Genomic DNA, 50239 nt, shown 5'->3' on the forward strand with positions numbered 1-50239 from the left:
CCCCGGCCCCCCCCCCCCCCGGCGCCGGCCCCCCCCCCCCCCCCCCCCCCCCCCCCCCCCCCCCCCCCCCCCCCCCCCCCCCCCCCCCCCCCCCGCGCCGCCCCCCCCCCCCCCCCCCCCCCCCCCCCCCCCCCCCCCCCCCGGAACGGTGAGCCAGGACCCCGGACCGCGAGCCACACCCGGGACCGCGAGCCAGACCCGGGCCCTGAGCCGGGGCGGCGCATGGCCGGCAGTGTCAGAGCTTCTTCTGGCGGGCACTCCAGTCGCGCATGCGCTGGGGGTAGCCGGTCACCTGGGCGTCGTACACCGGGATGGCCAGCTCCTTGGACAGCTTGCGGGCGACGTCGGGCCCGTCGATGCGCCGGCGGGTCCACTCGCCGTCGGCCGCGACCAGGACGATCGTCGCCTCGGTGACGGCCGTCCGGGGCTCCACGTAGCCCTCGACACCGCGGCGGCTGGCCACGAACTGCTCCAAATGGCTGAGGTCGCCCCGCTGGGAGGCGCGGTCCAGCGTGGACCGGCCGGCACCCCCGGCAGTCCCGCGGCGGCCGCGCCACCGGTCGAACAACCCCATCGACCTCTCCGTCCTGCCGTGGCCGCGCTGATCACCGCGACGCCCGCGGGAGCAACGGTGCTACCGGCCAGGTCGTTCCCGGAGTGGCAGGATGGGCACCAGCCCCCGCCCGCTCGAGCGGGGACGCCGTCCGTCGCTATCGAGGAGCATCCGTGAGCGCACCCACCTCCCCCGCCGACCTGGTCATCCTCGGCGGTGGCTCAGGCGGATACGCCGCAGCCTTCCGCGCCGCAGAGCTGGGCATGAACGTCGTCCTCATCGAAAAGGACAAGGTCGGCGGCACCTGCCTGCACCGCGGCTGCATCCCGACCAAGGCACTGCTGCACGCCGGCGAGGTCGCCGACCTGGCCCGCGAGGGCGAGCAGTTCGGCGTCAAGACGTCGCTGGCCGGCATCGACATGGACGGCGTCAACAACTACAAGAACGGCGTCGTCTCCAGGCTCTACAAGGGTCTGCAGGGCCTGGTGAAGGCCCGCAAGATCACCTACGTCGAGGGCGAGGGCCGGCTCACCTCCCCCACCACGGTCGAGGTGAACGGCCAGAGCTACGAGGGCAAGCACGTCCTGCTGGCCACCGGCTCCTACCCGCGCACGCTCCCGGGCATCGAGCTCGACGGCAGCAAGGTCATCACCAGCGAGGACGCCCTGGAGCTCGACCGCGTCCCGAGCTCGGCGATCATCCTGGGCGGCGGCGTCATCGGCTGCGAGTTCGCCAGCGCCTGGAAGTCCTTCGGCGTCGACGTCACCATCGTCGAGGGCCTCCCCCACCTCGTGCCGCTGGAGGACGAGTCCTCCTCGAAGCTCCTCGAGCGCGCCTTCCGCCGCCGCAAGATCGGCTTCGAGCTGGGCAACAGGGTGTCCGGCGTGCAGACCACCGACAACGGCGTCAAGGTGACCCTGGAGAACGGCAAGGAGCTGGAGGCCGAGCTGGTGCTCGTCGCCGTCGGGCGCGGCCCGGTCAGCGCCGGCATCGGCTACGAGGAGGTGGGCGTCGCCATGGAGCGCGGCTACGTCCTCGTCGACGAGTACATGCGCACCAACATCCCGACGATCTCCGCCGTCGGCGACCTCGTCCCGACGCTTCAGCTGGCCCACGTCGGCTTCGGCGAGGGCATCCTCGTCGCCGAGCGGGTGGCCGGGCTGGAGCCCGCCCCCATCGACTACGCCGGCGTCCCGCGGATCACCTACTCCGACCCCGAGGTCGCCTCGGTCGGCCTCACCGAGGCCCAGGCCAAGGAGCGCTACGGGGAGGTCAAGACCCTCACCTACGACCTCGCCGGCAACGGCCGCAGCCAGATCCTCAAGACCACCGGTGCCGTCAAGCTCATCCAGGCGCCCGACGGCCCGGTCGTCGGGATCCACATGGTCGGCAGCCGGGTCGGCGAGCTCATCGCCGAGGCCCAGCTGATCTACAACTGGGAGGCCGAGGCCGACGACGTCGCCAGCCTCATCCACCCGCACCCGACGCAGAGCGAGGCGCTCGGCGAGGCGCACCTCGCGCTCGCCGGCAAGCCGCTCCACGTGCACGGCTGATCTCGCTCCACCCCCCACCCACCCAGCGCCAGAAGGAGCACTGCCCCGATGCCGACCTCCGTCACCATGCCCGCCCTGGGCGAGAGCGTCACCGAGGGCACGGTCACCCGATGGCTCAAGCAGGAGGGTGATCAGGTCGAGGTCGACGAACCTCTCCTGGAGGTGTCGACCGACAAGGTCGACACCGAGATCCCCTCGCCGGCCGCCGGCACGCTCACCAAGATCCTCGTGGCCGAGGACGAGACCGTCGACGTCGGCGCCGAGCTCGCCGTCATCGGCGGCGGGGACGGCGACGAGGGTGCCGGCAGCCAGCCGGCCTCCGCCGAGGACGCCGACAGCACGCCGCAGACCCCCGACCAGCAGGTCGAGGACGCCGGCTCGGGCGAGCAGCAGGAGGAGCCCGCCGCGGAGCCCGAGCCGCAGCCGGCCCCTGCCGCCGAGTCCGGTGGCGGTGGCGGTGGCGGTGAGGGCACCCCGGTCACCATGCCGGCGCTCGGCGAGAGCGTCACCGAGGGCACCGTCACCCGCTGGCTGAAGGCAGTCGGCGACGAGATCACCGCCGACGAGCCGCTGCTGGAGGTGTCCACCGACAAGGTCGACACCGAGATCCCGGCGCCGGTCAGCGGCACGCTGCTGGAGATCACGGTCAACGAGGACGAGACCGTCGACGTCGGCGCCCAGTTGGCCGTGATCGGCACCGGCGCGTCCGGCGGCGGCTCCGCCCCCGCACCGCAGCAGGAGGCTCCGAAGCAGGAAGCCCCGGCCGAGCCGGAGCCGCAGGCCGCGCCCAAGGCGAAGGAGGCCGACCCGGCCAGCGCCCAGCCCGGTGGCGACTACGGTGCCAGCGGCGCCCAGCCGTCGGACTCGCCGACCTCGGCGCCCCCGCCGCAGGTGGCCCCGCAGGCTCCGGCCGCCTCGGCTCCGGCGGGTGACGGCGGCAGTCAGTACGTGACCCCGCTGGTGCGCCGCCTGGCCGCCGAGCACGGGGTCGACCTGAACGCGGTCTCGGGCACCGGCGTGGGCGGGCGCATCCGGAAGCAGGACGTGCTCGCCGCCGCGGAGAAGTCCGCGGCTCCGGCCGAAGCCCCCGCTGCGGCGAAGCCCGCCGCGGCCCCCTCCGGTGGCGCGCGCACCCCGTCGCCGGCCGCCACGCCGGACACCTCGGTGCGCGGCCGCACGGAGAAGCTGTCCCGTCTCCGCGGCGTGATCGCCCGCCGCATGGTCGAGTCGTTGCAGGTGAGTGCGCAGCTGACCACGGTCGTCGAGGCCGACGTCACCCGCATCGCCAACCTGCGGCAGCAGGCGAAGGGCGACTTCGAGGCCCGCGAGGGCGTGAAGCTGTCGTTCCTGCCCTTCTTCGCGAAGGCGGCGGTCGAGGCGCTCAAGCAGCACCCGTCGGTGAACTCCTCGATCGACCTCGAGGCCGGCACGGTCACCTACCACGACACCGAGAACCTCGGCGTCGCCGTGGACACCGAGCGGGGTCTGCTCGTCCCGGTCATCCACGAGGCCGGCGACCTGAGCCTGGGCGGGCTGGCGCGCAAGATCGCCGATGTGGCCGAGCGGACCCGCACCAACAAGGTGACGCCGGACGAGCTCGGCGGCGGGACGTTCACGCTGACCAACACCGGCAGCCGCGGCGCCCTGTTCGACACGCCGATCATCAACCAGCCGCAGGTGGCCATCCTGGGCACCGGCTCGGTCGTGAAGCGGCCGGTCGTGGTGCAGGACGCCGAGCTGGGCGAGGTCATCGCGGTGCGGTCCATGGTGTACCTGGCCCTCACCTACGACCACCGGATCGTCGACGGCGCCGACGCCGCGCGCTTCCTCACCACGGTGCGCGAGCGCCTGGAGGCCGGTCAGTTCCAGGGCGAGCTCGGTCTCTCCTGATGGACCTCCGCTCGGGGCCCCGGTGACCACCGGGGCCCCGAGCCCTTCCTGCCCTCGGAACCCGCGCCCGCTGGGGAGTGCCGCATGAAGATCGCCGTGTCCGGTGCGTCCGGGCTGATCGGCAGCGCCCTGCTGCCTGCCCTGCGCGCCGAGGGCCACCAGGTGGTGCAGCTGGTGCGCCGCACCCCGCGGACCGCCGACGAGCACCGCTGGGACCCTCAGCACCGGCGGATCGACCCGGCGGTCCTCCAGGACGTCGACGCCGTCGTGAACCTGGCCGGCGTCGGGGTCGGCGACCGGCGCTGGAACGCCAAGCACAAGCAGGCGGTGCTCAGCAGCCGGGTGGACACCACCGCCACGCTGAGCGAGGCGCTCGCCGCCGCCGCGGGCGCCGACCCGGACCGGCCGCGGGTGCTGCTCAACGGATCCGCGGTGGGCTGGTACGGCGACACCGGGGACCGCGTCGTCGACGAGTCCGACCCCGCCGGCGACGACTTCCTGGCCCGGGTGTGCCTGGCCTGGGAAGGGGCAACCGCGCCGGCCACCGACGCCGGTGTGCGGGTGACCACCCTGCGCACGGGTCTGGTCCTCGGGCACGGTGGTCTGCTCGGGCGGATGCTGCCGCTGTTCCGCGCCGGGCTCGGCGGGCGGCTGGGGTCCGGCCGGCAGTACATGCCCTGGATCAGCCTGGAGGACGAGGTCGGCGCGATCCGGTTCCTGCTGGACCACGAGGTGCCCGGTCCGGTGAACCTCTGCGGCCCGGAGCCGGTGACGAACACCGAGTTCACCGCCGCCCTCGGCCGGGTGCTCCACCGGCCGACGGTGCTGCCGGTGCCCGCGCCCGCGCTGCGGATCGTGCTCGGGGAGTTCGCCGACGTCGGCGTGCTCGCCGGTCAGCGGGCCGTGCCGGCGAAGCTCACCGAGGCCGGGTACCGCTTCGCGCACCGCGACGTGAACTCCGCTCTGCGCGCCGCCGTCGCGCGGCCCTGACCCCGGCTCTCCTCCGGCACCGATCTCCCGGGTCGGGCCGTCCCGCTCAGGACACGCGCTCGGCCCGATCGATCCGCCAGCCGTCGGGAGTCCGGACCAGCACCATCCGGACCTGGGCGTCGGAGCGTCCGGGCACCGTGCGCAACGGGACGCCGTCCGGGTCGCCGGCCGGCACCACGCGGTACTCCGGCCAGCGGTCGGTGAGCAGCAGCTCGGCCCGGTCGGGCGAGGCCTCCCCGACGCCGAGGTCGACGACGACCGGGGCGAACCCGCGCAGCGTCTCCCCCGCCACCGTCAGCCGCTGCGCGTGATCCTCGTCCGCGGCGAGGAGCGCGCTGCCTACGGGGTAGACGTCCCGGAGCCGCGCCGGCGTGCCGCTGAGCCCCTCCGCCCGCCGCGCGTACAGCTCGGTCAGGACCGCACGCCACTCGTCCGGGCCGGTCGGCGCCGCCGTCTCCGGCAGCCCGTCCGCCGGGGCCTCCGCAGCCGCTGGGGCCTCCGCAGCCGCCGGGTCCTCCGCACCCGTTGGGGCCGGTGCGGTGGACGCCGGTGACCCGGTGCCGGATGCCTGGGGAGCGACGGCGGCAGCCGGCGAGGTGCCCGCGGCGTCGCCACCCCCACCCCAGCGAGTGCCCGCCCAGGCGGTGACGGCCAGGGCCGCCACCACCAGGGCGGTGACCAGCAAGCCGCGGGCCAGCGGACCGGCCGCGCTCGCCGGGCGCCCGGCCCGCCGCCGGCCCCGGGCGGGCGGGTGGACGACGACGGGTGCCGGCCGCGGGCGGCGGCCGGGCACCACGTGGGTGAGCTCGGTGCGCGCGTCGGGACGGCCGGCACCTGCCCCGGGCCCGGCCGACAGGGCGACCGGCTCCGGCCGGCAGGCGTGCCGCAGGTCCAGGGCGAACGCCGCCGCGCCGCCGCGGTGGTGCGGATCGGCGGAGAGCCCGCGGCGGATGACCGCGATCAGCTCGGCGGGGGCGTCCGGAGCGAGCTCCGCCAGATCGGGCAGGTCACCCTCGGCGGCCACGGTGAGCGTGTCGGCGGGGGTCGCGGCGTTCCACGGGGCGATGCCGGTGAGCGCGTGGAAGGCGGCCGCGGCGATCCCGAAGACGTCGGACGCCGGACCGGGCGCGCCGCCTCGGGCCACGGCCGGATCGACGTAGGCGGGGGTGACCTCCGCTGCCGCCGTCTCCCCGAGCACCCGGGCCACGCCCAGATCGGTGAGCACCGGCCGCCCCTCGGCGGTGAAGACGATGTTGCCCGGCGACAGGTCGCCGTGCACGACGCCGTGGTCGTGGGCGTGGGCCAGCGCCGCCGCGACCGGCGCGATCGCGGTGACGACCTCCCCCGGGTGGAGCCGGCCGCGACGGCCCAACAGGTCGGCCAGGCTGCCCCCGGCGAGCAGGTCGAGCACGAGCGCGACTCGTGGCGCCCCGCCGCGACGGGGTTGGTGCACCACCTCGTGCAGCCGCACGAGGTGCGGGTGGTCCAGCTCCCCCAGCAGTGCCGCCTCACGGGCCTGGCGCTCGGGATCGCCGGCCACCAGCACCTTCACCGCGAGCGCCTCCCCGCCACCGCGCGGGACCGCCCGCCACACCTCCCCCGATGCGCCACGGCCCAGCAGCGCCTCGAGGGTGTAGCCGGGGACGACGGGTGGCGGGGCGGCGCCGGGACCGGACGGCGGGACGACGGGCATGACCGGGACCGTAGGACGATCCGGCCGGTCCGTGCCGGCGTCGTCCACAGGCCCCGACCGCGGCCACGCGGTCGGGGTCGTCCACCCCGGCTACCGTCGGGCCGTGTCGATGCCGCAGCGGGCCCAGGTCGTCGTCGCCGGTGCCGGCCTGGCCGGGCTGTCCGCCGCGACCCGGTTGGCCGCCGCCGGGCTCGACGTGCACGTGCTGGAGGCCGGCGGGCACGCCGGTGGCCGGCTGGCCACCGAGCGCATCGACGGCTTCGTCGTCGACCGCGGGTTCCAGGTGCTGAACACCGGCTATCCCCGCGCCGCCGACCTCGACCTCCCGACGCTGGACCTCGGCTGGTTCGAGCGCGGCGCGGTGATCCGCGTGGACGGCCGCGCGCACCGCGTCGTCGACCCGCGGCAGCGCCCGGCCGGCGTCCTCGGCACGGCCGCCGCGCCGCTCGGGTCGCTGCGGGAGAAGGCGGCCCTGGTGGCCTTCTCCCTGCGCGCCGGCTACTCCCCCGTCGACCGGCTGCTGAGGGCGCCGGAGCGGACCGCGGAGGAGGCCCTGCGCGCGGCGGGGGTCGGGGATGCGGCCCTGGAGCGGTTCCTGCGCCCCTTCCTGGCCGGGGTCCTCCTGGAGGACGAGCTGGCCACGTCCAGCCGCTACGTGGACCTGCTGTGGCGCAGCTTCGTCCGGGGCGGGACAGGACTGCCCGCCGCGGGCATGCAGGCGGTCGGCGAGCAGCTGGCGGGGCGGCTCGGCGCCGAGCGGGTGCACCTGCGCACCGCCGTGCGCGCCGTCTCCTCCGGGTCGGTGCTCACCGACGACGGCTCCTGGTCGGCCGACGCCGTCGTCGTGGCCACCGACCCCGCGACGGCCGCCCGCCTCCTGCCCGCGCTCGACGCCGCCGCCCCGCGCGAGGTCACCACGCACCTGCACGTGCTGCCGGAGTCACCGTCCCGGACGCCGCTGATCGTGCTCGGCAGCCCCGGCGGCCGGCTGGTCAACACCGTGGTCCTGTCCGACGCCCAACCCCGCTACAGCCCCGACGGGCGGGCGCTCGTCGCCAGCTCGACGCTCGATCAGACGCGCGCCGACGAGGTGGTCGGCGAGATCGCCGCCGCACACGGCGTCTCCCCGGCCGATCTGGCACACCTGACGTCGGTCACCGTGCCCGGGGCGCAGCCCGCCGCGCTCCCCCCGCTGCAGCTGCGCCGGCCGGTCGACCTCGGCGACGGCGTGTTCGTCTGCGGCGACCACCGGGACACCCCGTCCATCCAGGGCGCGATGGCCAGCGGGGCACGGACGGCGCGCGCCGTCCTCCGTGCGCTGCGGCCCGCCGGCGCCCCCGACGACCGGAGCGCCGGCTGATGCCCGCCACCGCACCCACGATCCTGGCCACCAGCATGGGCTTCGCCTCGCGGGGCCGCGGGCCGTACGGCTGGCGGCCCGGGCCGGTCTTCGACCTGGCCGTCGAGCTCGCCGGGGCGCCCGACCGACCGCGGCTGTGCTATCTCGGGACGGCGACCGGCGACGACCCGGCGCGCGTCGCCGGCGTCTACGGGGCCTTCGCCGGCAGTGCGGTGCAGGTCAGCCACCTCAGCCTCTTCCCGATGCCCACGGTGGCCGACGTCCGGGCGCACCTGCTGGCGCAGGACGTCGTCTGGGTCGGTGGCGGCAGCGTGGCCAACCTGCTGGCGGTCTGGCGGGTGCACGGGCTGGACGAGGTCTTCGGCGAGGTGTGGCGGGCCGGCGTCGTGCTGGGCGGGGTCTCGGCGGGCTCGCTGTGCTGGCACGTGGGCGGCACCACCGACTCCTACGGGCCCGACCTGCGGCCGGTGACCAACGGCCTAGGGCTCATCCCGACGTCCAACGGCGTCCACTACGACTCCGAGGAGCAGCGCCGACCGCTGTACCACCGGCTCGTGGCCGACGGCGCGCTCCCCGGCGGGCACGCCACCGACGACGGCGCCGGGCTGGTCTACCGGGGGACGGAGCTGGTCGAGGTGGTCTCCGACCGGCCCGGAGCGGCGGGCTACCGGGTGGAGCGGGGCGCCGACGGCGCCGCGGTGGAGACCCGGCTCGACCCGCGCCGCCTGGCGTGACGCAGGCATAGGCTGGGCCCGTGGCTGAGCTGCATGTGGTGCACGCCGGGACCGTTCCCTACGAGGAAGCCTGGGCGCGCCAGCGCGAGCTGCACGCGCAGCGGGTGGCCGGGGAGGTCCCCGACACGCTGCTGCTGCTCGAGCACCCGCCGGTCTACACCGCCGGCAAGCGCACCGAGCCGCACGAGCGGCCGTTCGACGGCACCCCGGTCGTCGATGTCGATCGCGGCGGCAAGATCACCTGGCACGGCCCGGGCCAGCTCGTCGGGTACCCGATCGTCGCGCTGCCCGACCCGGTCGACGTCGTCGCCTACGTCCGGCGGCTGGAGGGCGCGCTGATCGAGGTGTGCGCCGGGTTCGGGGTGGACGCCGGCCGGGTCGAGGGCCGCAGCGGCGTCTGGCTGCCGGCCGACGCCCCCGGCAGCGGGTTCCGGCCGGAGCGGAAGGTGGCCGCCATCGGCATCCGGGTGGCGCGCGGCGTCACGATGCACGGCTTCGCGCTGAACTGCGACCCCGACATGACGGCGTTCGCCAACATGATCCCGTGCGGCATCCCGGACGCCGGCGTGACGTCGCTGTCGGCCGAGCTGGGCCGCGACATCACCACCGCGGACGCCATCGCCCCGGTGGAGGCCGCGATGACGGCGGTGCTCACCGGGCAGCCGGCCGGGCCGCGGGCGTGACCCCGCTCCCCCGCAGCGAGTACGTCAGCCTCACCACGTTCCGGCGCTCCGGCGTCGCCGTCCCCACCCCGGTCTGGGCCGCCCCCGACGGGGAGTCCCTGGTGGTCTGGACCCGTGCGGACTCCGGCAAGGTGAAGCGGCTGCGCCACACGGCCCGGGTGACCGTCGCGCCGTGCGACGTCCGGGGCCGGGTGCGCGGGCCGGCGGTCGACGGAATCGCCGAGTTCGTGCCGGAAGCGGGACGACCGCAGGCACTGGCCGCCCTCCGCGCGGCCTACGGGCTGAAGTTCACCGTGGGCAACGCGACCGCGCGGTTGCTGCACCGGCTGCTGCGCCGCCCCGGCGACCGCCACGAGCTGATCCGCATCCGCCCCGTGTGACGACGTCCCCTGCCTCCCCGCCGCGCGCGGCGGAGGCAGGGGGACGTCGTCACCCGATCACGAAGTTGACCAGCCGGCCGGGGACGGCGACGACGCGGCGGATGGTCGCCCCGTCCAGGTAGCCGGCGATCTTGTCGTCGGCCCGGGCAGCGGCCTCCAGCGCCGCGGCGTCCGCATCGGCCGGGACGGTCACCTGCGACCGCACCTTGCCGTTGACCTGGACGGCGACCTGCACGGTGTCCTCGACCAGCCAGCGCTCCTCCACCTGCGGGAAGGGCGCCCACGCCGACGACTCCTGGTGGCCCAGCCGCGACCACAGCTCCTCGGCGAGGTGCGGCGCCAGGGGGGCGACCATGAGCACCAGCGCCTCGGCCACCGGCCGGGGCACCGGCGACGACGCGCCGAACGTCGAGGTGAGGTGGTTGGTCAGCTCGGTGATCCGGGCGATCGCGATGTTGAACCGCAGCGTCGCATAGCCGTCCCGCACCCCGGCGAGGGCGCGGTGCAGCGCGCGCTGGGTCGCGTCGTCCGCGGCGACGTCGTCGGCGGCCCGGACGGCGCCGGTCTCCTCGTCGACGACGACGCGCCAGATGCGCTGGAGGAGACGCTGCGAGCCGACGACGGCCTTGGTCTCCCACGGCCGGGACTGCTCCAGCGGTCCGGTCGACATCTCGTAGACCCGGAAGGTGTCGGCGCCGTACGCCCCGATCATCTCGTCGGGCGTGACCATGTTCTTCAGGCTCTTGCCGATCTTCCCGTACTCGCGGTTGACCGGCTTGCCCTCGTAGAGGAACTGGCCGTCCTTCTCGACCACGTCGGCCGCGGGCACGTAGAAGCCGCGCTCGTCGGTGTAGGCGAAGGCGGAGATGTAGCCCTGGTTGACCAGCCGGCGGAACGGCTCCTCGCTGGAGACGTGCCCCAGGTCGTGCAGCACCTTGTGCCAGAACCGTGCGTACAGCAGGTGCAGGACGGCGTGCTCGACGCCGCCGACGTACAGGTCGACGCCGCCGACGTCACCCGGCTCCCGCGGGCCCAGCCAGTACTTCTCCAGCTCGGGGTCGACCATGCGCTCGTCGTCGGCGGGGTCGAGGTAGCGCAGGTAGTACCAGCACGACCCGGCCCAGTTGGGCATCGTGTTGGTCTCGCGCCGGTACTTCTTCGGGCCGTCGCCCAGGTCCAGCTCGACCGTCGTCCACTCCGAGGCACGCGACAGCGGCGGCTCGGGCGCGGAGTCGGCGTCGTCGTCGGCGAAGGTCTTCGGCGAGTAGTCGTCGACCTCGGGCAGCAGCACCGGCAGCATCGACGTCGGGACGGCGACCGGCAGGTCGTCCTCGTCGTAGACGATCGGGAACGGCTCACCCCAGTAGCGCTGCCGGCTGAACAGCCAGTCGCGCAGCTTGTAGGTGGTGGTCGCCTCGCCGTGACCGTGCTGCACCAGCCACTCGGTGATGCGCGCGATGGCTGCGGCCTTGTCCAGGCCGTCCAGCGAGATCTCGTCGTTGGCGGAGTTGATCATCGCGCCGGGGCCGGAGTACGCGCCGCTGTCGTCGTCGAAGCCCTCGGGACGCTCGACGGTCGGGACGATCGGCAGGCCGAACTCCCTCGCGAACTCCCAGTCGCGCTGGTCCTCGCCCGGCACGGCCATGATCGCGCCGGTGCCGTACCCGGTCAGCACGTAGTCGGCGATGAAGACCGGCAGCTCGCGGCCGTTGACCGGGTTGACGGCGGTGACGCCGAGCCACACGCCGGTCTTCTCGCGGCCGGCGTCCTGGCGGTCCAGCTCCGAGCGGCGGGAGGCCTGCCGCTGGTAGGCGCGCACCGCCTCGGCGGGCGTGGCCGCTCCCCCGGTCCAGCGCGGGTCGGTGCCGTCGGGCCAGACGTCGGCGGTCAGCGCCGCGACCAGCGGGTGCTCGGGCGCCAGCACCATGTAGGTCGCGCCGAACAGCGTGTCGGGCCGGGTCGTGAAGACCTCGATCGTCTCGGCTGCGTCGTCCGCGCGCCCCGCCACCCCCGGCACGCCGAAGCGGACCTTGGCACCGGTCGAACGGCCGATCCAGTTGCGCTGCATCAGCTTCAGCGAGTCCGACCAGTCCAGCCGGTCGAGGTCGTCGATCAGCCGGTCGGCGTAGGCGGTGATCCGCATCATCCACTGCTTGAGCGGGCGCCGGAACACCGGAAAGTTGCCGCGCTCGGAGCGGCCGTCGGGGGTGACCTCCTCGTTGGAGAGCACCGTGCCCAGCCCCGGGCACCAGTTCACCGGCGCCTCGTTGAGGTAGGCCAGCCGGTGCGCGTCGACGACCTTCCGCCGCGACACCTCGTCCAGCTCCGCCCAGGGCTGGCCCGACGGGTTGGTGCCCGCCGCCGGCGTCCGCGTCCCGGCGTCCAGCTCGGCGACCAGCTCCTCGATGGGGCGCGCCTTGCCCGCGACCTCGTCGAACCAGGCGCCGAAGAGCTGCAGGAAGATCCACTGGGTCCACTTGTAGTAGCCCGGGTCGATGGTGGCGAAGGTCCGGCGGTCGTCGTGGTCGACGCCCAGGCGGCGCAGCTGCGCCCGGATCGCGGCGATGTTCGCCTCGGTGGTGATGCGCGGGTGCTGCCCGGTCTGGACGGCGTACTGCTCGGCGGGCAGGCCGAAGGCGTCGTAGCCCATCGGGTGCAGCACGTTGTCGCCGTCCATCCGGCGGAAGCGGCTGGTCACGTCGGTGCCCAGGTAACCCAGCGGGTGGCCGACGTGGAGGCCCGCGCCCGAGGGGTACGGGAACATGTCCATCGCGAAGTACTTGGGCCGGTCGGCGACCCGCTCGAAGCCCCCGCCGAGCCGACCGACCGGGTTGGGCGTGTGGAAGGTGCCCTCGGTCGCCCACCGGTCCTGCCAGGCCAGCTCGATGCGCTGGGCCAGCGCCGGGGTGTACCGGTGCGGAGGTATGTCCCCGCCCACCCCGTCACCCGCGGGCCCGGTGCTGGGCTGGCTGTCCGTCTGGCTCATCGTCTGGTGCTCCCGGATCGTGGTGCTCGCGGTGCGGTACCGGTGGGTGGGCAACAAAAAACCCCTCACGCAGGAGGGGTCGCCGTGCTGTCCGAACGCGTCAGGTCAGCACGGCCGGAGAAGCAGGAGCCGACCGGTCACGCGCCCGAGCCTACCGCCTGGTCCGGCGGCCGCGACGTCCCGTCCTGCGTGTGGCCGCCGGCCACCGGCGCGCCTCGCTCCTCCCTCCTTGGGGCCAGAACGGACGGATTCGTCTCGCCGACCCGGTGCCCCTGACCGATGACCTGGTCGTGGACCCCTCCGACGCGCTGCTCCGTGGCCGCGCGCCCAGGACCGGCGGGCTGCTGCTCGGCTGTCTCGCAGCGCTGGCCGCGTACGCGGCGGGCGAGCTCTGGCGCCCGACCGGCGGCACCATCCAGATCACATACGACCTGCTGGCCTACCAGGCCGTCTACCTGCTCGGTGCGGCCGTGTGCCGGCGGACCGCCGTGCGGCACCGGCGGGACCGGCTGGTCTGGAACGCGCTCGCCGTCGCCCTCACCGCCGTCGCGGTGAGCACGACGCTCTACGCGCTCGTCCTCGAGCCGCTGCTGGGGACCGTCCCGGCGTGGCTGCTGGTGGTCCTCTGGGCGCCGGCGTACCCGGCGATGGGCGTGGCGCTCGTCGGGCTGGTCCGCTCCCGCGTCGGGGAGACGCACCCGAGCATGTGGTTCGACGGGCTGACCGGGGCCTGCGGCGCGGTCATCTTCGCCGTCACCCTGCTGCCCTCCATCGCCTCCGTCCCGGCCGACGGCCCGCTCGCGCTGGTGCAGCTGTACCCCGTCGCCGACACCTTGCTGCTGGCCGCCCTCTCGGCCGTCTGCGCCGTGATGGGCTTCCGCCGCGACTGGCCGATGGTCCTGCTGGTCGCCGGACTGCTCTGCACCCTCGCCGCGGACGCTCTCTACCTGAACCAGGTGGCGCGGGACGAGGTGACCATCGGCGGCCCGCTGACCCTGACCTGGCTCACCGGCGCGGCCTTCACCGCGCTCGCCGCCCACGTCGCGGGGCGCACCCCGGTCATCGAGCCCGCGGACACCGACCCGGTCGCGCGGCTGAGCTGGCGGGTCGCCTTCGTCCCGCTCGGCTCGAGCGTGATGAGCGTCGCCGTCCTGGTGTCCACCTGGGGTTCGGCCGGCCTCGACATCGCCGGCTGGGCCGCCGTCACCTGCCTGCTGGCCACCCTGGCGCGCACGGCCATGTCCATCCAGGAGCTGCGCGGGCTGCACGAGATCCGGGAACAGGCACGCACCGACGAGCTGACCGGCCTGCCCAACCGGCGGGCGCTGCTCGAGCGGGGCCGCAGCGCCCTCGCCCCGGGCGCCGACCAGCCGGTCGCCCTGCTCCTGCTGGACCTCGACGGGTTCAAGGAGGTCAACGACAGCCTCGGGCACGCCGCGGGCGACGACCTGCTGCGGATGATCGGGCCCCGGCTCTGGCCGGAGCTGGGCCCCGGGGAGCTGCTGGCGCGCCTGGGCGGGGACGAGTTCGCCGTCCTGATGCCCGGCGCCGGCCTCGACGACGCCGTCGCGCGCGCCGACCGGCTGCGCACCCGGGTGCTCGAGCCGTTCGTCGTCGACGGAGTCCGGCTGCACGTCGGGGTGAGCGTCGGCATCGCGACCGGCCCCGTCCCCGCCGCCACGGTGACCGAGCTGCTGCGCTGCGCCGACGTGGCGATGTACGGGGCGAAGAACGCCCGGGAAGGGGTGCGCTCCTACGTCCCCGATCCCGGGAGCGGCTCCGGTGACCGGCTGCGGACGATGGAGGACCTCCGGATCGCCCTCGACCAGGGTCAGCTCGTCGTCCACCTGCAGCCCCAGGTCGCGCTCGACAGCGGCGAGGTGGTCGGCGTGGAGGCGCTGGTGCGGTGGCAGCACCCGGTGCGCGGGCTGCTCTCCCCCGCCGTCGTCCTGCCGGTCGCCGAGCAGGCCGGCCTGATGCGCCCGCTGACCGATACGGTCCTCGAGCTGGCGCTGGCCGCGGCAACCCGGTGGTGGCCGGAGCGGGCGGTGCCGGTCTCGGTGAACCTGTCGGCGGCCAGCGTGACCGACCCCGGCCTGCCGGCCACCGTCTCCGGGCTGCTCCGCGCGCACGGGCTGCCGGCCCGGGCGCTCACCCTCGAGCTGGTCGAGGACACCCTCATGGCCGACCCCGACCGCGGCCGCACGGTCCTGGGCGAGCTGCGGCGGCTCGGCATCCGGACCTCGATCGACGACTACGGCACCGGGTACAGCTCGCTGGCCTACCTGCGGCACCTGCCCGCCGACGAGCTCAAGCTCGACCGCAGCCTCACCCACGACGTGGGCCGCGACGACCGCGCGACGGCGATCGTCCGCCACACCGTGGCCCTGGCCCACGACCTCGGGCTCAGCCTCGTGGCCGAGGGCGTGGAGGACGACGAGACGGCGGCGGTGCTCGCCGGGCTGGGCTGCGACATCGCGCAGGGGTACGCCATCGCCCGGCCGATGCCGGTCGAGGACTTCCTCGCCTGGCTGCCCGCCCGCCCCGCACCGCGGTCGGCCGCCGTTCCCGTGCCCGCCCCGCGGGCGCCGGTGCCGCCCGCGGGGACCCGTGCTCGCGCGTCGGGTTCCCGTTCCGGCTCCGGGCAGGTCCCGTTGTGACAAGGTGCCCGCGTGCGCGGCGCCCGACCTGACGTCCGGGGAAACGCCTGGTCCGAGGCGCTGTCACGGCCGCTGGTGCTCGCCGTCCTCGGCTGCACCGCGGCGTTCGCGACCGGCACCTGGCGCCTGCCGCACACCCCGACCGAGACCCTCGTCTACTCCGGCGTCCTGTCCCTCCTCGCGCCGGCGCTCGCCGTCGTCCTCTGCCTGCAGGCCGCCCGGCGGGTCCCCGAGGAGCGGTCGGCCTGGTGGGCCGCGGCGGCCGGCTTCTCGTTCAACATCGCCGGGGACGTGGCCTACCGGCTGGTCCTCGTCACGGGGGGCGAGCCGCCCTTCCCGTCCGTCGCCGACGTCTTCTGGCTGGCCTCGTACCCGGCGCTGTTCGCCACCCCCCTGCTGTTCCTGCGCGCCCGGCTCACCTGGCCGCACGCCGGCACCTGGCTCGACGGGACCATCGGCGCCCTCGGGGTGACCGCGGTCGCGGTCGCCGTGGTGATCGTCCCGGTCGTGCCCGCGGCGGACCTTTCACCCCTCGCCACGGCCGCGAACCTCGCCTACCCGGTGGCCGACGTGCTGCTGCTGACCCTGGTGGGGGCCGTGCTCGCCATCGTCGGTCTCCGGGCCGACCCCGTCCTGACCGCCGTCTGCGCGATCCTCACGTCGAAGTTCGTCGGCGACCTGCTGCTGGCCAAGGCCCAGGCCGGCGACGGGTACGTCCCCGGCGGTCCGCTGGACCTGCTCTGGATGGCGAACGCCTGCCTGGCCGCCGTCGTGGCCGCAGCGGCGCGCCCGCGCCGCCGGACGCCGCCCGCCGTCGCCCCGGGCTCCCCGGTGCAGTGGCGGGCGCTGGTCATCCCGGTCGCCTGCGCCATCGCGTCGCTCGCCGTCCTCGGTGCCCGCTGGGGCGACGGTGTCCTGCGGACGGCGGAGGTCCTCGCGCTCGCCTGCCTGGCAGCGTTCCTGGTCCGGACGGCGGTGACCTTCGCGGAGAGCCGCGGGCTGCACGAGGCGCGCCGGCAGGCGGGGACCGACGACCTCACCGGGCTGCCCAACCGCCGCGCCCTCGTCCAGCGGCTGGAGGGGCGACTGACCCGGGGCCGCCCGACCGGGCTGCTGCTGCTGGACCTGGACGGGTTCAAGGCGGTCAACGACGGCCTGGGCCACGAGGCCGGTGACGACCTGCTGCGCCGGCTCGGGGCCCGGCTGCTCCCGGAGGTGCGCCCGACCGACCTGCTGGCCCGGCTCGGGGGCGACGAGTTCGCCGTGGTGCTGCCCAGCGGCGACCGCGCCGACGCCGACGAGTGCGCGGAGCGGATCGCCGGGTTGATCCGCCGGCCCGTCGACGTCGCCGGCGTGCCGGTGCAGGTAGGGGTGAGCATCGGCGTCGCGCTGGCACCGGAGCACGCGACCGACGTCAACGGCCTGCTCCGCTGCGCCGACGTGGCGATGTACGCCGCCAAGGCCGGTGGTGGCGGCGTCCAGCACTTCTCCCCCGGCTCTCCGGCGGCCGCCCCGGCACCCTCGGGTGTCCCGGGCGCTGGGGACGACGGAGTGCGGTTCCAGCCGGTCCTGGGGGCCGACGGCCGGGTGGTCGCGGCCGCCGCCGTCGGTGCCGGGGACGGCGCCCCGGCCACGACGGCCGCCCTGACCGACGCACTCGCCGCGGTGGCCCGCTGGTGGGCCGGCCACCCCGTGCCGGTGGAGGTCGCCCTCGCCGCCTCGGACGGGGACTCCGCCCGCCTGCCGGACCGGATCGCCGCCGAGCTGTTCCGGAGGGACCTGCCCCCGGCGGCCCTCGTGGTCCGGTTGCGCACCGACGCCCCGTCCTCCGGCGACGTCGCCGCGCTGCTGGGCGCGCTGCGCCGCAGCGGCGTGGGCACCGCGGTCGACGGCCACGGCCCCGGCGTCCTGGCCCTCACCCGGCTGCGCGACCTGCCGGCCGACCGGATCCACCTGGACCCGGCACTGGTCCGGGACGTCGTCGCCGACGCCCGCGCCTCCCTGGTCGTCGGGCACACCGTGGCGCTGGCCACCGCGCTGGGTGGCACGGTGGCGGCCGACACCGTGGACCGGCACACCGACGCGGTCCTCGGGCGGCTGGGCTGCCAGGTGCTCCGGGCACCCGCCCCGGCGATGACCGCCGACGCCTTCCGCGCGTGGCTCGACCGCAGGAACAGCAGCCCGGCACCCGCCGGCCCGGCCCGGCCGGGGCCCGCTCAGCCGAGCTGAGGCGCCACCTCGCCGGCCACCAGGTCCAGGTGGTCGAGGTCGGAGAGGTCGAGCACCTGGAGGTAGACCCGCGAGGCGCCGGCCTCGGCGTACCGGCCGAGGGTGTCGACCGCCTCCGCGGGCGTGCCGGCGACACCGTGCTCCCGGAGCTCGTCGACGTCCCGGCCGATCGCGGCGGCCCGGCGGGCGAGCTCCGCCTCGTCGCGGCCGACGCAGAGCACCAGCGCCGAGCTGTACACCAGCGACGCCGGGTCGCGGCCCGCCTCGTCGCAGGCCGCACGGACACCGGCGAACAGCCGGGCGTTGTCGGCGGCCGGCATGAACGGCACGTTGAACTCGCCCGCGTACCGCGCCGCCAGCCGCGGGGTGCGCTTCGCGCCCTTGCCGCCGACGAGGATCGGCACGCCGCCGTCCTGGACGGGCTTGGGCAGCGCCGGCGAGTCCGACAGCCGGTAGTACCGCCCGTCGAAGTCGAACGTCTCGCCCACCGGCGTGCGCCACAGGCCGGTGAGGACGGCCAGCTGCTCCTCGTACCGGTCGAAGCGCTCCCCCAGCGGCGGGAACGGGATGCCGTAGGCGGTGTGCTCGGCCTCGAACCAGCCGGAGCCCAGGCCCAGCTCGACCCGGCCCCCGCTCATCTGGTCCACCTGCGCCACCGAGATGGCCAGCGGACCCGGGAGCCGGAACGTACCGGCGGTCATCAGGGTGCCGAGGCGGATCCGGCTGGTCTCCCGGGCGAGCCCGGCGAGGGTGATCCAGGCGTCGGTGGGGCCGGGCAGGCCGTCCCCGCCCATGGTCAGGTAGTGGTCGGACCGGAAGAAGGCGTCGAAGCCGGTCTCCTCGGTGCGGCGCGCGACGGCGAGCAGGTCGTCGTACGTCGCGCCCATCTGGGGTTCGGTGAAGATGCGGAGCTGCACGGCCGGACGGTAACCAGAACCACGCCCGGTCGCCCATTCGGCCGCGGTCTCGGGGTGTGCGTACCGGCCGGACCGGGCAGGATGATCGCCAGACGATCAACTCGGAGGTGCAGCACGTGTTCCACAAGAAGACGCGCGGCGAGATCATCAGCGCCGAAGTGCAGGAGGGCCTGGCCCACCTGGGGACGGCGGTGACCGAGGCCGGTCGCGCCGCCGCCGAACAACTGGCCCCCCACGTGGAGGCGGCCCAGCGGGCCGTCGCCCCCAAGGCGGCCGCCGCCGCGGCGGTGGCCGTGCCGGCCGTGGCCACCGCCCGGGAGAGCCTCGGCGACCGCGTGGACGCCGCTCGCGACGCCATCGGCCCGCGCCTCGATGCCGCCCGTGAGGCCGCCACGCCGCGGGTCACCGCGGCACAGCTGGCCGCCGCACGGGCCGCCGCCGACTTCGGCCCTCGGGTGGAGGCGGCCCGCGGGGCAGCGCAGAAGGCGTACCGGGACGACCTCGCCCCGCGCCTGACCGCGGCGCAGGCCGCGGCCCTGGGCTACGCGACCCCGCGGGTCGCGCTGGCGCGCGAGGCGGTGTCGCCGGCGCTGGAGAGCGCCCGCGGCACCCTGGTCGCCGGGGTGGACAGCGCCCGCAGCGAGATCGATGCCCGCCGCGCCGAGTTCGCGGCCGCAGCGGCGGAGTCGACCCGCAAGGCGCGGAAGACCGCGAAGAAGGCCCGCAAGAAGGCCGGCAAGAAGCACCGCGACTTCGAGAAGGCTGCCGCCGCCACGGCGAAGACCGTGAAGCGCCGGACGGGCGTGCAGCCGGAGCCGCGCCGCTGGCCGTGGGTGTTCGTTCTGCTGGCCGCGGGTACTGCAGCGTTCGTCCTGCTGCGTCGCAAGAAGGCTGACGCGTGGACGCCCGCACCGGCCGGCGACGGCCCGGTGCCCAGCTACCGAGAGGACCCCGTGCCCAGCTCCGACAGCACCTCCGGCAAGACCGTGTCCACCGCCGACACCACCGGCGACTCAGCGCCGCCGGAGTCGGACATGGGAGTCCGCGACGCCCAGTTCGTCGACGGTGACGGCGCCGACAGCGCAAGCGAGGACATCAAGAACACCCCGGAACCCTTCACCTCCGGGGGCGGCGCCACGGAGGGCCCCACCGCGGGTCCGGACGACAAGCAGGTCTGACCGCGCACGCCGTTCCACCGCCGCAGCCCCCGTCGCCCCGCGCGACGGGGGCTGCGTCGTCTTCGCGAGTACCGTGGGGATCATGAGCGAGGCACCCCCGAGGAACCCTGAGCAGACCCCCGTCCAGGACTCCCGGATCGAGCCCGCCGGCCGGAAGATGCTGCGCCTCGAGGTGCGCAACAGCCAGGTGCCGATCGAGCGCAAGCCCGAGTGGATCAAGACGCGGCTGAAGACCGGACCGGAGTACACCGAGCTGAAGTCGCTGGTCCGCCGCGAGGGCCTGCACACCGTCTGCGAAGAGGCCGGCTGCCCCAACATCTACGAGTGCTGGGAGGACCGGGAGGCCACGTTCCTCATCGGTGGTGACCAGTGCACCCGGCGCTGCGACTTCTGCCAGATCGACACCGGGAAGCCCGCCGACTTCGACGCCGACGAGCCGCGGCGCGTCGCCGAGAGCGTCGCGACGATGGGGCTGCGGTACGCCACCATCACCGGCGTCGCCCGGGACGACCTGCCCGACGGTGGCGCCTGGCTCTACGCCGAGACCGTGCGGCAGATCCACGCCCAGCTGCCCGGCTGCGGCGTCGAGCTGCTGATCCCCGACTTCAACGCCGACCCGGCCCAGCTGGCCGAGGTCTTCTCCTCCCGGCCCGAGGTGCTCGCGCACAACGTCGAGACGGTGCCCCGGATCTTCAAGCGCATCCGCCCCGGGTTCCGCTTCGAGCGGTCCCTGTCGGTGATCACGGCCGCCCGCGAGGCCGGTCTGGTCACGAAGTCCAACCTGATCCTGGGCATGGGCGAGGAGCCGGAGGAGGTCGTGGAGACGATGCGGGCGCTGCACGACGCCGGGTGCGACCTGCTCACCATCACCCAGTACCTGCGCCCCTCGCCGCGGCACCACCCCGTCGTCCGGTGGGTCAAGCCCGACGAGTTCGTGCAGTTCCAGAAGGACGCCGAGGAGATCGGCTTCCCGGGCGTCCTGGCCGGCCCCCTCGTGCGCAGCTCCTACCGCGCCGGGCGGCTCTACCAGCAGGCGATCGAGGCCCGCGGGCTCGCCCACCAGGGCTGACCGGCGGTTCGGCACCGGCGGGTGCGGGGCGGGCGCGACCGGCGGCCCTATCCTGGGTCCATGGCACGCAGCAAGTCCTCTGACCCCACCGCCCCGGGCGGCAGCGCCGGGCGCACGCCGAAGGACGGTGGGCGCGGCCGGAGCTCCGGTGCCACCGCCTCCGGCTCCACCGCCTCCGGCAAGACGGGCAAGGCGGGCAAGGCGCCGAAGCTGGACAAGAACGGCCAGCCCAAGGTCGGCCGGATGAAGAAGCTCCGCGGCCAGGCCGGCATGATCAAGCAGGCCTACACCCTCACGCGGAAGAACGACCCGAAGCTCCCCTGGATCATGTTGATCTGGTTCGTGGCGGTCGCCGCGGTCGTCGAGCTGATCGGCATCCTGCTGAGCTCGCCGTTCATCTTCCTCCCGCTGGCCCTGATCGCCGGTGGCCTCGCCGCGCTGATCGTCTTCGGCCGTCGCGCCCAGGGATCGGCCTACCGGCAGGTCGAGGGCCAGCCCGGCGCGGCCGCGTGGGTGCTCGAAGGCATGCGGGGCGACTGGCGGGTGTCCTCCGGCGTCGCGGGCACACCGCAGATGGATGCGGTGCACCGGGTGCTGGGCCGGCCCGGGATCATCCTGGTCGGCGAGGGCTCCCCGGTCCGCGTCCGCGGGCTGATCGCGCAGGAGAAGAAGAAGATCGCCCGCGTGGTCGGCGACACCCCGATCTACGACGTCGTCGTGGGCGACGACGAGGGCCAGGTGCCGCTGAAGAAGCTGAGCACCCACGTGATGAAGCTGCCGCGCAACCTCAGCGCCGCCGAGGTCAACTCGCTGGGCCGGCGGATGAGCGCGCTGGGCGGCCCGCGCATGCCGGTCCCCGGGGGCCCGCTGCCCGGCGGCCGGCAGATGTCGGTCAGCCAGCGCCAGGTCCGCCGGCGCTGACCAGCACCGCCGTCGAAGGGCCTCGTCCGAGCCGGACGGGGCCCTTCGTGCTGTACCGCCCCTCTCCCCGGAGGTGCGTCGCCATCCCGGCACCCCGGCCAGGCGTCGCCGCGATACTGGGTGCATGACGTCACGGGGCGAGGTCCGCGTGTGGCATGCCGAGGAGGGCTGGGGGGTCCTCGACTCGGCGGCCACTCCGGGCGGCTGCTGGACGCACTACTCGGCCGTCCTCGTCCCCGGGTACGGGGCTCTCGATACCGCAGCGGCCGTGGAGTTCACCTTCGAGACGGCTGAACAGGACGGGTACGCGTTCCGGGCCGTCGAGGTGTGGCCTGCTGACCAGTCGCCGGTGCGCGACGCCGACGTCGTCTCCGGCCCATCCCCCGCCTACCGCTCCACGCTGACGCTCACCTCCGACAGCGAAGCCGAGACCGGCGGGTCGTGACACGGCACGGCGGTGCGTCGCGCCCGTCGCGCACGCCCCTCACCGACGGACGACCACGTAGGCACCGGCATGTCGGTCATGACGTCGGCGAACCGCAGCGGCGGCCGGTTCCGTCAGGGACCCGTCACACCGTCACCGCAGGAGGGGCGGGTCTCAGTCGAGGACGACGGCGGTTCCGGTGAGCCGGTCGTGCAGACCGCGGCCGTCGGCGTCGACCAGCAGCGCCGGGACCAGCAGCATCAGCAGCGCGGTGCGGACGACGGCACGCCACAGCGCGAGCCGGGCCCCCGGCGCGGGGTGGGCCAGCCGCATCCCGAACACCCGGTGACCGGGCGTCTGGCCGAACAGCACCAGCGTGACGACGGTGAGGACGCCGAACACCACGAGGCTCCAGTTGCCCGGGCCGGCAGGCGCCGTGAACGCCCAGCCGATCAGCGCCGTCCCGAGCGCGTCGACGAGGAAGCCGCCGACCCGCCGGCTGAAGGGGGCCAGGGAACCGGGCCCGGAGGCGGGCAACCCCAGGGAGGCGCCGCGATCCGGGGCCTGAGAGGGTTGTTCCGCATTCCTGACCATGACCGCAAGCGTAGTAAGCGCACCCGCTGCCCCCTGCCCTGCAGAGGGCAGACATGACGAGCGACACGCCCAGCGCGTTGTTACCGCCCCGAAACACTCGGGACACGGCGGGGCAACTCCCCGCTCGTAGCGTCCCGTTCGGCCGTCCGCCCACACCCGGAGGATCGATGTTCACCAGTCCCGACGAGGTCGCCGCCTACATCCGCGACAACGACGTCGAATTCGTCGACGTCCGCTTCTGCGACCTGCCCGGCGTCATGCAGCACTTCACCATCCCTGCGTCGACGTTCGGCGAGGACACGTTCAGCGAGGGCCTCGGCTTCGACGGCTCCTCGATCCGCGGGTTCCAGGCGATCAACGAGTCGGACATGCTGCTGCTGCCCGACGCCAACAGCGCGTTCGTGGACCCGTTCCGCAAGCACAAGACGCTGAACGTCAACTTCTTCATCCACGACCCGATCACGCGTGAGGCCTACAGCCGCGACCCGCGCAACGTCGCGAAGAAGGCCGAGGCCTACCTGGCCTCCAGCGGCATCGCCGACACCGCGTACTTCGGCCCGGAGGCGGAGTTCTACGTCTTCGACTCGGTCCGCTACGACACCACGATCAACCAGGGCTACTACCACATCGACTCGGTCGAGGGTTCCTGGAACAGCGGTTCCCCGACGGGCGAGAACGGCGTCGGCCCGAACCGGGGCTACAAGGCCCGCCCCAAGGGCGGCTACTTCCCGGTCGAGCCCTACGACCAGCAGAGCGACCTGCGCGCCGACATGATGAAGAACCTGATCGGCGCCGGCCTGGAGCTCGAGCGGGGGCACCACGAGGTGGGCACCGGCGGTCAGGCCGAGATCAACTACAAGTTCGACACGCTGCTGCGCTCGGCCGACAGCCTGATGCTGTTCAAGTACGTCATCAAGAACACCGCCTGGGCCGCCGGCAAGACCGCGACGTTCATGCCCAAGCCGCTCTTCGGTGACAACGGCTCCGGCATGCACTGCCACCAGAGCCTCTGGAAGGACGGCCAGCCGCTCTTCCACGCCGAGACCGGCTACGCGGGCCTGTCCGACATGGCCCGCCACTACATCGGCGGCCTGCTGGCCCACGCCCCCTCGCTGCTGGCCTTCACCAACCCGACGGTGAACAGCTACCACCGCCTGGTGCCCGGCTACGAGGCCCCGATCAACCTGGTCTACTCGGCCCGGAACCGGTCGGCCTGCCTGCGCATCCCGATCTCCGGCGACAGCCCGAAGGCCAAGCGCATCGAGTTCCGCGTGCCCGACCCGTCGGCCAACCCCTACCTCGCCTTCTCGGCGATGCTGATGGCCGGCCTCGACGGCGTGAAGAACAAGATCGAGCCGCCGGCGCCGGTCGACAAGGACCTCTACGAGCTGCCGCCCGAGGAGGCCCTGGGCATCGAGAAGGTGCCCGCGTCGCTGGACGCCGCGCTGGACAACCTCGAGACCGACCACGAGTACCTGATCGACGGCGGGGTGTTCACGCCCGACCTGATCGAGACGTGGATCGACTACAAGCGGGCCAACGAGATCGACCCGATCCGCCTCCGCCCGCACCCGCACGAGTTCGCGATGTACTACGACATCTGATCTCGCCTGCTGCACGCCGCGGCCCCCGACCTCCTCGAGGTCGGGGGCCGCGGTGCTTCCGGTCGTCGCGGGCAGCCGGCCCGGAGCCGTAGCCGACACCCCGTCCGGCGGCGTAGCGTCCGGAACCCTCAGGCAGATGTGCACCCGGCAGCGATCGCCCGCCGTGCGGTGCCCGTCTCCGTTCCGGGGGAGTCGTCGTGGGCCTTGCACGTCGGAGCGCGCTGGCGATCGGCAGCGTCGTCGCGCTGCTCACCTCGTCCGCCGCCGTGACGATCGCCGCCGGAGCCGAGCCGGGCGACTGCCCGGACGTGGCGATCGTGGGGGCGCGCGGGTCCACGGAGCCGAGCACCACGGCCAACCGCGGGATGGGCACGAACGCCGACTACTTCGCCGACGGGCTCGAGCGCGAGCTGACGGCCAGGCACGGCGGCGGGCTGGTCGTCGCGAACCTGCCCGTGGCGCACTCCCCCACGGCGGTCAGCGCGCTGACCCCGACGCGGACCGAGCTCACCGCGCTCGGCGACCCGGCCCGGCGGGCCGCGGCGATGGACCGCTACACGACCGAACGCCTCGGGACCTACGCGCGCAGCGTCGACCAGGGTGTCGGCTCCGCCGTCGACCAGATGGCCGCACTGCACGCCCGGTGCCCGGGCACGGGCTTCGTCCTCGCCGGCTACTCGCAGGGCGCCATGGTGGTGCACCGGGTGCTGACCCGTCTCGCGGACGACGGTCGGACCGACCTGCTGTCGCGCGTCACCGCCGGCGTCCTCGTCGCCGACGGGGACCGGGTGGGCCAGACCGCTGCCACGCGTCGCGGCACGGCGGCCTCGACCGCGCAGGGGGTCCGCACCGCGCTCCGGCCCGCCGGCCGGGACGTCGCCGCAACTCCCCCGGTGTTCGATCTCTGCCTCGCCAGGGACATCGCCTGCGACTTCGATCCGGTGCGTCTCCTGCAGCAGGGCGTCTCCCCGTCGCTGTCGGCGCTGAAGCAGGCGTCGCAGATCCACACCGGCACCGGCTACCGCCCCCTGATGCTGCAGGCCGCCCGCGAGATCGCCGCGTCGTTCACCCCGGTTCCGGCGCCCACGCCCACCTCCTCGGCGCCGAGCACGACGACGGCCCCCACCACGACGACCCCCAGCACGACCACACCGCCACCCACCACCACGACGACCCCCAGCACGACCACACCGCCACCCACCACGACGACGGCCCCCAGCACGACCACACCGCCGCCCACCACCACGACGGCCCCCAGCACCACCACGCCGCCCCCGGAAGGTGGGTCGGCCGCGCTCGCCGCCTTCCTCGCGGCCCGCGCCGACAGCGCCGCCGGCCGCGGCCCGCTCGACGTCGTGGTCGTCGGCGACTCGGTCGCCGAGGGCCGTGACGTGGGCAAGGGCAACCGGTGGGTGGACACGCTGCTCAACCTGATGCGCGACCGCTACCAGCCGCCCGGCATCGCCGGTGGCGAGGGCTACGTGCCCGCCTACTACGCCGCCGGCGGCATGACCGACCGCTTCACCTTCGGCGGCACGTCCACGCTGGGTTCCCAGTACGGCTTCGGGATGCGGGCCAACCACATGCCCTCCGGTGCGGGGAACTCGATGACCGCCACCTTCACCGGGACGTCGTTCGAGCTGCACTACGCCAGCAGCCGCAACACCGGGACGATCACCGTCTCCGTCGACGGCGCGCCGGGCACCCCCGTCCCGACCGCCGGCGGGGACTACACCCCGAGCGACGGCGGCAGTTGGACCTCACCACCGCTGTCCCGCGGCACGCACACGGTCACGCTGACCAACACCAGCGGCCGGACCGTTCTGGTCGAGGGCATCAGCGTCTACGACGGCGACGAGTCCGCCGGGGTCCGCCTGTGGGAGGCGGGGCACTCCGGCTGGCAGGCCGAGGACTACGCCAACCGGCCGACCGCGGCGCAGCACGGCCAGGCCGTCGCCTCCGCGGCGCCGCACCTGGTCGTGGTGGCGCTCGGCTACAACGACGTCGTCGCCGGGTTCACCGCGGCACAGTTCCGCGACTACCTCACCGCTACCGTCGCGCACCTCCGTGGCCCCGACGTCGGGCCCGACCCGTCGGTGCTGATCGTCGGGTACCCGCGGCGCACCGACGTCCCCGCCGCCGCCTGGGACGCCTACCTCCAGGCCATGGCCGGCGTCGCGGCCGACCAGGGGTACGCGTTCGCCGACCTCTCCACGCTGCCGGACTTCGGCATGTCGGCCGACGGGGTGCACCCGACCGCGGTCGGGCACACCCAGATCGCCGAGGCGCTCGACCGGGTCCTGGCCGCCGCCTGACCTCCTCCTGGATCGCCGTGACCGCCGACCTCCCCTTCGACGAGGGCTTCGACGACCTGATCCTGAACACCAGCGTCGCGCAGCACGGCACAGCCACCTCTGCTGTACGCGATCCGGGTGTGCACACCGGGTCGTCGGGTAGGAGGCGACGGTCACGAGGGTCACCGGGGCGCCGCGCCTCGGCGCCACCCCGCTTCCGGTCGCTCTCCCCCCGGTCGCCGACCGTGCCGGCACCCGCCGTCGCGGTCGGCCGCCCGACAGACAGGAGCGCACATGAGAGCCGTCGTCTACCGCGGACCGAAGAACGTCTCCGTCGAAGAGGTCCCCGATCCGTCGATCCAGTCGCCGACCGACGCGATCATCCGGATCACCACCACCAACATCTGCGGGTCGGACCTGCACATGTACGAGGGCCGCACCTCCGTGGAGGAGGGCAAGGTCCTCGGCCACGAGAACATGGGCGTCGTCGAGGCCGTCGGCGACGGCGTCGACCGGATCAAGGTCGGCGACCGGGTGTCGGTGCCGTTCAACATCGCCTGCGGCACCTGCCGCAACTGCACAGACGGCTGGACGTCGTTCTGCCTGCGCGCCAACCCGACCGAGGGCATGGACGGCGCGGCCTACGGCTACGCCAACATGGGCCCCTACGACGGCGGCCAGGCCGAGTACCTGCGGGTGCCGTGGGCGGACGTGAACCTGCTGCGCCTGCCCGAGGGCACCGAGCACGAGAACGACTTCACGATGCTGTCGGACATCTTCCCGACCGGCTGGCACGGGGTGGAGCTCTCCGGCTTCCAGGTCGGTGACCGGGTCGCCGTCTTCGGCGGCGGGCCGGTGGGCCTGATGGCCGCGCACAGCGCCATGGTCCGCGGCGCGTCGCAGGTCTTCGTGGTCGACAAGGAGCCCGACCGCCTCGCGCTGGCCGGGAAGTTCGGCGCCACCCCGGTCGACTTCAGCGCCGCGGACCCGGTCGAGCAGCTGCTGGACGCCACCGGCGGGCGCGGCGTGGACCGCGGGGTCGAGGCGGTCGGCTACCAGGCGCACGACGCCACCGGCGAGGAGCACCCCGAGCTGGTGCTGGACAACCTGGCGCAGGTGGTGCGCTCCACCGGCGGCATCGGCGTCGTCGGCGTGTACATGCCGCAGGACCCCGGGGCGGCCGGCGACCTGGCCAAGGAGGGGCGGATCCCCTGGCAGTTCGGGACCTTCTTCACCAAGGGCCAGTCGATGGGCACCGGGCAGGCCCCGGTGAAGCGGTACAACCGGCAGCTGCGCGACCTCATCGTCAGTGGCCGGGCGAACCCGGGCCTGATCACCTCGCACGAACTCGGCCTGGATCAGGCCGCCGAGGGCTACCAGCACTTCGACGACCGCGACAGCGGCTGGACCAAGGTGCTGCTCAAGCCCGGCGCGTGAGCACAGCCCCTGCGGCGCCGCGCACGTGAGCTCGGCACCGGACGACGCAGCCCCCGCCGGGAGATCCCGGCGGGGGCTGCGTCGTGCGGGCCCGCGGTTCAGCGCAGGCGCACCGGACCGGCGTCGATCGGGGTGCGGAACAGCACGTAGGGCGGGCGGCGCTGGTCCTGCCCACCGCGGTACTTGTCCTGCCGGTACAGCTGGTTGGCCGTGACGTAGAGGTAGCCGTCGGCGGCGACCGACATGGTGTCGGGCCACAGCAGCCGCGGATCGTGCACCACGGTCTCCCACGTCCCGTCGGGCAGCCGCCGGTGGATGGCGTCGTGTTCCCCGTCGGTCACGTACAGCCGGCCCCGGTCGTCGGTCTCCATGCCGTCGCCGACTGAGCCCTTGTCGCCCTCGTCGGTGACCGTGGCGGCGACCGCGTCGTCGTCGGCCGACCGGTCGGTGAGCGCGTCGACCGACACGCTCCACCACCGGCGGGAGGCCAGGCAGCAGTAGTACAGCCGGCTCCCGTCGGCGGCGATCGCGATGCCGTCGGCCCCCATCAGCACCGGGGAGGTGCTGCCGTCCTCCGCCCGCTCGACGAAGTCCTGGCCCTCCACGACCATCCGCAGCGCCGGCGCGGCCACGGCCTTGGTCGACGGGTGGTCGTGCAGCCGGCGCCAGCTCTCCCCCGACGCCAGGTCCACCACGATGATGCCGTTGGGCCCCTGGTCGGAGGAGTCGGTGATGTACGCCGTCCCCGACTCCCCGCGGCGCAGGTCGAACCGGACGTCGTTCAGATAGGTGGTCGGCAGCGCGACGTCGGCCGGGAACAGGATGGTCTGCACCACCTCGTCGGTGCTCAGGTCGACGCAGACCAGCTTGGGCCCGCCGTGCTCGGTCGGCCGGAACATCGGGCTGCCGGTGTCCAGCAGCCACAACCGGTCCGCCGGGTCGACGACGACGCTCTGCACGGAGACGAGCCGCTCGGGGTCTGCGTCGGAGCGGTTGTCGTTGCGCTCCTGGCTCGGGAACGCCACGACCTCGCCGTCCCGCAGCTCCCCGACGGTGAAGGCGACGTCGTCGCCCCACTTCGGGTAGCAGACGAACACCCGGCCGGTGTGCGAGACGGTCACGCCGGTCGGCATGGCGCCGTGGAAGAGGTGGACGACCTCCAGCCGGCCCAGTGCCTCGTGGACCGCGGGCTCCCCCGCGCCGGTCACGCCGTCGTCCCGAAGGCGCGCCGGAAGTGCTGCGCCGCCTCCTGCTGGGCCTGCTCGGCCTTGTCCAGGACGGCCGCGGCCCCGAAGAACTCGTGCATGACGCCCTCGTAGTACCGGTGCGTCGTGGGCACCCCGGCCGCCTCGAGGTCGGTGGCGAACTGCTGCCCCTGGCTGCGCAGCACGTCGCGCTCGTCGGTGATGACCAGCGTCGGAGGCATCAGCGACCGCTGCTCCGGCGTCCAGTCCAGCAGGGCGATGCGCGGGTCCGTCGCCGCTTCCGGCTTCCCCTGGAAGGCGTGCATCGCCATCCACGACAGCAGCGCCCGGTTCAGGGGGCGGGCGTCGGCGGCGTCCTCCATCGACTCGCCGAACTGCTCACCGGTGGTCAGCGGGTAGACGCAGACCTGCGCCAGCGGGAGCGGCTGGTCGTTGACCGCCAGCGTCAGCGCGGTGGCCGGTGCCATGTTCCCGCCGACCGACTCGCCGCCGATCGCCATGCGGGTCGGGTCGCCGCCGAGCTGGGCGGCGTTCTCCCGCACCCAGGTCCAGGCGGTCAGGACGTCGTCGTGGGCCGCCGGGAAGACCGCCTCGGGCGCCCGCCGGTAGTCGGGGCTGACGACGATCGCGCCGGTCTTGTTGCACAGCCCCCGGCAGGAGTCGTCGTAGTGGTCGTCGATGTCGAACAGGACCCAGCCGCCGCCGTGGATCCACATGATGATCGGCAGCGCGCCCGGCCAGGTACCGCCGGGCTTGTAGACCCGCAGCCGCTGCTGCCCGCCCGCACCGTCGGGGATCATCAGGTCGTCGATCGAGCCGACCGGCTCGGGGCCGTCGATGCCCCGCTCGGCCATGACCTTCTGGACCGCCTGCTTGGGGCCCGGCTGCGTGCGCGCCTGGTCCGGGGTGAGGATCTCGAAGGGCAGCGGTCCCAGCGAGGAGTGCGCGTCGATGATCGCCTGCGCCTGGGGGTCGAGCAGCCCGGAGGGGTCGGTGGCCATCTCCTTCTGCTTGCCCGACAGGACGTCGCGCACGTGGTCCAGCGGCTTGGCCAGCATCCCGGCGATCCGCTCGGCCAGGCCCTCGTCGGGTGCGTGCGGGTGCGGGCGGGTCGGCGCCTGGCGCTTGGCCGCCAGGAACTTCTCCCCCAGCTCGGCCATGCGCTCGGGGCCGGCCTTCGCCCGGAACTCCGGCAGCTCCTCCCCCTCCTCGTCCTGCACGTGGTGCCGGACGAGCGAGATCAGGTCGGTCACCGCCTGCTCGAACCCGGGCTCGCCGGGCTCCGTGCGGCCGAGGACGACGAGCAGCTCCTTGATCCGCTGGTGCTCGTGCTCGGCGTCGTCGTGCTCGTCGGTCATGCCGAGCTCCGGCCAGATCGGGTAGAGCACCGTCTCCTCGGCGAAGGCGTGCAGCGCCAGCTGCACCGAGATCTGGTCCACGAGCACCCGCCGGTTGCCGCGGCGGGCCTCCAGGTGCTGGAACTGCCGCTCGACGGCGGCGTGGTCGTCGGCGATCAGGTGGTCGATGTCGCCCGGTTGCGTTGCGTATGCCAGTGCCATGAGGGCCTCCGGATCGGTTGCGCACGATCGGTCCCCCGTCCGCCTACCCGGCGTCCGCGGCATCGACACGGCGTCCGGCCACCGGCGTCGCCGGTCGCGGCGACGCGTCAGGTGCGGAAGGACCCGGCGTCCTCGGGCGACGACCCGGTGAGCAGGCCGACGGCGGCCTCGACGAGGCCGTAGAGCACCAGCGCCGCGGTGATGAGCGCCGCGGGCGGCAGGACCACCGGCGCCGCCAGCAGCGAGATGCCCAGCACGGCCGGCGCGCTGCGCCACCAGCCCGTGCCGCGCACCGGATCGGCGAAGGCCCCCCACCGCACCCCGCACCACATCAGCCACCGCCGGACCACCGGCACACCGCTCTCCCGAAGCACCCGCCGGAAGACGCCGTCGGCGTCCCGCGCGGTCACCACCCCGCCGACGATCCCGGCGGTGCAGAGCCAGTCGTGCAGGATCGCCGCGGCCGTGAAGCGGCCGAACCGCGGCACCAGCCACACCACCACGCGCGGCACCGTGGCGAAGTCGGTCACGAACCCGGCGGGCACCACGAAGCGGTCGCGGTCCCCGGCGTAGACCAGCGGCTCGACGACCGTCCACCGCTGCTCGTCCAGCCGCCGCACCACGACGTCCCCGGCCTCGAACGGCACCGCCCCTCCTCTCCGTTCCCCCGTCCCGCTCAGCGCAGGGCCGGGGCGCTCCCGCGGTCGGCCCGCGACGCCGGTGCGCCGGTGGCCGCCAGGCGGCGGTCGACGAACCGGAACAGCAGCAGGAAGGCCAGGGCGAGCAGGACGACGAACGCGAGGTTGCGGAGCGCGGTGGCGTAGCCCTGCGCACCGACGTCCATGAAGTCGTAGGGGTACCAGCCGGTGACGGTGCCCTGCGCGAGGATCCAGCCGATCCAGGCCACCGGCCAGAGGAGGGCACGCGCGACCACGGCGCCGTCGATGCGGGGCCGCGGCCCGAGGACCAGCCAGCCGACGACGGTCATGACCGGCGAGGCGTAGTGCTCACCGGCGTTGGTCCAGGCGTCGATCCCCGCCGGGTCGTGCAGCGGCGCCAGGACGACGGCGTAGACGATCCCGGTGATGGTGATCCCCAGCAGCGAGGCCAGCCGGACCACCCGCCACAGCCGGCCGTCGTGGCCGGGGTCGCGCACCAGCGGGAGCACGGCGGCCAGCACCAGCAGGTTGCTCTGGACCGTGAAGTAGCTGAAGAACCGGACGATCCGCTCCGCCACCCCCAGCGAGGGGTCCTCCGGATCGGCCAGGTGCAGGACGAACTCGGTGCCGACGGAGGCCGCCACGACCACCGCGAGCACCGCCCACCAGGCACGCGCCGCGCTGCGGGTGCTCCGGCTCGGCGTCTCGGTCACGCGCGGATCATGCCAAGCCGCCCGCCCGGGACGACCGGGTGGCCGGAGGGGCGCCGCGCCGGTCGCTAGGGCCGCGTCCGGCGGGCAACCGCCCGGGCGGCGACGGCACCGATCCGGTCGGCGTACCGGGACAGGCCCGCGTCGAGCAGCCGGGCGACCGGGGGCAGCTCCCCCAGCCGGGCCGCCCCCGCCCACCGCGGCACCGCCACCGTGCGGGACCGCGGGGCGGTGAGGCACTCGGCGATCCGGTCGGCCACCCGCTCGGGCGCGATGCCGCGGGAGAGCCGCCCGCGCGCGTCGGCGTCCGAGCCCGGGGGGTGGCCGTGGCCGCGGGCCAGCCACTCGGTCGCCACGAAGAACGGGTTGACGGTGTGCACCCGTACGCCCCGGGCGGTCACCTCCCGCCGCAGCCCCTTCACGAAGCCGTGCACCCCGGCCTTGGTCGACGAGTAGACGGTGAGCGGCGGCACCTGCGACCACGCGGCGACCGACGACACCATGACGACGTCGGCCCGGCCACGGTCGGCCGACGCGCGGACCAGGTGCGGCAGCGCCAGGCGGCTGAGCTCCACCACCCCGGTCAGGTTCGTGGCGACGATGCCCTCCACGACCTCGCCCGGCATGTCCTCGAGCAGGCCGGCCCAGCCCAGCCCGGCGTTGTTGACGACGGCGTCGAGCCGGCCGTGCTCGGCCAGCACCCGGTCCAGGAGCGCGGCGCGGCTGCCGGCGTCGGCGACGTCGGCGACCACGGCGGTGACACCGGCCAGTCCGCCGACCGCCTCCTCCAGCCGGTCGCCGTGGCGGGCGCAGGTGACGACGCGGGCGCCGTCGGCGGCGAGCCGGGCGACGGTGGCGCGCCCGATGCCCGCGCTGCCACCGGTGACGAGGACGACGCGATCGCGGAGGGCGCTCATGGCCACCTCCTACCCCCGGGCGACATCACACGCACGGGTGCATCGTTTGCGCGGCCACTGGGCATGCTGCCGATCATGCGCCTGCCCGAACCCCGCGGCCCGCTCAGCGACGCCCTCGCCTCCGACCTCGCCACCGGCGCCGGTCTGGCGGCCTCGACGATCGCGTGCGCCGAGGCTCTGCCCGCCGACCCGGCCGGTGCCCTGACCGACGACGACCTCCAGCTGTCCCTGGCCGTCTGCTACGAGCTGCACTACCGGGGCTTCGACGGCGTGTCGGAGGACTGGGAGTGGGATCCGGCGCTGCTGCAGCTGCGCGCCGGGCTGGAACGACGGCACCTGGCGTCGCTGCGGGAGCTGGTGGGCGAGGTGCCGGTCACCGAGGAGCCGATCGACCGGCAGCTGACCGCGCTGATCGCCGCCGACGACAGCCCCTCGCTGTCGCTCTTCATGGCCAAGACGGGCAGCCTCGAGCAGTGGCGGGAGTACCTGACCCTCCGGGCGGTGTACCACCTCAAGGAGGCCGATCCGCACACGTTCGCCATCCCCCGGCTCTCCGGGCGGACGAAGGCGGCCATGGTCGAGATCCAGGCCGACGAGTACGGCGGCGGCTCGGCCGAGCGCATGCACAGCGAGCTGTTCGCCGGGCTGATGCGCGACCTCGACCTCGACGGTGGTTACGGGGCCCTCTGGGACGAGGCGCCGGCCGTGGCCTTCGCCTCGGTCAACACCATGTCCTTGTTCGGCCTCCACCGGCGTTGGCGCGGCGCGGCGCTGGGACACCTGGCCACCGTCGAGATGACCTCCTCGGAGCCCAGCCGGCGGTACTCCGCCGGGCTGCGCCGGCTGGGCTTCGACGCGGGGACGACGGTCTTCTACGACGAGCACGTGGAGGCCGACGCCGTCCACGAGCAGATCGCCTCGGTCGACATGTGCGGGTCGCTGGTGGCCGGCGAGCCCGAGCTGACCGGCGACGTCCTCTTCGGCGCAGCGGCCTCGCTGGCCATGGACGGGCTGGCCGCCACGCACCTGCTCGGCGCGTGGGAGGCCGGTCGGTCCGCCCTCCGCCGGCAGGAGGTGCTGGCGGCCTGACCCGGCCCGCCGGCGTCAGCCGGCGCGGACCGGCTCGCCGCCGTCCCGGGCCGCGGCGCCGGCGCGGGTGATCGCCCAGCCGAAGAGGGCCGCCACGGGGAACATGAGCACCCCGTAGACGGCGGCCGGTACGGCGAGCTCGACGCTGCCCAGCACGCTGACCGCGACGGCGATCGCGAGGGTGCTGTTGTGGATGCCGATCTCGAAGGAGCTGGCGATCGACTGGGTGCGTCCGATGCCCAGCAGCCGCGGCACCCCGAAGCCCACCGCCAGGCTGCACAGGCAGAAGACCAGCGCCGGCAGGCCGACGTCGCGCAGGTAGTCCCCGACGTTGTCGCGCTCGGCCACCATCGTCCCGACGATCACCAGCGCGAGCACCACCGCGGACAGGATGCGCACCGGCTTGTCCATGCGGTCGGCGAACGCCGGCGCCGACCTGCGCACCAGCATGCCCAGCGCGACCGGGACGAGCACGATGGCGAAGACCTGCAGCGTCTTGCCGAACTGCAGGCCCAGCGTGCCGGCCTCCGGCGGGTCGAAGAAGCCGACCGCCAGGTTGGTCACCAGGGGCAGCGTGACGACGGCGATCACCGAGTTGATGGCGGTCAGGCTGATGTTGAGCGCGACGTCGCCCCGGAAGAGGTGGCTGAACAGGTTCGCGGTCGTCCCCCCGGGTGAGGCCGCGAGCAGCAGCATGCCGACCGCCAGGAGGGGCGGGAGGTCGAAGGCGAGGACCAGGCCGAAGCAGAGCACCGGCAGGAGCAGCAGCTGCAGCGCGAGCGCGATGACGACGGCCTTCGGCTGCCGTCCGATCCGGGCGAAATCGGCCGGCGTGAGCGACAGGCCGAGGCCGAACATGACCACCGCGAGGGCGAGCGGCAGCGCGACGGTGCTGAGCGCGGAATCCATGGGGTCCTCCGATCGGGCGCCGGCCGGACCGAGGTCCCCGGCGATGCGTTGCCGCGCATGATGCGCGATCCAGGTCACATCCCGACACCCCGGCCGGGCCGACACACCCGTCCGGGCGGTGCGACCCGCGCCGTCCTCGGCGAGCCGGATCCCGTCCGATGGCCCTGCGCGCAACGCCGCCTCCCGCACCGGGCGGGGGCGCCGCGCGCGCCGTCGTCCCGCCGTGGGCGGGTCAGTCCTCCCCGCGCCGGATCTGCGCGGCCGGACGCGGCCGGCTGGGAGCACTCGGCGCGGAGAAGCCGGACCGCTTGTGCGAGCCGTCGCAGAACGGCTTGATCCCGGACTTGCCGCACCGGCACAGCGCGATGGTCTCCCGGCCCGGGTCGATCTCGGCTCCGTCCTGGTCCACCAGCCGGAAGTTGCCCCGGACGAGCAGCGGACCGTCCCGGTAGGGGGTGATGGTGGCCCCGCCGGCCGCCTCCGCCCCGGCCGCCTCCGCCCCGGCCGCCTCCGCCCCGGTCTCGACGTCCTCCGGCAGCTCCGGCCCGACCGGCAGTGATCCCGACACGACCTCCAGCATGCCCTGCACCCGTCGGCCCGCGGCCGCCCGGTCAGCCACCCTGGACCGTCACGGTCTCGATCATGCGGTCGAGCACCCGCACGTTGCGCGCGTAGTCGAACTGCCGCAGGTCGATGGTGTTGACCACCAGCGTGCGCGGTTCGTCCTGCCCCCCACCGAGGTCGACGACGTAGGAGGTCGACCGCACCCCCTCGGGCCAGAGGCCGGCGCCCGAGGAGACCCGCTCGACCCGCACCGCGGTCCGGCCGTCGACCGTGGTCTCGGTCCGGCTCAGTTCGTCGGCACGACCCGCGTCCACGACCCGGTCGAACGGGATGGACTCCACCGAAGCGGTGACCGCTCCGACGCGGGCGTCGGTACCGGCCGGGACCGTGAACGGCTCCGGGGCGAACCGGGTGCACGCGGGCACGGTCAGCCCCGAGTTGACCGACCAGGACTCCGGATAGGAGATCGAGAAGCCGGCCGGGCTCGTGCAGCGCTGCGAGAGCGCGACGGGAGCCGTCGCCTGCTCCGCGAGGATGTCGACCACGATCCGCTGCGGCGAGTCCAGCGTGCCGACCGCGAACGGCCGTTCCTGGTCCACCCCGGCGAAGTAGGTGTAGCGCCCCTCGAAGAGGGTGTCCTCGACCAGGGTGTCGAGCACGGCCGCGTCCTCGACGGTCAGCGTGGACGCCCCCTCCCAGGGCTCCACGCCCGCCGGCGCATCGCCCGGCAGCGCGATGTTGGTCAGCGTGATGCCGAGGACCGCCTCGCCGGGCACCTCGACCGGAGCGCCCGACCCCTGGGACCGCGACTCGTCGGTGTAGCCGATCTGCCAGCCCGCCGCCCCCTCGCCGGCGAGCTGGAAGACGATCCGGTCGAAGCCCTCGTGGGCAGCGAGCCGCACGTCGGTGAGCGCCACCGGCGGCCCGTCCCCCGGGGCGGTGGACTCGGCGGTGTCACCGTCGCCCACCGGTTCCGGCGCATCCGGACCGCCGTCGGGGGACTCGTCGTCCGGCTCGCCACCGGGGTCACCGCCCGGGTCGCCGTCCGGCTCGGTAGCGGTCGGGGACGCCGTCGGCGACGCGGTCGGGTCGGCGTCGGTCGAGGTCCCACCGTCCGACGTGCACGACGTGAGGAGCAGAGCCGCGCAGATTCCGGCGGGGAGGAGGCGCATCGCACGTCCTGACGTGGGGTCGGGGACAGGGCTTCCTCCTCCCCTTGCCAGCCCCGGCCGTTCTCAACCCCGCGCGGCGCATTGCCACCGGATCGACATGCGCGCCCCGGGCGGCCCTCAGGACTGCGGCGGCTGCCCGTAGAAGACCTGCTCCACGACGGTGCGGGCGTGCCGGGTGGTCCGCCGGTAGTCGTCGACGAACTGGCCCGGGTCGTCGTCGGGGCCGTAGCCACAGGCCCGGGCCACCCCGCCGAGCTCCAGCCCGGGCCGCGGCAGCTGGTCGCTGGGGCGCCCCCGGACCAGGAAGATCGCGTTGCGCGCCCGGGTCGCCAGCTCCCACGCCACCCGGAGGGCCTCGGCCTGGTCGGCGTCGAGCCGGCCGGCCTCCGCCAGGACGCGCAGCGCCTCGATGGTGGAGGCGACCCGCAGCGCGGGCACCTCGGCCGCGTGCTCGAGCTGGAGCAGCTGGACGGTCCACTCGACGTCGGCGAGCCCGCCGCGCCCGAGCTTGGTGTGCGTGGCCGGGTCGGCGCCGCGGGGCAGCCGCTCCCGCTCCACCCGCGCCTTGATCCGCCGGATCTCGGCGACCTGCTCGGCGCCGAGCCCGTCCGCCGGGTAGCGGATCGGGTCGATCATCGCGACGAACGCCGCGCCGAGCTCCTCGTCGCCGGCCACCGGCACCGCGCGCAGCAGGGCCTGCACCTCCCAGACCGACACCCAGCGCTCGTAGTACTCCCGGAACGCCGAGAGGCTGCGCACGAGCGCTCCCTGCCGGCCCTCGGGCCGCAGGTCTGCGTCCACCTCGAAGGCGGGATCGGGGGCGGGCTCGGCGAGCAGCCGCCGCAGCGTGTGCGCCACGGCGTTGGCCGCGGCCGAGGCCTTCGTCTCGTCGGCGCCCGGGCGGGCGCGGTGCACGAACAGCACGTCGGCGTCCGAACCGAAGCCCATCTCCGCCCCGCCCAGCCGGCCCATGCCGACGACGGCGAGATCCATGGGCAGGTCGGCGACGGCGAGGCCGGCCTCCCCCGCGTGGGACCGCAGCGCCGCGTCGAGCCCGGCCTGCAGGGTGGCGGCGGCGACGTCGGTGAGTGCCCGGCCGACCCGGTGCACGTCGAGCCGGCCCAGCAGGTCGGCGGCGGCGATCCGCAGCAGCTCCTGCCGGCGCAGCGCCCGGATCACCCGGATGCCCGCCTGCGGGTCCGGGGCCCGGCCTGCGGCCAGCCGCCAGGCCTTGGCCAGGGCGGCCGCGCTGCGCGGTTCCAGCTCGGCGTCGTCGGCGAGCAGCCGCAGCGCCTCGGGGGTCCGGGTCAGCAGGGAGGCCACGTACTGGCTGGAGCCCAGGAGCTGGGCGAGCCGCTCGGCCACCTGGCCCTCGTCGCGGAGCAGCCGCAGGAACCACTGGTTGCCGCCCAGCGCCTCGCTGACCTGCCGGTAGGCCAGCAGCCCGGCGTCGGGGTTGGGGCAGGAGGCGAACGTCTGCAGCAGCACCGGGAGGAGGTACTTCTGCATCGAGGCGGACCGGGAGACCCCGCCGGTGAGCGCGGCCAGGTGCCGCAGCGCCCCGTCCGGGTCGGCGAAGCCCAGCGCCCGCAGCCACTCGCCCGCGGCCTTGCTGCCCAGCTGCGCGGCCTCGGCCGGGACCCGGGCCACGGCCGACAGCAGCGGCCGGTAGAAGAGCTTCTCGTGCAGCCGGCGCACCTCGCGGGTGTGCAGCGCCAGCTCGGCCCGCAGCACCTCGACGGCGTCGCCGCGGTGGTCGGGCTTGTAGCCGAGGGAGCGGGCCAGCCAGCGCAGCTGCTGCTCGTCGGTGGGCAGCAGGTGGGTACGCCGCAGCCGCAGCAGCTGCAGCCGGTGCTCGACGGTGCGCAGGAAGCGGTACGAGGCGATGAGCGTGGCGGCGTCCTCGCGCCCGACGTAGCCGCCCGCGGACAACGCCATGAGCGCCGGGACGGTGCCGCCGACCCGCAGCGTGGGGTCCACCCGGCCGTGGACCATCTGCAGCAGCTGGACGGCGAACTCGACGTCGCGCAGCCCGCCGCGGCCCAGCTTGAGCTCCCGCTCGGCCTGCGCCGGGGGGATGTTGGCCTCCACCCGGCGGCGCATGGCCTGCACCTGGCCGACGAACCCGGGCCGGTCACCGGCCTTCCAGACCAGCGGCCACAGCTGCTCGACGTAGGCGCGGCCCAGGTCCGGGTCGCCGGCCACCGGGCGCATCTTCAGCAGCGCCTGGAACTCCCAGGTGTCGGCCCACTGCTCGTAGTAGGCGGCGTACCCGGCGACGGTGCGGACCAGCGCCCCGGCCTTGCCCTCGGGGCGCAGCGCGGCGTCGACCTCCCAGGCGGCCTCGTGGCAGATGCGCATCAGCGCGGCGGCCACCCGGGTCGCGGCGCCGAGCGCCGCGGCCTCGGGGTCCCCCGGGTCGACCGGCTCGGCCACGAAGACGACGTCGACGTCGCTGACGTAGTTCAGCTCCCGGCCGCCGGTCTTGCCCAGGGCGATGACCGACAGCCGGCAGGACGCCGCGTCCGCGGGCTGCTCGGCGACCGCGACCGCCAGGCCCGCGGTGAGCACCGCGGCGGCGATGTCGGCCAGCTCGGCGGCGGCGTCCTCGGCCGGCACGCCGTCGGCGAGGTCCCGCCCGGCCAGGGAGAGGATCGCGCGCCGGTAGGCGAACCGCAGGGCCCGCACCCGCTCCGGCGCGGCATCCGGCGCGGCCGCCCCCAGCCGCACCCCCCACGGCGGGTCGTCGGGATCGGCGCCGACGGCGAGCAGCATCTGCCGCTCGAGCGCGTGCGGCGTCGGCCGGTGCGGGCCGTTCTGCTCGTCGTCGAGGACCTCCCAGTCCAGCGGGTGGGCGGCCAGGTGGTCGGCCAGCCCGGAGCTCGCGCCCAGCACCGCGAGCAGGCGGCCGCGCAGGTGGCCGGATCCGCGCAGCCGGGCCAGCAGCGTGGCGGCGGCCTCCCCGCTGTCGTCGGCGTCGTCGAGCGCCTCGATCAGCCGGTGCAGCGACCGGACGGCGAGGTCCGGGTCACCGGCCCGGGCCAGCGCGGCGACGACCGGACCGGCCTCGGGGTCGGCCGGCTCGTTGCGCTCGAGGTCCCACAGGCCCAGCGCGGGGTCCGCCAGCAGCCGCGCGGCGCGTTCGCCGTCCTCGAAGCCGAACCGGACCAGGCGCACGACCGCCCGGCGCGGGATCTCCGCCTGGGGCGCGGTCATGCCCGCGTCCCGGCGCGGGAGCGGACCAGGTCGGCGAAGCGGGCGGCGAACGGCTGCCAGGCCTCGGCGACGTCGTCGTGGGCGGCGTCCGCCCGCACGCACAGGGTCTCGAGGGCCAGCGGGGAGGCCGCCACGCCGACCGGGTCGCTCCCGGCCCAGGCGCGGACCATCTCCGGCGTCGTCTCGATGTGGAACTGCAGCCCGTAGACGCACTCCCCGACCCGGAAGGCCTGGTGCGGGTAGTGCGGGTTGCCCGCCAGCAGCGTGGCGTCGCGCGGCAGCTCGGAGATCTCGTCGTGGTGCCACTGGATGACGTCGGGCGAGAGCGGCAGCGGGCCGAACACCGGATCGGCGTCCGCGGCGTCGCGCTTGGCCACCAGCGTGGCCCCGACCTCCGGACCGTCGACCCCGACCCGGGTGCGGCCGCCACCCACCTGCGCCAGCAGCTGGGCGCCCAGGCAGATCGCCAGGGTGGGCAGGTCGGCGTCGACCGCCCGGCGGAGCAGGTCCCGGACGCCGACGAGCTCGGGGCTGGTGGCCTCGTCGTCCAGCGACGACTGCGGGCCGCCCAGGACCAGCAGCCCGTCCACCTCGTCCAGGCCGCCGGGCAGCGGGTCACCCAGCTTCAGGTGCCGCTCGTCGAGCTCCAGCCCGGCGGTGCGCAGCCACTCCCCCAGTCGCGCGGGCGGGTCGGTCTCGCTCGGGACGACGACGAGCAGGCGGCCGCGGGAGGTCACGCGGTCGAGGTTAGTGGCCGCGCCGCGTGCCCCGTCACGGCCCGCTCAGAGACCGGGCAGGTAGCGCTGCAGCTCGAACGGCGTGACGTTCTGGCGGTAGGAGTTGAACTCCTCCCACTTGTTGCGCAGGAAGAACTGGAAGACGTGCTCGCCGAGGGTCTCGGCGACCAGCTCGCTGCCCTGCATCGCCGTCAGCGCCTCGCCGAGGCTCACCGGCAGGTCCTCGTACCCCGCCGCCCGGCGCTCGGTGTCGGTGAGCGACCAGACGTCGTCCTCGGCCTCCGGCGGCAGCTCGTAGCCCTTCTCGATGCCGCGCAGGCCGGCGGCCAGCAGGACGGCGAAGGTCAGGTACGGGTTGCACGCCGAGTCGGGCGAGCGCACCTCGACGCGCGCCGACTGGCCCTTGTTCGGCTTGTAGCTGGGGAGCCGGACCAGGGCGGAACGGTTGGCCCGGCCCCACGTCGCCGCCGTCGGCGCCTCGGTGCCGGCCAGCAGCCGGCGGTAGGAGTTGACCGTCTGGTTGGTGACCGCGGTCATCTCCCGGGCGTGGGTGAGCAGCCCGGCGATGAACTGCTTGCCGGTGGTCGACAGCCGCATCGGGTCGGCCTGGTCGTGGAAGGCGTTGCGGTCGCCCTCGAACAGCGACAGGTGGGTGTGCATCGCCGAGCCGGCCAGTTCGGTGAACGGCTTGGGCATGAACGTCGCGTGCACGCCCTGGGCCAGCGCGACCTCCCGCACCACGTGCCGCAGGGTCATGATGTTGTCGGCCATCGACAGGGCGTCGGCGTAGCGCAGGTCGATCTCCTGCTGGCCGGGCGCCACCTCGTGGTGGCTGAACTCCACCGAGATGCCCATCGCCTCGAGCGCGAAGACCGCCTCGCGCCGGAAGTCGTGCGCCACGTTGTGCGTGGACAGGTCGAAGTAGCCGCCGGTGTCGGCCGGCTGGGGGGCGCTGCCGTCGGTGGGCAGGTCCTTGAGCAGGAAGAACTCGATCTCGGGGTGGGTGTAGAAGGTGAATCCCATGTCGGCGGCCTTGGCCAGGGTCCGGCGCAGCACGTGGCGCGGATCGGCCCAGGACGGCGAGCCGTCGGGCAGCGTGATGTCGCAGAACATGCGGGCGGTCACGCTGGCCCGCCCCTCGCGCGCCGGCATCACCTGGAAGGTGCCGGGGTCGGGCTTGGCCAGCATGTCGGACTCGTAGACGCGGGCGAAGCCCTCGATCGCCGAGCCGTCGAAGCCGATGCCTTCCGCGAACGCCGCCTCGATCTCGGCCGGGGCCACCGCGACGGCCTTCAGGTAGCCGGAGACATCGGTGAACCACAGCCGCACGAAGCGGATGTCTCGCTCTTCCAGGGTCCGCAGGACGAACTCCTGCTGTCGGTCCATGCCGGCCATGATCCAGTCCGCTCGTTTCGGGGGTGTGACGTCGGTGCAAGCCTGCCCCGTCCGGGCGGTTCGCACACGGTTCCGCGCCACGGCACCGCCCGTGTCGCGGCCGGCCGGTCCACGGCGCGGCAGACCCGGTACGGCGCCCCCACCTGGCCGCCGGCCCTGCGGAGCGGCCAGACTGGCGGCGTGAGTGATCAGCAGCCGGTGCAGTTGCGGGTGGCCATGGCCCAGGTCGACACCCGGGTCGGCGACCTGGCGGGCAACGCCGACCTCGTGGTGCGGTGGACGGCGCGCGCGGCGCGGGCCGGCGCCCACCTGGTGGTCTTCCCCGAGATGACCCTGACCGGCTACCCGCCGGAGGACCTGGTGCTGCGGGAGTCCTTCGCCCGCGCCAGCGAGCAGGCGCTGGTCGACCTCGCCGCCCGGCTCGCCGACGAGGGGCTGGGGAACGTCGCCGTCGTCGCCGGGTACCTGGCGCACACCGAGGGCAGCGGCCCCGCACCGGTGGACGAGCCGCCGACCGACGACCACCGGCCGGCCGACGCGAACCCGCGCCGGGGCGCGCCGCGCAACGCCGCCGCGCTGCTGCACGGCGGGCGCGTCGTCGTCCGCTACTACAAGCGGCACCTGCCCAACTACGGCGTCTTCGACGAGGCCCGGTACTTCGTACCCGGCACCGAGCTGCCGGTCGTCCGCCTGCACGGGGTCGACGTCGCGCTGACCGTCTGCGAGGACCTCTGGGTCGAGGGCGGGCCGTGCGGGGTCGCCGGCCAGGCCGGGGTCGACCTCGTCGTCTCGCCCAACGCCTCGCCCTACGAGCGGGCCAAGGACGACCTGCGCCTCCCCCTCGTCCGCCGGCGCGCGGCCGAGGCGCGGGCGACGATCGTCTACTGCAACCAGGTCGGCGGTCAGGACGAGCTGGTCTTCGACGGCGACTCGATGGCGGTCGCCGCCGACGGCACGCTGCTGGCCCGCTCCCCCCAGTTCGTGGAGCACCTCGCCACGGTCGACCTCGACCTCCACCCGTCGTCGGTGCCCGAGCGGCGCGAGGGCCGGACCGGGCCGATGACCGTCACCCGGCACGTGGTCTCCCAAGCGCCGGTGCCTCCGTTCGAGCGACGCCCGGCGACGGTCGCCGACCCGCTCAGCGACTGCGAGGAGGTGTGGCGCGCGCTGGTGCTCGGCCTGCGCGACTTCATCGACAAGAACGGCATGCCCTCGGTGGTGCTCGGCATGTCCGGCGGCATCGACTCCGCGCTGGTCGCCGCGATCGCCGTCGACGCCCTCGGCGCCGACCGGGTGCACGGCGTCGGGCTGCCGTCGAAGTGGTCCAGCGAGCACTCCCTGGCCGACGCCGAGGACGCAGCGTCGCGGCTGGGCATGCACTACTCCGTGGTGCCGATCGCGCCGATGGTCGACGCCTACGAGGCCTCGGTGGAGCTCCTCTCCGGCGTCGCCGCGGAGAACCTGCAGGCCCGGGTCCGCGGCACGCTGCTCATGGGCCTGTCCAACCAGCACGGGCACCTGCTGCTGGCGACGTCGAACAAGAGCGAGGTCGCCGTCGGCTACTCCACGCTCTACGGCGACGCGGCCGGCGGGTTCGCCCCGATCAAGGACGTGCCCAAGACCCTGGTCTGGGAGCTCGCCCGCTGGCGCAACGCCTACGCCCGCGACCGCGGCGAGACCGAGCCGGTCCCGCAGAACTCCATCGACAAGCCGCCGTCGGCCGAGCTCGCCCCCGGTCAGGTGGACAGCGACTCACTGCCCTCCTACGAGGAGCTGGACGCGGTGATCGCCGACTACGTCGACCGCGACCTCGGGATGGCGGAGCTGCTCGAGCGCGGGCACGACGCCGAGGTCGTCGCCCGGGTCCTCCGGCTGGTGGACGCCGCCGAGTTCAAGCGCCGCCAGTCGGCACCGGGGACCAAGATCAGCCTCAAGGCGTTCGGCCGCGACCGTCGCCTGCCCATCAGCAACCGCTGGCGGGAGACCCTCCCCACCGTGCGAGAAGGAGCCAAGGCATGACCGAGTCGGTCCTGTACGGCGGTCAGTCCACCGCGCGGGTGCGCATCCACCACCTGCAGCAGGCCAAGCAGCGCGGCGAGAAGTGGGCGATGCTCACCGCCTACGACACCTACAGCGCGGCCGTCTTCGAGGAGGCCGGCATCCCGGTGATGCTGGTGGGTGACTCCGCCGGCAACGTCGTCCTCGGGCACACCAGCACGGTGGCCGTCACCGTCGAGGACCTGCTGGTGATGACCAAGGCGGTGACCCGGTCCACCTCGCGGGCGCTGATCGTGGCCGACCTGCCGTTCGGCAGCTACGAGTCCGGCCCGCAGCAGGCCTTCGACACCGCCGTCCGGATGATGAAGGAGGGCGGCGCGCAGGCGGTCAAGCTCGAGGGCGGGGTGCGGGTGGCCGCGCAGATCCGGATGCTGCACGACGCCGGCATCCCGGTCATGGCGCACATCGGGTTCACGCCGCAGAGCGAGCACGCCCTCGGCGGGTTCCGGGTCCAGGGCCGCGGCGCCGGTGCCGACCAGCTGCTCGCCGACGCGCACGCGGTGCAGGAGGCGGGCGCCTTCGCCGTCGTCATGGAGATGGTGCCCGCCGCGCTCGCCGCCCAGGTGACCAAGGAGCTCGCCATCCCGACCATCGGCATCGGCGCGGGGGTCGACTGCGACGCCCAGGTGCTGGTGTGGCCGGACATGGCCGGGCTCAACGGCGGCCGGGTGCCGAAGTTCGTGAAGAAGTACGCCGATCTGCGCGGTGAGCTGCTGCGTGCGGCGAGGGAGTACGCCGACGACGTCCGCGGCGGCGTCTTCCCCGGGCCCGAGCACTCCTTCGACTGATCGGCGCCTTCGGCCGGCCCGATGGCGGGGCTGGTCGCGTGCTGGGACGTCAGCCGGCGAGCTGGTCCAGCAGCACCGTGGGCGCCTCGACCAGCGAGGGGCCGTACCAGGTGAGGTGCCGGCCGCTGACGAACACCGGCCGGGCCTGCGGCCACGCCTCGGGGCCGTCGTCCGGGGTGAACGCGTACGGCTCGTCGGGGAACACGACCAGGTCGGCGGCGACCGTCACGGGGTCGTCCTTGGCCAGCTTCGGATAGCGCTCGGCGGACGCGGCGAAGACGTTGCGGACACCGAGCCGGGCGAGCACGTCCCCGGCGAAGGTGTCCCGGCCCAGCACCATCCAGGGCCGGCGCCAGATCGGGACGACGGCGCTGACGCCGGGCAGGCGGGGCGGGTCGGCCCAGATCGCCCGGGCGCGCACCAGCCAGTCGGGCTCCGGCCGGTCGAGCACCGCGAGCATCCGGCCGAGGGAGTCCAGCGCCTGGTCGACGGTCGCCGGCGCGGTCACCCACACCGGGACGCCGGCGGCCCGCAGCGCAGCCACGTCGGAGTCCCGGTTCTCCTCTGCGTTGGCGACGACGAGGTCCGGCGCCAGGGCGAGCACCCGGGCGACGTCCGGCCACTTGGTGCCGCCGACCCGCGGCACGTCGAGCCCGGCGGGGTGCGTGCACCAGTCCGTGGCACCGACGAGCAGCGTCGCGTCGGTGACCGCGATCGCCTCCGTCAGCGACGGGACGAGCGACACGACCCGCCGCGGCAGCGGGCCGTCGTACGACCCGCCCCGGTCGTCAGACGGTGTCATCGGTCGGACTCCGCGCCCCGGTCCGCTCCTCGCTCGTCCCTCGCTGCGATGCTCCCGCGGCCGTCGTCAGACGTCGGTGACCCGGACGCCGGCGTGCACCTTGTAGCGGCGGTTCACCGACACCAGGTTGATGGTCAGCGCCTCGACCTGGCGGGCGTTGCGCAGCCGGCCGGCGTAGATGCCGCGCATGCCGGGCAGCCGGCCGGCCAGGGCCTGCACCGTGTCCATCGACGCACGGTCGTCCCCGACCACCATCACGTCGCCGTCGATGGTCGGCTTCGACAGGTCCTCGAGCAGCGAGGCCGACAGGTGGTGGAAGGCACCGACCACGTGCGAGTCGGGCAGCAGTGCCGCGGCCTGCTGGGCGACGCTGCCCTCCTCGACGTCGAGCACGTAGGCGCCGAGCTCGTCGAACCCCATCGGGACGACGCAGTCGACGACGACCTTCCCGGCCAGCGGCGTCGCCAGCTCGGCCAGGGTCGCGGCGTGCCCCGCGAACGGGACGGCGACGATGACGAGGTCCGCCGCGCCGGCCACGTCGACGTTGGAGCCGCCGGTCACCGACACCTCGACCCCGGGGACGGCGACCGACGACGCGCGCCCGGCGACCTCCGCCGCCACCTCGGCGGCCCGCTCGGCGTCCCGCGAGCCGAGCAGCACGCGCTGGCCCTGGGCGGCCAGCCGGACCGCCAGCCCACGCCCCTGGGGACCGGTACCGCCCAGCACCCCGACGACCAGTTCCTCGACCGCGCGACCGTCCGTCACGTCCACCCCTTCCGCAGCGCCGGACAGCCCGGCTCGTGCGACCGATCATGCCCCGCCGCAGGAACGGAGATCAGTCGCCCTCCCACCGGCGGTCCTCCTCGTCGAGCTTCTCGTTCCGCTCGGCGACGGCCTGCAGCGCGTGCTCCGCCTCCTGCCGGGTCTCGTAGGGGCCGAGCCGGTGCCGCTCGGCGCACCCGTCCCGCCCCTCCACCTGGTGGTGCTTCATGCAGAAGAACCAGGGCCCCTCGGCCATGCGCAGCCTCCTTCGTCCGACGTCGCCGTCCAGCCTTCCATCCGGCGTCCGACCCCGCTCAGACGTCGACCATCACCTGGTCGTGCCGGGCGTAGACGGCGGCCATCTCCTCGGCGGTCGGGGGCTCGTCCCGGCGCCCGATCTCGGCCATCTCGGCGAAGAACGCCTCGCGGGCCACACCGGGCGTGAACAGGATGAGCATCGAGGCCGGCTCGTCGCCGTCGTTGCGGAAACCGTGCACGCCCTGCTCGTGGGCGATGGCGAAGTCCCCGGGCCGGTAGCTCCGCCAGGCGCCGTCGACGAAGAGGGTCAGCCGGCCCGAGAGCACGTAGAAGGACTCGGAGAAGGTGCGGTGGTAGTGCGGCGCCGCGCCCGGCGTGCGCGGGCCGAGGCGGTACTCGACCAGGCCGAACCGGCCGCCGGTCACCGCGCCAGGGGCGACCATCCGGAGCGAGCGCCCCTCCCCCGCCTCGACCAGAGGGTGGTCGGCGAGGGGCCGGACGTCGACGAGCGGTGATCCGGGGTACGACATGCCCCCCACCCTGGCACCGGCCTCACCCTGACGGGGTGCCGGACGTGCCGGACGTGCCGGTCGCGCACAAGCCGATGCCAGGGATCGATCGGTACGGCATCCTGCTCCGGTGACCAGCGCGGATGCCCACGTCTCCGGCCCGGCGTCCGGCGACGCCGGCCCGGTCGCGGCCCAGGGCCCGGAGAGCCGGGTGGCGGCGTTCACCGTGGCCGCGCTCCTCTCCGGGGGCGCGCTCATGGGCTCGGTCAACTTCCTCGTCGACGGGGTGCTGCGCGAGGGCGCCGCTCGCTGGGCGTACGGCGCGACCATGCTCCTGCTGCTGGGGATCGGCGCCTCCCTGGCCGTCCGCGGGCGGGTCGGGCACGGGCACACCTTCGCCATGGTGCTGGTCGGTGACCTAGTCTACCTGGTCGTCGTCGTCTGCATCCAGGACCCGCTCCGCTACGCCACCCCGCTGATGCTGTTGTTCCCGGCACTGGTGGCCGCGTGGTTCCTGGAACTGCGCCAGCTCCACGTGCACATGGTGGTGACGACGGCGGTCTGCCTGGCCGCGCTGTGGCCCAGCTATGACAGCGCCGTCGGCCTGGGCGTGCAGGTGGGGGTCAGCGCCGGCACCCTGAACGCCGCCGCGGCCGGCCTCTTCCTGCTCCGCCGGCGGGTGCAGCGGCTGCTGGTCGCCACCGAGACGCTGACGCACCTGGACCCGCTCACCGGGTTGTTCAACCGCCGGTACCTGGTGGAACAGGCCCCGCGCCTGTGGCGGCAGGCCCGGCGGGACGGCACCCAGGTCACCGCGATGGTCCTCGACCTCGACCACTTCAAGCGGCTCAACGACGAGTTCGGTCACGCCGTCGGCGACTCGGTCCTCAACGCGGTGGTGCGCTCCCTCGCGGCCACCGTGCGGCCCGCCGACGTGCTGGCCCGCACCGGCGGCGAGGAGCTCGTCGTCGTGGGCACGGTCAGCGACCTGGCCGAGGCCACCCGGCTGGCGGAGCGACTGCGGGCGGCCGTGGCCCGGGGCCGTGCGTCCGACGGGCACGCCGTGACGGCCTCGGTCGGCCTCGCCGTGGCCCGGCCGGTGGACGACGAGGACCCGGTCGCCGCGCTGTGGCGGCTGGTCGACCGCGCCGACGCCGCGATGTACGTGGCCAAGCGCCGGGGCCGCGACCGGGTGGCCACCGCGGTCGTGCCCCGCGCCCGCACGCCCCAGCCCGAGGAGACCCCGACGTAGCGGCGCTGTCGCACGGCCGGGGGACGTGCGGCCGGGTCCCGGCGCTCTCGACCGGTGCGTTCGGCGGTTCTCTGCTTCGCTAGGGGGCATGTCGCTCGGCGCGCCTGATCCGACGCGGACGGTGCCGTTGCCGCTGCGCGAGCAGGCCGACGTGCGCGACCGTTGGCTCACCCAGCGCCTGCTCGACGTGCTGCCCGGCCTGATGGACCGGGCCGGCATCGACCTGTGGATCGTCGTGGGGCGCGAGTACAACGAGGACCCGGTCCTCGCGACGCTGTTGCCGGCCACCTGGCTGTCCGCCCGGCGCCGCACCGTCCTGCTGCTGCACCGCAGCGACGACGGCGTGACCCCCGCGGCTGTCTCCCGCTACCCCATCGGCCAGTTCCTCCCGGCCTGGACCGGGGACGCCGGGGATGCCGGGGATGCCGGGGACGCCGGGGAGCCCACTCCGTGGGACGAGGTCCGCCGGTTCGTCGAGCAGGCCGACCCGCGGCGCATCGGCATCGACGTCTCCGAGCACTTCGCCCTGGCCGACGGGCTGGCGCACACCGAGCACCGGCTGCTGGCCGAGGCGCTCGGGCCCTACGCCGACCGGCTGGTGTCGGCCGAGCAGCTGGCGGTCGGCTGGCTCGAGACGCGGCTGCCCGAGGAGATCGCGGCGCTGCACGCGATGAACCGGCTGGCGCACCAGGTCATCGCCGAGGCCTTCTCCCCCGCCGTCGTCGCGGTCGGGACGACGACGGCGCTGGACGTGGCCTGGTGGATCCGGCAGCGCTTCCACGACCTCGGGGTCGAGCCGTGGTTCCAGCCCTCGGTCCTCCTGCAGCGGGCCGGGGTGCCGCTGGTCGAGGACCAGGGAACCCTGCTGCCCGCCGTCCCCTACGACGCGGTCGTCCGCCCCGGCGACCTGCTGCACTGCGACGTGGGCCTGAGCTGCCTGGGGCTGCGGACCGACACCCAGCGCAACGCGTACGTCCTGCGCCCGGGTGAGACGGCGGCCCCGGCCGGGCTGCGCGCCGCGCTGGCCGCGGCCAACCGGATGCAGGAGCTGACCGCGGCCGCGCTGGTACCCGGCCGGACGGGGAACGAGGTCCTGGCGGCGGCCCGGGCCGCCGCCGGCGCGGAGGGCATCGACGGCGACGTCTACTCGCACCCGATCGGCTACCACGGGCACGGCGCCGGACCGGCCATCGGGCAGTGGGACCAGCAGGACGGCGTGCCTGGCGCCGGGGACTACCCCGTGCACGCCGACACCGCCTACGCGCTGGAGCTGGCCGTGCGGCGGCCGGTGCCCGAGTGGCACGGCCAGTGCGTGCGGATCGGGCTCGAGGAGGGCGTCGCGCTGACCCGGGCCGGCCTCCAGTACCTCGACGGCCGGCAGACCGAGTTCATCCTCCTGCCGGCCGGCTGAGCGAGCCCCGGGCGCGCGCCGGGGGGGGGGGGGGGGGGGGGGGGGGGGGGGGGGGGGGGGGGGGGGGGGGGGGGGGGGGGGGGGGGGGGGGGGGGGGGGGGGGGGGGGGGGGGGGGGG

Annotated in this window: 41 protein-coding genes; 21 read left to right on the forward strand and 20 right to left on the reverse strand. The window is 74.7% G+C overall.

The features are described from left to right. Positions 1–235 precede the first annotated feature (235 nt). Positions 236–574, reverse strand: a complete 339-nt coding sequence (locus ACI79T_RS18945) for an oxidoreductase (protein WP_456611651.1) — start codon at positions 572–574, stop codon at positions 236–238. Positions 575–726: 152 nt separating this feature from the next. Between ACI79T_RS18945 and lpdA the strand changes: the two genes are divergently transcribed. From lpdA to ACI79T_RS18960, 3 genes are all read left to right on the forward strand, one after another. After that, entirely contained in the window at positions 727–2106 is a 1380-nt protein-coding gene (gene lpdA / locus ACI79T_RS18950) for a dihydrolipoyl dehydrogenase (protein ID WP_456611652.1), read from the forward strand. A gap of 48 nt (positions 2107–2154) precedes the next feature. Further along, on the forward strand, positions 2155–3996 hold the full coding sequence (gene sucB, locus ACI79T_RS18955) for a 2-oxoglutarate dehydrogenase, E2 component, dihydrolipoamide succinyltransferase (protein WP_456611653.1): 1842 nt from the start codon (positions 2155–2157) through the stop codon (positions 3994–3996). An 84-nt stretch (positions 3997–4080) separates the two neighbouring features. Beyond that, positions 4081–4986, forward strand: coding sequence for a TIGR01777 family oxidoreductase (locus ACI79T_RS18960; RefSeq protein ID WP_456611654.1), 906 nt, complete (start codon positions 4081–4083; stop codon positions 4984–4986). Positions 4987–5032: 46 nt separating this feature from the next. On the opposite strand, the gene ACI79T_RS18965 is transcribed toward ACI79T_RS18960, so the two are convergent. Further along, a complete protein-coding gene (locus ACI79T_RS18965; RefSeq protein WP_456611655.1) occupies positions 5033–6679 on the reverse strand; it encodes a serine/threonine-protein kinase in 1647 nt (548 codons plus the stop codon). A 109-nt stretch (positions 6680–6788) separates the two neighbouring features. Here ACI79T_RS18965 and ACI79T_RS18970 point away from each other — a divergent pair, with 109 nt between their 5' ends. Genes ACI79T_RS18970 through ACI79T_RS18985 form a run of 4 tightly spaced genes read left to right on the forward strand, consistent with a single transcriptional unit; the run spans position 6789 to position 9836 of the window. Then, a complete protein-coding gene (locus tag ACI79T_RS18970) occupies positions 6789–8039 on the forward strand; it encodes an NAD(P)/FAD-dependent oxidoreductase (protein WP_456611691.1) in 1251 nt (416 codons plus the stop codon). Next, positions 8039–8773, forward strand: a complete 735-nt coding sequence (locus ACI79T_RS18975; protein ID WP_456611656.1) for a Type 1 glutamine amidotransferase-like domain-containing protein — start codon at positions 8039–8041, stop codon at positions 8771–8773. Before ACI79T_RS18970 ends, ACI79T_RS18975 begins: the two co-directional genes overlap by 1 nt. 20 nt (positions 8774–8793) lie before the next feature. After that, entirely contained in the window at positions 8794–9456 is a 663-nt protein-coding gene (lipB, locus tag ACI79T_RS18980; protein ID WP_456611657.1) for a lipoyl(octanoyl) transferase LipB, read from the forward strand. Continuing rightward, entirely contained in the window at positions 9453–9836 is a 384-nt protein-coding gene (locus tag ACI79T_RS18985; RefSeq protein ID WP_456611658.1) for a PPOX class F420-dependent oxidoreductase, read from the forward strand. The genes lipB and ACI79T_RS18985 overlap by 4 nt, the downstream gene beginning before the upstream one ends. Before the next feature lie 49 nt (positions 9837–9885). On the opposite strand, the gene leuS is transcribed toward ACI79T_RS18985, so the two are convergent. After that, a complete protein-coding gene (gene leuS / locus ACI79T_RS18990; protein WP_456611659.1) occupies positions 9886–12876 on the reverse strand; it encodes a leucine--tRNA ligase in 2991 nt (996 codons plus the stop codon). Positions 12877–13088: 212 nt separating this feature from the next. Between leuS and ACI79T_RS18995 the strand changes: the two genes are divergently transcribed. Beyond that, positions 13089–15482: a putative bifunctional diguanylate cyclase/phosphodiesterase gene (locus ACI79T_RS18995; protein WP_456611660.1), complete on the forward strand. Its 2394-nt coding sequence runs from the start codon at positions 13089–13091 to the stop codon at positions 15480–15482. Between the two features lie 12 nt (positions 15483–15494). Continuing rightward, entirely contained in the window at positions 15495–17711 is a 2217-nt protein-coding gene (locus ACI79T_RS19000; protein ID WP_456611661.1) for a diguanylate cyclase domain-containing protein, read from the forward strand. On the opposite strand, the gene ACI79T_RS19005 is transcribed toward ACI79T_RS19000, so the two are convergent. Then, a complete protein-coding gene (locus ACI79T_RS19005; protein ID WP_456611662.1) occupies positions 17699–18628 on the reverse strand; it encodes an LLM class F420-dependent oxidoreductase in 930 nt (309 codons plus the stop codon). The genes ACI79T_RS19000 and ACI79T_RS19005 overlap by 13 nt on opposite strands. A 116-nt stretch (positions 18629–18744) precedes the next feature. Here ACI79T_RS19005 and ACI79T_RS19010 point away from each other — a divergent pair, with 116 nt between their 5' ends. The 4 genes from ACI79T_RS19010 (at position 18745) to ACI79T_RS19025 (ending at position 22241) form a co-directional block, all read left to right on the forward strand. Next, entirely contained in the window at positions 18745–19806 is a 1062-nt protein-coding gene (locus ACI79T_RS19010; protein WP_456611663.1) for a hypothetical protein, read from the forward strand. Positions 19807–19888: 82 nt separating this feature from the next. Continuing rightward, positions 19889–20875 (forward strand): lipoyl synthase, encoded by a 987-nt coding sequence (gene lipA, locus ACI79T_RS19015; protein WP_456611664.1) that lies wholly within the window; start codon positions 19889–19891, stop codon positions 20873–20875. Positions 20876–20935: 60 nt separating this feature from the next. After that, on the forward strand, positions 20936–21796 hold the full coding sequence (locus ACI79T_RS19020; RefSeq protein WP_456611665.1) for a DUF4191 domain-containing protein: 861 nt from the start codon (positions 20936–20938) through the stop codon (positions 21794–21796). 124 nt (positions 21797–21920) lie between these two features. Beyond that, positions 21921–22241, forward strand: coding sequence for a hypothetical protein (locus tag ACI79T_RS19025; RefSeq protein ID WP_456611666.1), 321 nt, complete (start codon positions 21921–21923; stop codon positions 22239–22241). A gap of 153 nt (positions 22242–22394) precedes the next feature. On the opposite strand, the gene ACI79T_RS19030 is transcribed toward ACI79T_RS19025, so the two are convergent. Continuing rightward, a complete protein-coding gene (locus tag ACI79T_RS19030) occupies positions 22395–22814 on the reverse strand; it encodes an RDD family protein (RefSeq protein WP_456611667.1) in 420 nt (139 codons plus the stop codon). 167 nt (positions 22815–22981) lie between these two features. Between ACI79T_RS19030 and glnA (ACI79T_RS19035) the strand changes: the two genes are divergently transcribed. From glnA (ACI79T_RS19035) to ACI79T_RS19045, 3 genes are all read left to right on the forward strand, one after another. Further along, positions 22982–24418 carry a type I glutamate--ammonia ligase gene (gene glnA, locus ACI79T_RS19035; protein WP_456611668.1) on the forward strand — a complete coding sequence of 479 codons (1437 nt, stop codon included), beginning with the start codon at positions 22982–22984 and terminating at the stop codon, positions 24416–24418. A gap of 197 nt (positions 24419–24615) precedes the next feature. Beyond that, positions 24616–26733 (forward strand): cutinase family protein, encoded by a 2118-nt coding sequence (locus tag ACI79T_RS19040; protein WP_456611669.1) that lies wholly within the window; start codon positions 24616–24618, stop codon positions 26731–26733. Between the two features lie 273 nt (positions 26734–27006). Next, positions 27007–28149, forward strand: coding sequence for a glutathione-independent formaldehyde dehydrogenase (locus tag ACI79T_RS19045; protein ID WP_456611670.1), 1143 nt, complete (start codon positions 27007–27009; stop codon positions 28147–28149). A gap of 98 nt (positions 28150–28247) precedes the next feature. Here the strand turns inward: ACI79T_RS19045 and ACI79T_RS19050 are convergent, their stop codons facing one another. From ACI79T_RS19050 to ACI79T_RS19070, 5 genes are all read right to left on the reverse strand, one after another. After that, entirely contained in the window at positions 28248–29357 is a 1110-nt protein-coding gene (locus ACI79T_RS19050) for an L-dopachrome tautomerase-related protein (RefSeq protein WP_456611671.1), read from the reverse strand. Further along, complete coding sequence (locus ACI79T_RS19055) at positions 29354–30913, reverse strand: alpha/beta hydrolase fold domain-containing protein (RefSeq protein WP_456611672.1); 1560 nt, start codon at positions 30911–30913, stop codon at positions 29354–29356. The genes ACI79T_RS19050 and ACI79T_RS19055 overlap by 4 nt, the downstream gene beginning before the upstream one ends. 107 nt (positions 30914–31020) lie before the next feature. Next, complete coding sequence (locus ACI79T_RS19060; RefSeq protein ID WP_456611673.1) at positions 31021–31560, reverse strand: DUF1353 domain-containing protein; 540 nt, start codon at positions 31558–31560, stop codon at positions 31021–31023. Between the two features lie 29 nt (positions 31561–31589). Beyond that, complete coding sequence (locus ACI79T_RS19065) at positions 31590–32285, reverse strand: Pr6Pr family membrane protein (RefSeq protein ID WP_456611674.1); 696 nt, start codon at positions 32283–32285, stop codon at positions 31590–31592. A 65-nt stretch (positions 32286–32350) separates the two neighbouring features. Beyond that, complete coding sequence (locus ACI79T_RS19070) at positions 32351–33199, reverse strand: SDR family oxidoreductase (protein WP_456611675.1); 849 nt, start codon at positions 33197–33199, stop codon at positions 32351–32353. A 75-nt stretch (positions 33200–33274) separates the two neighbouring features. On the opposite strand from ACI79T_RS19070, the gene ACI79T_RS19075 reads away from it, so the two are divergent. Next, the gene (locus ACI79T_RS19075; protein ID WP_456611676.1) at positions 33275–34288 is read left to right on the forward strand and encodes an iron-containing redox enzyme family protein; all 1014 of its coding nucleotides are present in this window, start codon (positions 33275–33277) and stop codon (positions 34286–34288) included. Between the two features lie 15 nt (positions 34289–34303). Here the strand turns inward: ACI79T_RS19075 and ACI79T_RS19080 are convergent, their stop codons facing one another. From ACI79T_RS19080 to glnA (ACI79T_RS19105), 6 genes are all read right to left on the reverse strand, one after another. Next, the gene (locus ACI79T_RS19080; RefSeq protein WP_456611677.1) at positions 34304–35197 is read right to left on the reverse strand and encodes a bile acid:sodium symporter family protein; all 894 of its coding nucleotides are present in this window, start codon (positions 35195–35197) and stop codon (positions 34304–34306) included. A 232-nt stretch (positions 35198–35429) separates the two neighbouring features. After that, entirely contained in the window at positions 35430–35777 is a 348-nt protein-coding gene (locus ACI79T_RS19085; RefSeq protein WP_456611678.1) for a CDGSH iron-sulfur domain-containing protein, read from the reverse strand. Positions 35778–35808: 31 nt separating this feature from the next. Further along, positions 35809–36933, reverse strand: a complete 1125-nt coding sequence (locus ACI79T_RS19090) for an AMIN-like domain-containing (lipo)protein (protein ID WP_456611679.1) — start codon at positions 36931–36933, stop codon at positions 35809–35811. Between the two features lie 117 nt (positions 36934–37050). Continuing rightward, positions 37051–40149 (reverse strand): bifunctional [glutamine synthetase] adenylyltransferase/[glutamine synthetase]-adenylyl-L-tyrosine phosphorylase, encoded by a 3099-nt coding sequence (locus ACI79T_RS19095; protein WP_456611680.1) that lies wholly within the window; start codon positions 40147–40149, stop codon positions 37051–37053. Then, complete coding sequence (locus ACI79T_RS19100) at positions 40146–40886, reverse strand: type 1 glutamine amidotransferase (RefSeq protein WP_456611681.1); 741 nt, start codon at positions 40884–40886, stop codon at positions 40146–40148. Before ACI79T_RS19100 ends, ACI79T_RS19095 begins: the two co-directional genes overlap by 4 nt. A 45-nt stretch (positions 40887–40931) precedes the next feature. After that, positions 40932–42272 (reverse strand): type I glutamate--ammonia ligase, encoded by a 1341-nt coding sequence (gene glnA / locus ACI79T_RS19105; RefSeq protein ID WP_456611682.1) that lies wholly within the window; start codon positions 42270–42272, stop codon positions 40932–40934. A gap of 189 nt (positions 42273–42461) precedes the next feature. Between glnA (ACI79T_RS19105) and ACI79T_RS19110 the strand changes: the two genes are divergently transcribed. Further along, a complete protein-coding gene (locus ACI79T_RS19110) occupies positions 42462–44300 on the forward strand; it encodes an NAD+ synthase (protein ID WP_456611683.1) in 1839 nt (612 codons plus the stop codon). Beyond that, a complete protein-coding gene (panB, locus tag ACI79T_RS19115) occupies positions 44297–45127 on the forward strand; it encodes a 3-methyl-2-oxobutanoate hydroxymethyltransferase (protein ID WP_456611684.1) in 831 nt (276 codons plus the stop codon). The genes ACI79T_RS19110 and panB overlap by 4 nt, the downstream gene beginning before the upstream one ends. Before the next feature lie 49 nt (positions 45128–45176). On the opposite strand, the gene ACI79T_RS19120 is transcribed toward panB, so the two are convergent. The 4 genes from ACI79T_RS19120 to ACI79T_RS19135 all read right to left on the reverse strand — a co-directional run bounded on the left by ACI79T_RS19120 (position 45177) and on the right by ACI79T_RS19135 (position 47479). Beyond that, positions 45177–45929 (reverse strand): helical backbone metal receptor, encoded by a 753-nt coding sequence (locus ACI79T_RS19120; RefSeq protein WP_456611685.1) that lies wholly within the window; start codon positions 45927–45929, stop codon positions 45177–45179. A 66-nt stretch (positions 45930–45995) separates the two neighbouring features. Further along, the gene (gene npdG, locus ACI79T_RS19125; protein ID WP_456611686.1) at positions 45996–46694 is read right to left on the reverse strand and encodes an NADPH-dependent F420 reductase; all 699 of its coding nucleotides are present in this window, start codon (positions 46692–46694) and stop codon (positions 45996–45998) included. Positions 46695–46764: 70 nt separating this feature from the next. Further along, entirely contained in the window at positions 46765–46947 is a 183-nt protein-coding gene (locus tag ACI79T_RS19130; RefSeq protein ID WP_456611687.1) for a hypothetical protein, read from the reverse strand. Positions 46948–47005: 58 nt separating this feature from the next. After that, a complete protein-coding gene (locus ACI79T_RS19135; protein ID WP_456611688.1) occupies positions 47006–47479 on the reverse strand; it encodes a cupin domain-containing protein in 474 nt (157 codons plus the stop codon). Positions 47480–47588: 109 nt separating this feature from the next. Here ACI79T_RS19135 and ACI79T_RS19140 point away from each other — a divergent pair, with 109 nt between their 5' ends. Continuing rightward, entirely contained in the window at positions 47589–48710 is a 1122-nt protein-coding gene (locus ACI79T_RS19140) for a diguanylate cyclase (protein WP_456611689.1), read from the forward strand. Positions 48711–48798: 88 nt separating this feature from the next. Continuing rightward, positions 48799–50121: a M24 family metallopeptidase gene (locus ACI79T_RS19145; protein ID WP_456611690.1), complete on the forward strand. Its 1323-nt coding sequence runs from the start codon at positions 48799–48801 to the stop codon at positions 50119–50121. Positions 50122–50239: the final 118 nt, after the last annotated feature.

This window comes from Blastococcus sp. SYSU DS0619 (genome assembly GCF_054051035.1).

What these genes read in the sequence shown, in the direction of transcription:
- ACI79T_RS18945 (WP_456611651.1), bottom strand. Translation starts at nt 574, where the DNA reads ATGGGGTTGTTCGACCGGTGGCGCGGCCGCCGCGGGACTGCCGGGGGT.
- sucB (WP_456611653.1), top strand. Translation starts at nt 2,155, where the DNA reads ATGCCGACCTCCGTCACCATGCCCGCCCTGGGCGAGAGCGTCACCGAG.
- ACI79T_RS18960 (WP_456611654.1), top strand. Translation starts at nt 4,081, where the DNA reads ATGAAGATCGCCGTGTCCGGTGCGTCCGGGCTGATCGGCAGCGCCCTG.
- ACI79T_RS18965 (WP_456611655.1), bottom strand. Translation starts at nt 6,679, where the DNA reads ATGCCCGTCGTCCCGCCGTCCGGTCCCGGCGCCGCCCCGCCACCCGTC.
- ACI79T_RS18970 (WP_456611691.1), top strand. Translation starts at nt 6,789, where the DNA reads ATGCCGCAGCGGGCCCAGGTCGTCGTCGCCGGTGCCGGCCTGGCCGGG.
- ACI79T_RS18975 (WP_456611656.1), top strand. Translation starts at nt 8,039, where the DNA reads ATGCCCGCCACCGCACCCACGATCCTGGCCACCAGCATGGGCTTCGCC.
- lipA (WP_456611664.1), top strand. Translation starts at nt 19,889, where the DNA reads ATGAGCGAGGCACCCCCGAGGAACCCTGAGCAGACCCCCGTCCAGGAC.
- ACI79T_RS19020 (WP_456611665.1), top strand. Translation starts at nt 20,936, where the DNA reads ATGGCACGCAGCAAGTCCTCTGACCCCACCGCCCCGGGCGGCAGCGCC.
- ACI79T_RS19025 (WP_456611666.1), top strand. Translation starts at nt 21,921, where the DNA reads ATGACGTCACGGGGCGAGGTCCGCGTGTGGCATGCCGAGGAGGGCTGG.
- ACI79T_RS19030 (WP_456611667.1), bottom strand. Translation starts at nt 22,814, where the DNA reads ATGGTCAGGAATGCGGAACAACCCTCTCAGGCCCCGGATCGCGGCGCC.
- glnA (WP_456611668.1), top strand. Translation starts at nt 22,982, where the DNA reads ATGTTCACCAGTCCCGACGAGGTCGCCGCCTACATCCGCGACAACGAC.
- ACI79T_RS19045 (WP_456611670.1), top strand. Translation starts at nt 27,007, where the DNA reads ATGAGAGCCGTCGTCTACCGCGGACCGAAGAACGTCTCCGTCGAAGAG.
- ACI79T_RS19055 (WP_456611672.1), bottom strand. Translation starts at nt 30,913, where the DNA reads ATGGCACTGGCATACGCAACGCAACCGGGCGACATCGACCACCTGATC.
- ACI79T_RS19070 (WP_456611675.1), bottom strand. Translation starts at nt 33,199, where the DNA reads ATGAGCGCCCTCCGCGATCGCGTCGTCCTCGTCACCGGTGGCAGCGCG.
- ACI79T_RS19075 (WP_456611676.1), top strand. Translation starts at nt 33,275, where the DNA reads ATGCGCCTGCCCGAACCCCGCGGCCCGCTCAGCGACGCCCTCGCCTCC.
- ACI79T_RS19080 (WP_456611677.1), bottom strand. Translation starts at nt 35,197, where the DNA reads ATGGATTCCGCGCTCAGCACCGTCGCGCTGCCGCTCGCCCTCGCGGTG.
- ACI79T_RS19085 (WP_456611678.1), bottom strand. Translation starts at nt 35,777, where the DNA reads ATGCTGGAGGTCGTGTCGGGATCACTGCCGGTCGGGCCGGAGCTGCCG.
- ACI79T_RS19090 (WP_456611679.1), bottom strand. Translation starts at nt 36,933, where the DNA reads ATGCGCCTCCTCCCCGCCGGAATCTGCGCGGCTCTGCTCCTCACGTCG.
- ACI79T_RS19095 (WP_456611680.1), bottom strand. Translation starts at nt 40,149, where the DNA reads ATGACCGCGCCCCAGGCGGAGATCCCGCGCCGGGCGGTCGTGCGCCTG.
- glnA (WP_456611682.1), bottom strand. Translation starts at nt 42,272, where the DNA reads ATGGACCGACAGCAGGAGTTCGTCCTGCGGACCCTGGAAGAGCGAGAC.
- panB (WP_456611684.1), top strand. Translation starts at nt 44,297, where the DNA reads ATGACCGAGTCGGTCCTGTACGGCGGTCAGTCCACCGCGCGGGTGCGC.
- ACI79T_RS19120 (WP_456611685.1), bottom strand. Translation starts at nt 45,929, where the DNA reads ATGACACCGTCTGACGACCGGGGCGGGTCGTACGACGGCCCGCTGCCG.
- ACI79T_RS19130 (WP_456611687.1), bottom strand. Translation starts at nt 46,947, where the DNA reads ATGGCCGAGGGGCCCTGGTTCTTCTGCATGAAGCACCACCAGGTGGAG.
- ACI79T_RS19135 (WP_456611688.1), bottom strand. Translation starts at nt 47,479, where the DNA reads ATGTCGTACCCCGGATCACCGCTCGTCGACGTCCGGCCCCTCGCCGAC.
- ACI79T_RS19145 (WP_456611690.1), top strand. Translation starts at nt 48,799, where the DNA reads ATGTCGCTCGGCGCGCCTGATCCGACGCGGACGGTGCCGTTGCCGCTG.